This is a genomic window from Herbaspirillum autotrophicum (assembly GCF_001189915.1).
GTDB classification, from domain to species: Bacteria; Pseudomonadota; Gammaproteobacteria; order Burkholderiales; family Burkholderiaceae_D; genus Herbaspirillum; species Herbaspirillum autotrophicum.
In genome coordinates this window covers 1-56,884 of record NZ_LFLS01000017.1, presented here as the reverse complement: position 1 = coordinate 56,884, position 56,884 = coordinate 1, and the positions used below count along the sequence as shown (strand labels likewise).

Annotated in this window: 52 protein-coding genes (1 of these 52 cut by a window edge); 23 read left to right on the top strand and 29 right to left on the bottom strand. The window is 58.9% G+C overall.

All coding sequences use genetic code 11. The annotated features are described in order from the left end of the window. The 5 genes from AKL27_RS14485 to AKL27_RS14465 all read right to left on the bottom strand — a co-directional run. Positions 1–122, bottom strand: partial view of a hypothetical protein gene (locus AKL27_RS14485; RefSeq protein ID WP_050463554.1) — the beginning only. Its footprint begins 133 nt before the window's first position; 122 of the gene's 255 nt are visible here — the first part of the coding sequence; the start codon lies at positions 120–122; its stop codon lies off the left edge, out of view. Between the two features lie 225 nt (positions 123–347). Beyond that, positions 348–611 (bottom strand): hypothetical protein, encoded by a 264-nt coding sequence (locus AKL27_RS14480; protein ID WP_050463553.1) that lies wholly within the window; start codon positions 609–611, stop codon positions 348–350. A gap of 671 nt (positions 612–1,282) precedes the next feature. After that, on the bottom strand, positions 1,283–1,543 hold the full coding sequence (locus AKL27_RS14475) for a hypothetical protein (RefSeq protein ID WP_050463552.1): 261 nt from the start codon (positions 1,541–1,543) through the stop codon (positions 1,283–1,285). A gap of 393 nt (positions 1,544–1,936) precedes the next feature. Then, complete coding sequence (locus AKL27_RS14470; protein WP_050463610.1) at positions 1,937–2,422, bottom strand: glutathione peroxidase; 486 nt, start codon at positions 2,420–2,422, stop codon at positions 1,937–1,939. 59 nt (positions 2,423–2,481) lie between these two features. Continuing rightward, positions 2,482–3,537, bottom strand: coding sequence for a type IV pilus twitching motility protein PilT (locus tag AKL27_RS14465; RefSeq protein WP_050463551.1), 1,056 nt, complete (start codon positions 3,535–3,537; stop codon positions 2,482–2,484). Between the two features lie 86 nt (positions 3,538–3,623). Between AKL27_RS14465 and AKL27_RS14460 the strand changes: the two genes are divergently transcribed. The 4 genes from AKL27_RS14460 to AKL27_RS14445 all read left to right on the top strand — a co-directional run bounded on the left by AKL27_RS14460 (position 3,624) and on the right by AKL27_RS14445 (position 6,310). Then, a complete protein-coding gene (locus AKL27_RS14460) occupies positions 3,624–4,331 on the top strand; it encodes a YggS family pyridoxal phosphate-dependent enzyme (protein ID WP_050463550.1) in 708 nt (235 codons plus the stop codon). A gap of 16 nt (positions 4,332–4,347) precedes the next feature. Continuing rightward, positions 4,348–5,163: a pyrroline-5-carboxylate reductase gene (gene proC, locus AKL27_RS14455; protein ID WP_050463549.1), complete on the top strand. Its 816-nt coding sequence runs from the start codon at positions 4,348–4,350 to the stop codon at positions 5,161–5,163. Then, on the top strand, positions 5,150–5,881 hold the full coding sequence (locus AKL27_RS14450; protein ID WP_408609771.1) for a peptidoglycan DD-metalloendopeptidase family protein: 732 nt from the start codon (positions 5,150–5,152) through the stop codon (positions 5,879–5,881). Before proC ends, AKL27_RS14450 begins: the two co-directional genes overlap by 14 nt. Positions 5,882–6,070: 189 nt before the next feature. Beyond that, positions 6,071–6,310: a DUF4287 domain-containing protein gene (locus AKL27_RS14445; RefSeq protein WP_050463548.1), complete on the top strand. Its 240-nt coding sequence runs from the start codon at positions 6,071–6,073 to the stop codon at positions 6,308–6,310. A gap of 112 nt (positions 6,311–6,422) precedes the next feature. On the opposite strand, the gene ubiA is transcribed toward AKL27_RS14445, so the two are convergent. From ubiA to recG, 4 genes are all read right to left on the bottom strand, one after another. Continuing rightward, positions 6,423–7,277 carry a 4-hydroxybenzoate octaprenyltransferase gene (ubiA, locus tag AKL27_RS14440; protein ID WP_050463547.1) on the bottom strand — a complete coding sequence of 285 codons (855 nt, stop codon included), beginning with the start codon at positions 7,275–7,277 and terminating at the stop codon, positions 6,423–6,425. Positions 7,278–7,335: 58 nt separating this feature from the next. Continuing rightward, on the bottom strand, positions 7,336–8,283 hold the full coding sequence (locus tag AKL27_RS14435) for a hydrogen peroxide-inducible genes activator (protein WP_050463546.1): 948 nt from the start codon (positions 8,281–8,283) through the stop codon (positions 7,336–7,338). A 72-nt stretch (positions 8,284–8,355) separates the two neighbouring features. Beyond that, positions 8,356–10,191: a DUF4153 domain-containing protein gene (locus AKL27_RS14430; protein WP_050463545.1), complete on the bottom strand. Its 1,836-nt coding sequence runs from the start codon at positions 10,189–10,191 to the stop codon at positions 8,356–8,358. 56 nt (positions 10,192–10,247) lie between these two features. Next, complete coding sequence (gene recG, locus AKL27_RS14425) at positions 10,248–12,332, bottom strand: ATP-dependent DNA helicase RecG (RefSeq protein ID WP_050463544.1); 2,085 nt, start codon at positions 12,330–12,332, stop codon at positions 10,248–10,250. Between the two features lie 102 nt (positions 12,333–12,434). On the opposite strand from recG, the gene queA reads away from it, so the two are divergent. From queA to AKL27_RS14390, 7 genes are all read left to right on the top strand, one after another. Beyond that, the gene (gene queA / locus AKL27_RS14420; RefSeq protein ID WP_050463543.1) at positions 12,435–13,478 is read left to right on the top strand and encodes a tRNA preQ1(34) S-adenosylmethionine ribosyltransferase-isomerase QueA; all 1,044 of its coding nucleotides are present in this window, start codon (positions 12,435–12,437) and stop codon (positions 13,476–13,478) included. Next, complete coding sequence (gene tgt / locus AKL27_RS14415) at positions 13,471–14,598, top strand: tRNA guanosine(34) transglycosylase Tgt (protein WP_050463542.1); 1,128 nt, start codon at positions 13,471–13,473, stop codon at positions 14,596–14,598. Before queA ends, tgt begins: the two co-directional genes overlap by 8 nt. 311 nt (positions 14,599–14,909) lie before the next feature. Then, on the top strand, positions 14,910–15,245 hold the full coding sequence (gene yajC / locus AKL27_RS14410) for a preprotein translocase subunit YajC (protein ID WP_083439053.1): 336 nt from the start codon (positions 14,910–14,912) through the stop codon (positions 15,243–15,245). Positions 15,246–15,346: 101 nt separating this feature from the next. Continuing rightward, entirely contained in the window at positions 15,347–17,209 is a 1,863-nt protein-coding gene (gene secD / locus AKL27_RS14405; protein WP_050463541.1) for a protein translocase subunit SecD, read from the top strand. A gap of 94 nt (positions 17,210–17,303) precedes the next feature. Beyond that, positions 17,304–18,248 (top strand): protein translocase subunit SecF, encoded by a 945-nt coding sequence (gene secF / locus AKL27_RS14400; protein ID WP_050463540.1) that lies wholly within the window; start codon positions 17,304–17,306, stop codon positions 18,246–18,248. A gap of 105 nt (positions 18,249–18,353) precedes the next feature. Further along, entirely contained in the window at positions 18,354–19,178 is an 825-nt protein-coding gene (gene tcdA, locus AKL27_RS14395) for a tRNA cyclic N6-threonylcarbamoyladenosine(37) synthase TcdA (RefSeq protein WP_050463607.1), read from the top strand. 72 nt (positions 19,179–19,250) lie between these two features. Next, positions 19,251–20,216 (top strand): DHH family phosphoesterase, encoded by a 966-nt coding sequence (locus tag AKL27_RS14390; RefSeq protein ID WP_050463539.1) that lies wholly within the window; start codon positions 19,251–19,253, stop codon positions 20,214–20,216. 9 nt (positions 20,217–20,225) lie between these two features. On the opposite strand, the gene AKL27_RS14385 is transcribed toward AKL27_RS14390, so the two are convergent. The 5 genes from AKL27_RS14385 to AKL27_RS14365 all read right to left on the bottom strand — a co-directional run bounded on the left by AKL27_RS14385 (position 20,226) and on the right by AKL27_RS14365 (position 26,265). Further along, positions 20,226–21,014 carry an enoyl-CoA hydratase gene (locus tag AKL27_RS14385; protein ID WP_050463538.1) on the bottom strand — a complete coding sequence of 263 codons (789 nt, stop codon included), beginning with the start codon at positions 21,012–21,014 and terminating at the stop codon, positions 20,226–20,228. Between the two features lie 159 nt (positions 21,015–21,173). Then, the gene (locus AKL27_RS14380) at positions 21,174–21,815 is read right to left on the bottom strand and encodes a DUF1120 domain-containing protein (protein ID WP_050463537.1); all 642 of its coding nucleotides are present in this window, start codon (positions 21,813–21,815) and stop codon (positions 21,174–21,176) included. Between the two features lie 255 nt (positions 21,816–22,070). Continuing rightward, positions 22,071–23,036 (bottom strand): glucokinase, encoded by a 966-nt coding sequence (locus AKL27_RS14375; RefSeq protein ID WP_050463536.1) that lies wholly within the window; start codon positions 23,034–23,036, stop codon positions 22,071–22,073. 153 nt (positions 23,037–23,189) lie between these two features. After that, positions 23,190–24,347, bottom strand: coding sequence for an MFS transporter (locus AKL27_RS14370; RefSeq protein WP_050463535.1), 1,158 nt, complete (start codon positions 24,345–24,347; stop codon positions 23,190–23,192). Positions 24,348–24,456: 109 nt separating this feature from the next. Continuing rightward, the gene (locus AKL27_RS14365) at positions 24,457–26,265 is read right to left on the bottom strand and encodes a tetratricopeptide repeat protein (RefSeq protein WP_232310995.1); all 1,809 of its coding nucleotides are present in this window, start codon (positions 26,263–26,265) and stop codon (positions 24,457–24,459) included. 200 nt (positions 26,266–26,465) lie between these two features. Between AKL27_RS14365 and AKL27_RS14360 the strand changes: the two genes are divergently transcribed. Beyond that, entirely contained in the window at positions 26,466–27,149 is a 684-nt protein-coding gene (locus tag AKL27_RS14360) for a fumarylacetoacetate hydrolase family protein (RefSeq protein ID WP_050463533.1), read from the top strand. Between the two features lie 275 nt (positions 27,150–27,424). Continuing rightward, entirely contained in the window at positions 27,425–28,933 is a 1,509-nt protein-coding gene (locus AKL27_RS14350) for a DEAD/DEAH box helicase (RefSeq protein ID WP_050463531.1), read from the top strand. A 33-nt stretch (positions 28,934–28,966) separates the two neighbouring features. Here the strand turns inward: AKL27_RS14350 and gluQRS are convergent, their stop codons facing one another. Next, positions 28,967–29,860, bottom strand: a complete 894-nt coding sequence (gluQRS, locus tag AKL27_RS14345; RefSeq protein ID WP_050463606.1) for a tRNA glutamyl-Q(34) synthetase GluQRS — start codon at positions 29,858–29,860, stop codon at positions 28,967–28,969. Between the two features lie 13 nt (positions 29,861–29,873). After that, a complete protein-coding gene (locus AKL27_RS14340; protein ID WP_050463530.1) occupies positions 29,874–30,797 on the bottom strand; it encodes a LysR family transcriptional regulator in 924 nt (307 codons plus the stop codon). 121 nt (positions 30,798–30,918) lie between these two features. On the opposite strand from AKL27_RS14340, the gene AKL27_RS14335 reads away from it, so the two are divergent. Continuing rightward, on the top strand, positions 30,919–31,620 hold the full coding sequence (locus tag AKL27_RS14335) for a pirin family protein (RefSeq protein WP_050463529.1): 702 nt from the start codon (positions 30,919–30,921) through the stop codon (positions 31,618–31,620). Positions 31,621–31,706: 86 nt separating this feature from the next. Then, positions 31,707–32,282: a flavodoxin family protein gene (locus AKL27_RS14330; RefSeq protein WP_050463528.1), complete on the top strand. Its 576-nt coding sequence runs from the start codon at positions 31,707–31,709 to the stop codon at positions 32,280–32,282. 75 nt (positions 32,283–32,357) lie between these two features. Here the strand turns inward: AKL27_RS14330 and AKL27_RS14325 are convergent, their stop codons facing one another. Continuing rightward, positions 32,358–33,242 (bottom strand): sulfurtransferase, encoded by an 885-nt coding sequence (locus AKL27_RS14325; protein ID WP_050463527.1) that lies wholly within the window; start codon positions 33,240–33,242, stop codon positions 32,358–32,360. Positions 33,243–33,425: 183 nt separating this feature from the next. On the opposite strand from AKL27_RS14325, the gene dnaE reads away from it, so the two are divergent. Further along, positions 33,426–36,884 carry a DNA polymerase III subunit alpha gene (gene dnaE / locus AKL27_RS14320; RefSeq protein WP_050463526.1) on the top strand — a complete coding sequence of 1,153 codons (3,459 nt, stop codon included), beginning with the start codon at positions 33,426–33,428 and terminating at the stop codon, positions 36,882–36,884. 86 nt (positions 36,885–36,970) lie between these two features. Next, positions 36,971–38,182, top strand: coding sequence for an O-antigen ligase family protein (locus AKL27_RS14315; protein ID WP_050463525.1), 1,212 nt, complete (start codon positions 36,971–36,973; stop codon positions 38,180–38,182). A 92-nt stretch (positions 38,183–38,274) separates the two neighbouring features. Here the strand turns inward: AKL27_RS14315 and AKL27_RS14310 are convergent, their stop codons facing one another. Continuing rightward, the gene (locus AKL27_RS14310; RefSeq protein ID WP_050463524.1) at positions 38,275–39,240 is read right to left on the bottom strand and encodes an AraC family transcriptional regulator; all 966 of its coding nucleotides are present in this window, start codon (positions 39,238–39,240) and stop codon (positions 38,275–38,277) included. Positions 39,241–39,499: 259 nt separating this feature from the next. Here AKL27_RS14310 and AKL27_RS14305 point away from each other — a divergent pair, with 259 nt between their 5' ends. Then, a complete protein-coding gene (locus tag AKL27_RS14305; RefSeq protein WP_050463605.1) occupies positions 39,500–40,879 on the top strand; it encodes an NAD-dependent succinate-semialdehyde dehydrogenase in 1,380 nt (459 codons plus the stop codon). A gap of 130 nt (positions 40,880–41,009) precedes the next feature. Here the strand turns inward: AKL27_RS14305 and AKL27_RS14300 are convergent, their stop codons facing one another. From AKL27_RS14300 to AKL27_RS14270, 7 genes are all read right to left on the bottom strand, one after another. Continuing rightward, positions 41,010–41,987 (bottom strand): glycosyltransferase family 8 protein, encoded by a 978-nt coding sequence (locus AKL27_RS14300; protein WP_050463523.1) that lies wholly within the window; start codon positions 41,985–41,987, stop codon positions 41,010–41,012. Positions 41,988–42,041: 54 nt separating this feature from the next. Beyond that, positions 42,042–43,028 (bottom strand): glycosyltransferase family 8 protein, encoded by a 987-nt coding sequence (locus AKL27_RS14295; RefSeq protein ID WP_050463522.1) that lies wholly within the window; start codon positions 43,026–43,028, stop codon positions 42,042–42,044. After that, positions 43,025–44,173, bottom strand: a complete 1,149-nt coding sequence (locus AKL27_RS14290; RefSeq protein ID WP_198155970.1) for a glycosyltransferase family 9 protein — start codon at positions 44,171–44,173, stop codon at positions 43,025–43,027. The genes AKL27_RS14295 and AKL27_RS14290 overlap by 4 nt, the downstream gene beginning before the upstream one ends. Positions 44,174–44,249: 76 nt before the next feature. Continuing rightward, positions 44,250–45,986 (bottom strand): lipid A export permease/ATP-binding protein MsbA, encoded by a 1,737-nt coding sequence (msbA, locus tag AKL27_RS14285; protein ID WP_050463520.1) that lies wholly within the window; start codon positions 45,984–45,986, stop codon positions 44,250–44,252. Between the two features lie 274 nt (positions 45,987–46,260). Next, a complete protein-coding gene (locus tag AKL27_RS14280; RefSeq protein ID WP_050463519.1) occupies positions 46,261–46,932 on the bottom strand; it encodes an anti-sigma factor in 672 nt (223 codons plus the stop codon). Further along, a complete protein-coding gene (locus AKL27_RS14275; RefSeq protein WP_198155969.1) occupies positions 46,929–47,492 on the bottom strand; it encodes a sigma-70 family RNA polymerase sigma factor in 564 nt (187 codons plus the stop codon). The genes AKL27_RS14280 and AKL27_RS14275 overlap by 4 nt, the downstream gene beginning before the upstream one ends. Before the next feature lie 203 nt (positions 47,493–47,695). After that, a complete protein-coding gene (locus tag AKL27_RS14270) occupies positions 47,696–48,211 on the bottom strand; it encodes a fasciclin domain-containing protein (protein WP_157056934.1) in 516 nt (171 codons plus the stop codon). A 237-nt stretch (positions 48,212–48,448) separates the two neighbouring features. On the opposite strand from AKL27_RS14270, the gene AKL27_RS14265 reads away from it, so the two are divergent. Then, complete coding sequence (locus AKL27_RS14265) at positions 48,449–49,159, top strand: pentapeptide repeat-containing protein (protein WP_232310994.1); 711 nt, start codon at positions 48,449–48,451, stop codon at positions 49,157–49,159. Between the two features lie 10 nt (positions 49,160–49,169). Next, complete coding sequence (locus AKL27_RS14260) at positions 49,170–50,303, top strand: alpha-hydroxy acid oxidase (RefSeq protein ID WP_050463516.1); 1,134 nt, start codon at positions 49,170–49,172, stop codon at positions 50,301–50,303. A gap of 13 nt (positions 50,304–50,316) precedes the next feature. On the opposite strand, the gene AKL27_RS14255 is transcribed toward AKL27_RS14260, so the two are convergent. Genes AKL27_RS14255 through AKL27_RS14240 form a run of 4 tightly spaced genes read right to left on the bottom strand, consistent with a single transcriptional unit; the run spans position 50,317 to position 53,865 of the window. After that, positions 50,317–50,958 carry an ABC-type transport auxiliary lipoprotein family protein gene (locus AKL27_RS14255; protein ID WP_050463515.1) on the bottom strand — a complete coding sequence of 214 codons (642 nt, stop codon included), beginning with the start codon at positions 50,956–50,958 and terminating at the stop codon, positions 50,317–50,319. Next, positions 50,955–51,872, bottom strand: coding sequence for an MlaD family protein (locus tag AKL27_RS14250; protein ID WP_050463514.1), 918 nt, complete (start codon positions 51,870–51,872; stop codon positions 50,955–50,957). The genes AKL27_RS14255 and AKL27_RS14250 overlap by 4 nt, the downstream gene beginning before the upstream one ends. A gap of 2 nt (positions 51,873–51,874) precedes the next feature. Next, positions 51,875–52,687, bottom strand: a complete 813-nt coding sequence (locus tag AKL27_RS14245; RefSeq protein WP_050463513.1) for an ABC transporter ATP-binding protein — start codon at positions 52,685–52,687, stop codon at positions 51,875–51,877. Continuing rightward, entirely contained in the window at positions 52,681–53,865 is a 1,185-nt protein-coding gene (locus AKL27_RS14240) for an MlaE family ABC transporter permease (RefSeq protein WP_050463512.1), read from the bottom strand. Before AKL27_RS14240 ends, AKL27_RS14245 begins: the two co-directional genes overlap by 7 nt. A gap of 413 nt (positions 53,866–54,278) precedes the next feature. On the opposite strand from AKL27_RS14240, the gene AKL27_RS14235 reads away from it, so the two are divergent. The 3 genes from AKL27_RS14235 (at position 54,279) to AKL27_RS14225 (ending at position 56,558) form a co-directional block, all read left to right on the top strand. Next, on the top strand, positions 54,279–54,956 hold the full coding sequence (locus tag AKL27_RS14235; protein WP_050463511.1) for a TonB family protein: 678 nt from the start codon (positions 54,279–54,281) through the stop codon (positions 54,954–54,956). Between the two features lie 2 nt (positions 54,957–54,958). Next, positions 54,959–55,471, top strand: coding sequence for an RNA polymerase sigma factor (locus AKL27_RS14230; protein ID WP_050463510.1), 513 nt, complete (start codon positions 54,959–54,961; stop codon positions 55,469–55,471). Positions 55,472–55,556: 85 nt separating this feature from the next. Then, entirely contained in the window at positions 55,557–56,558 is a 1,002-nt protein-coding gene (locus tag AKL27_RS14225) for a FecR family protein (RefSeq protein ID WP_050463509.1), read from the top strand. Positions 56,559–56,884 lie beyond the last annotated feature (326 nt).

Genomic DNA, 56,884 nt, shown 5'->3' with positions numbered 1-56,884 from the left:
TCAGGGCCGTCATACAAGACGATACAATTCCAGGTGCGGGCATTGGCCGCCGGCGTCAGCAACAGGCTGGCCAGGCAGAGTGTGGTGACAAGCAATGGCAGGAAACGGAATCTGGTGTTCATGGATTTCTCCCGGAAATTATGTGCATGGAAGATATGCACGATGGGGTATCGATGCGAAATGACCGCGTGCAGCACAGATCATTGGTGTCCATGTGGTGCAGAAATGTCGGCACCATCGGCGGACCCGGTCAGTCCTGAATGGCTGATGCCGGGTTGCCGATCTTGCGGGGGCGGCACAGGATGATGCTGATCACTGCGAATCAGGCCGTGGAGGAGCGGTGCCTCTCAGCCGCTGCAGTGAACCGTGCTGAAGTTGGTCCGCGAACGCATGAGTGCTTCCGCGCGGTCCTTGCTTGCAGCGAAGATCTTATGACGCAGGATCCGGTTGTCGCTGGTCACTGCCGCGCAATCCCAGGGTTTTGGTCCGCTGATGGAGATGATGTCGAGATCAGGACATTCCCAGGATGCGGATGCCGGCATCGGAAACGATGCACAGCAAATAGCGGTGGCTACGGACAGGCGGAACACTGATTTCTTGATGAGAGTCATGGTTTTCCTCTGATTGAGATGCAACGTGATGACCTTCCTTGCGATTGCGTTTTCCATTGACGCTGGCTGGCATGGTGCTGACCTGGTGCAGGATGCTGGAAGGCGAAAATGACCGGCGTTGACAGCTTGCGCTGCCGCAATCGACGGCAATACCGGATGCACGGTTTTACATTCAGGAAATTCAGATGCAGTGGGCGGTGCGTATCGTGTTTCTGATTCGTGTGGTGCGCGCCGGCGCCAACGGTTTCGCCTCGGATTGGGGGCGGCGGTCGCGCAGCGATGGCAGGGATACCTGGAAAATCGGAGCATGCATGTTCTTTCGATGAAATTGCCGGCGTCCCCGGATATCCGGTTCGTAACGGCGATGCAAAAGGACTGCCTGATGGTGTTGATTGCGCAGAGATGCACGTAGTGAGGACGCAGTATTTATCGCATTTGCATTTTCGGTCCATAGAATAAATGTGAGTTATTTAGGGATATTGTTCGTGCGCTGCTTGGAATTTCGATGATGCCGGTTTGCAGCCGGGGCGCGGAAAGGTGGCGGCAGAGGAGGATGGGAACGTGCGGAATGACGACGCTGCCGACCTCATGTGTCGGTGGCGGCCAGATCGTCGAAGGGGAGTGGATGAGGCCGGAATGGAAAAGGCTTTCCGGCGCTGTACTGCCGCGTTCTATTCTGCGAATTTGCTGCAAGTGACGCGGAAGCCGCGATAGGCGCCTTGTTCCAATAGGCTGGCCAGGGCCTCGCCGCCGAGATCGGATCTGACCGTAAAATTGCTGGCCGGCCAGGATGGCACTGAAATCGCCTGCGCCTGGCAGGTATAGGTGGTGGTGAACAGCGCATGTGCAGAAGGCGGAAACAGCAGCGCCGCCGAACACAAGGCAGTGGCGGCACACAGACGGGAGCGCAGGGAGGGGCGTGATTGCATCATTGATTCTCCTTGAAGCGGACAGTGATCGGATGACGTCATCGCATGTCGTTGGGGGCGACTGGTATGTCTCGCTTGTCTGAATATCGTTGGCTGCCGGGAAATGCGCGTGACGAATGCGTAGTATCCGTCGTATGTATGCGGTGTGAAAATAGAATTGATGCGATCTTTTTTGGGAATCGGTTTTGGCGGCGCATGTCGGTTTTTCATGCAGTACGGACCGCGCAGAGATCGCCGGGACGATTCCGACGATTTTTGTTACTGCCTGCCGTGCATCTCCCGTTGCCGGCACTGGCGGGCGACGCTGGCCGCAGAGCGGTGAGCGCAATTCTCATTGCACGCGGAAAAATCGGTAGTCCTTTCCCGTATGCAGAAAGCAGAAAGACGTGGCCGGTCCTATTCGGCCAGCAGCGCTTCGATATCGCTGATCATTTCTTCCGGCTTGGTTTGCGGGGCGTAACGTTTGAATACGGTGCCATCCTTGCGGATCAGGAATTTGGTGAAATTCCATTTGATGGCTTTGCTGCCGAGCAGGCCCGGCGCTTCGGTTTTCAAAAACCTGAACAGGGGATCGGCCTGATCGCCGTTGACATTGATCTTGGCAAACAACGGGAAGCTGACGCCATAGTTTTTCTCACAAAACGCGCTGATTTCTGCGGCGCTGCCCGGTTCCTGGGAGCCGAACTGATTGCAGGGAAAACCGAGCACGGCGAGCCCCTTGTCAGCGAATTGCCGGTGGATGTTTTCCAAGCCGTGATATTGCGGGGTAAAGCCACATTTGCTGGCGGTGTTGGCGATCAGCACGACCTTGCCGCGATAGGCCTCCAGTGCGGCAGGCGTATGGTCCGGCAGGGCGACCTGAAAATCGTAAAGGGTGGTCATGAGCATGTCTCGCGGTGGTTGATAAGGCCAGCTTGTTGATGGGTGGATGCAAGGCATCATCATAGCGCAGCATCGGCCGGGAAGTGTTCCGGCATTTTGGCCGCAGCGCGCGCCGAACCGGCGTCGATCAGCCCGCGTTGCAACAGCTCGGCCAGATGTTGGTCAAGGGTTTGCATGCCGAGCTGGGCCGAGGTTTGCATGGTGGAATACATTTGCGCCACCTTGCCTTCACGAATCAGATTGCGGATCGCATGGGTGCCGAGCATGATTTCATGGGCCGCGATGCGACCGTCGCTATCCTTGCGTTTGAGCAGTACCTGCGAGGTCACGGCGGCGAGCGACTCCGACAACATGGTGCGCACCATGTCCTTTTCTTCACGCGGAAAGACATCGATGATGCGATCAATCGATTGCGCCGCGCATGAGGTATGCAGCGTCCCCAGCACCAGATGACCGGTTTCGGCTGCCGTCAGCGCCAGCCGGATGGTTTCCAGATCGCGCAATTCACCGACCAGAATCACATCCGGGTCTTCGCGCAATGCCGCCCGCAAGGCATGGCCGAACGATGGCGTATGCGCTGGTACTTCGCGCTGGTTGATGAGGCACTTCTTTGATTCATGGACAAATTCGAGCGGATCTTCAATCGTCAGGATATGCGCGCAATGCTGTTCATTGATGTGATTGATCATGGCCGCCAGCGTGGTCGACTTGCCGCAGCCGGTGGGGCCTGTCACCAGAATCAGGCCGCGCTGTCTGAGCGCGAGTTCGGCGAAAATCGGTGGGCAGAGCAATTGCTCCAGAGAGGGAATGCGCGAGGGAATGGTGCGGATGACCGCTGCGGTCCCGCGTTCATGCCGGAAAACATTGATCCGGAAACGCGCCAGTTCCGCCATGGCAAAGGAGAAATCAAACTCCTGCATGGCGGTGAAGCATTGACGTTGCGTGTTGGTGAGCAAGCCGTTGATCATGCTGCAGACATCATTCTCTTGCAGCGGCGGCATCTTGATACGGCGGATTGCGCCGTCTACCCGCAGCATCGGCGGCAGCCCGGCTGACAGGTGCAGATCGGAAGCCCGGTTTTTGACTGAAAATGCCAGCAGCTCGGAGATGTCCATTTATAATCCTCGCAGGTGGAAACATCTCATCGTTGCTTGAGTTGGCCTGGATGCGTCCGGTTTCACCCTCTCTTTGATCGTGGATTATGTCTTCAATAGCCGAAAAGTTGCAAGTTGTTAACAAAAATATCGCGAACGCATCGGTAGCTGCCGGTCGCGATCCGGCGCAAGTCCGGTTGCTGGCGGTTTCCAAAACTTTTGATGCGGACGCCGTTCTGGCGGCCGTGACTGCGGGTCAGCGTGCATTTGGGGAAAACTATCTGCAGGAAGCACTGGATAAAATTGCCGCGTTGCGTGTCATGGCGCCGGAGGCGATGTTAGAGTGGCATTTCATCGGCCCGATCCAGAGCAACAAGACGCGGCCGATTGCGGAAAATTTTGACTGGGTGCACACCATCGACCGTGAACGCATTGCGCAGCGCTTGTCGGAACAACGTCCGGCCGGAATGGCGCCGCTCAATGTCTGCATTCAGGTCAATATCAGTGCGGAAGCCAGCAAGAGCGGCGTGGTGCCGGCCGAGGCAGCGGCGCTGGCACATGTCGTGAGTGGGTTGCCGGGTTTGCGTTTGCGCGGACTGATGGCAATTCCTGCGCCGGCAGACGCGGCAACGGAACAACGCGCAGCGTTCAGACAGGTACGCTTGTTGCAGGAGCAGTTGCAGCAGCAAGGACTGGCGCTCGATACCTTGTCGATGGGGATGTCGGGCGACATGCCGCAGGCGATAGCAGAAGGTGCGACGATGGTACGCATCGGCAGCGCCATTTTTGGTCAGAGACCACCAATTCATTCATGAACCAGAGACAGACAATATGTTGAAAATAGCTTTTATCGGTGGCGGCAACATGGCCACGGCATTGATCGGCGGATTGGCCGGCACGCTCACTGATGGTGCCAATATTCATGTGGTCGATCTCAACACGCAGGCGCTCGAAAAACTGCAGCAGCAATTCTCGGTATCGATTGCGACTGAAATTGATGCAGCGCTGGCAGCCTGTGATGTGATCGTGCTGGCGGTCAAGCCGCAGCAAATGAAGGAAGTGGCAACCAGGTTGCAGCCTTATGTCAAAGCTCAACTGATCGTCTCGGTCGCCGCTGGCATCCGGATGGCGGATCTGTCGCGCTGGTTGCATGGACATCAGGAAATCGTACGGGTCATGCCGAATACACCGGCCCTGATCGGCAAGGGCATTGCCGGCCTGGTGGCGAACGCCGGCGTGACGCAGGCCCAGCGCGATGTGGCAGACGCGATTCTGCGAGCAGTCGGCGCCACCGTCTGGCTGACTGATGAAAGCCAGATTGATCCGGTGACGGCGGTGTCCGGCAGCGGTCCGGCCTATGTGTTTTATTTCATCGAAGCCATGCAGCAGGCAGCGGTCGAACTGGGCTTGAGCGCCGAACAGGGCATTGCGCTGGCCAAGGCTACTTTTGAAGGTGCCGCGGAACTGGCGAAGCGTTCGGATGAACCGGTGTCGGTATTGCGCGAGCGCGTTACCTCCAAAGGTGGCACCACGTATGCTGCGTTGGTCAGCATGGAACAAAGCGGCGTCAAGGATGCCATCATCAAGGCAGTCAAGGCAGCATCTGCCCGTGGCAAAGAACTGGGCGAAGAGTTTGGCAAGGATTGATTTTTATCAGGGTGTATTGCGCCGGCTGGCCGCCATTGCGTTGGTAAGCCTGGTCGCGGCATGCGCGACGACTGCCGATCCCGACGGTTTTTATACCGTGCGCAAGGGCGATACGCTGTTCAGCATCGGGCGCAATTTCGGCTACAGCCATCGTGACATCGCGCGCTGGAATAAATTGTCGGACGTCGATGAAATCACGGTCGGTCAGGTGTTGCGGATACGGCCGCCGGCATCAAGCGCACCAACGACAGCCAAAACCCGACCGGCTGCGAAACCGACACCGTCGGCGACTGCTGCGGCCAAAGCGCGCGAGCGGGAAGCTGCCAATGAGGCTGCGGCGCCCGCCGAAGCCGACCGTCTGGACTGGGTCTGGCCCACCGCCGGCAAGGCCGTTGCCAGTGCCGACCGCAACAAAAAAGGTGTCGACATCGCCGGCAGCAGCGGACAGTCGGTGCAAGCCGCAGCGGCGGGCAAGGTCACGTATGCCGGACGCGGTATCCGCGGTTACGGCAACATGGTGATCGTCAAGCACAGCAGCACCTTGTTGTCGGTGTACGCACATAACAAAACGATTGCGGTCAAGGAAGGCCAGATGGTGAGCAAGGGGCAGCAGATTGCCACCATGGGCGACACCGACAGCAATTCTGTGAAACTGTATTTCGAAGTCCGCCGCAACGGCAAACCGATCAATCCGGTGTCGGTCTTGCCGGCGCGTTGAGCGTAGCTCCCCGCCGATGATTGCCAACCGAAAGTAAAACGCATGACTGCGAAAATCACTGTCGAAAGTTTCATCAATGCTCCCGTCGCCAACGTCCGCTCAGGCACGCGGGATTGCAACGTACGAGCGGAGGCGCAACAAGCTGTTGCTGCAGCCAGACCATCACGATAACAATGGGAGCTACCTCAGATGACCAAAGGAACCGAGCCGGCCAAGGCGGCGACTGACAAAGTAAAAGGCCCTGCCTCCTACTTTCCATCCATCGAGAAAGCCTATGGTCATCCGATGGATCACTGGTTTGCGTTGGTCGGCCGGCAGCAAGGCCAAAAGCATATGGAAATCGTGAATTGGCTCAAGGCTGAACACGGACTGGGCCATGGCCACGCCAACGCAATCGTCGCGTACTGTCTGGCGAATAAAAAGGATTGACAGACATTCTTGTGCCGTGTGCTCAGTCAACAGACGGCAAGCGTCGTTGCAGAAAAAGCTGCTCTTTAGTGTTTACGCTGAATCCTTGGTATCGTGCTTGTCGTGCCGGTTTTCAGCGCAGCGCGTAATCCAGCGCGACACCGGCAAAGATCGCTGCGCCGAGCCAGTTATTGTTGCGGAAGGCGGCGAAGCAGCGCATGCGGTCACGCTCGCGGATCAGGGTGTAGTGATACAGCGCAAAGCCGACCGCCACCAGCATGCCGAGACTGAACCAGAGCCGCAAGCCGCAGTGCCAGCCGACGCCCCAGATGATCAGCAGGGCGACCGCATAGCAAATCATGACTGCCAATACATCTTGCCGGCCGAAGGTGATGGCGGACGTCTTCATGCCGAGTTTGATGTCGTCGTCGCGATCCACCATGGCGTATTCGGTATCGTAGGCCACTGCCCAAAATACATTCGCCACCAGCAACAGCCACGCGGCTGCCGGCACGCTGCCCTGTACCGCCGCAAAACCCATCGGAATGCCGAAGCCGAAGGCGATGCCGAGATAGGCTTGCGGAATCGCAAAGAACCGCTTGAAATACGGATAGCTGGCAGCGATCACCACGGCCGCGATTGACAGTTGCCTGGTCAGTGCATTGAATGGCAGGATCAGCGCAAACGAGATCAGCGCCAGTACGCCGGCCACCATCAATGCTTCCCAGCTCTTGATCTTGCCGGACGTCAGCGGCCGGTTGACGGTGCGTTTGACGTGTTTGTCGAAATCGCGGTCGGCGTAGTCATTGATGGCGCAACCGGCGGAACGCATCAAAAACGTACCGACGATGAAAATGGCGGTCAGCGACCAGTCCGGATGACCGTCGGATGCCAGCCAGATGGCGATCAGTGTCGGCCACAGCAGCAGCAGGGTGCCGATGGGTTTGTCGAGGCGCACCAGTTGCGCGTAAAGCTTGAGCCTGTTCATGGAATATCTGCGAACTGTTCGGGAAAGGCTGCATTATAAGTGCAGCCGCGGCGCGCAACTATCCGGCCAGCAGTTCGGCTTCGTGCAACATGGTCACGCCATGCAGGTCGGACGACATCACCGCCTTGCGCACTGCCTCGATGGCGGCGTTGCGGGTAAAACTCTTGCGCCAGGCAATCACCACGCGTCGTGACGGCGCCGGTTTGGTAAAGGGGACGTAACGCACCATGCCATCCTTGGTGTGCATGTCTTGCACCGAGGCTTGCGGCAACACCGTGATGCCGATGCCGGACGACACCATGTGACGAATGGTTTCGAGCGAGGAACCTTCGAAGGTGCGGGCAATGCCATCACCGGCGGTCGAGAAGCGCGACATTTCGGGGCAGACTTCCAGCACCTGATCGCGGAAGCAATGGCCGTTGCCAAGCAACAGCATGGTTTCCGTCTTCAATTCCTTGGCGCTGATTTCGCTGCGGTTGGCCCATTTGTGTTGTTTCGGCAAGGCAATCACGAATTCTTCGTCGTACAGCGGCTGCACTTCCAGGCCGTGCTCGGGGAACGGCAAGGCCATGATGGCAGCATCGAGTTCACCCTGACGCAACAATTCGATCAGACGGGTAGTAAAGTTTTCTTGCAGGATCAGCGGCATCTGCGGCACCGTTTCGATCATGGTCTTGACCAGCGACGGCAGCAGATAGGGACCGATGGTGTAGATGATGCCGAGCCGCAAGGGGCCGCACAGCGGATCCTTGTTCTGGTTGGCAATTTCGCGGATGGCAGCAGTTTGTTCCAGCACGCGCTCTGCCTGCGCCACGATCTGTGACCCCAGCGGCGTGACCGAAACTTCGGTGCCGCCGCGCTCGAAAATGACCACCCCGAGTTCGTCTTCCAGTTTCTTGATTGCCACCGACAACGTCGGCTGCGCCACAAAGCAGGCTTCGGCGGCATGGCCGAAATGCTTTTCGCGTGCTACGGCAACAATATATTTGAGTTCGGTGAGGGTCATGAGTCTGATTTCTTTAGCATCGTTTCAATCGACTATAGCGTATTGCGCGCCGCTTGACAGGCGCGCCCGCGTTTAGTCCTTTTTACATGTCAGTTTGATATCGCTGGCAGGGTTGAGGTGCAGACGCTGACCGTTGATTTCCATATCTTGCAGCGCAGGCGGCAGCAGACGGTAACGTCGGTCCCGCAACGCCGCCTTGATTTCCTTGCTGCATCGGCCGACCGGCAGGTAGCCGGCGCGTTGCCACTGACCATCACTGCCGATATCGAAAACGGTGGGGTCGCTGGCTGCGCTGAAGATCAGAATTTGCTCTTTATCATTACCGCTCAGTCTGACCAGATAGGCCTCACATTTTTGGCCCGGCCGGATCAGGCAATCCGGCAACGACCAGGCGTTCTCATGGTCCAGCCATTTGTTTGCCAGAAATGCCGGTGGCAGTGTGCGTTGCGCCGGGAATACTTCAATATTGCCGGCGACCACAGCGGCCGTCATGCCGGCGCGGCGCTCGCTGTCATTTTGTTCCCAGCGACCTTTCTTGTTGCGGGTGGCGGCGACACCGGCCCGCACTGTCGCCGCCCCAGCCGGCGGTGGTGCGTTATCCAACTGCTGCAAAGCGCCGAGGCCGTAGCGATGAGCGTTGAAACGCAAATAGTCAAAATCGAATTGCGTGACGTCGACCTTGCCGCTGTACAGGCGCTGCAACTGGCTGGCAACCGAGATCCGCGCCGGATCTGCCAGCGGCGAAAACAATGCCAGCAGTACTGCGATGATGATGAACGATGCCACGACATTGGCGGGCGCCAATTGTTTGAGCCAGTCCTGACGACTACATGCGGCGCGCGCATAACCGATGGCATACAACGCAGCGATCAGCATGCAGGCGGCAGCAATGATGCGGTTGTTGGTCCAGCCATAGTCCAGCACGCGCAGGCTCAGCGAATAAAAGGCGATCAGGACGATCGGCGACAGCAGCAGTGCCGCCACTCTGGCGCTGATGCGCAGCGGGGCGGCGATATGTTTGCCGACCTCGCCGTTTTGATAGGCACTGTTGATCAGGATGATCAGTACCGCTGCCGCCCCGAGCAAGACTGACGAGGCGTGGCGCGTGGCCCACAGCGGCGTGAAGCCGGTCCAGAACAGGCTGAGCAGAAAGCCGCCGACGATCAGTGTGGCCAGCGGCAACAGCCACGACATCAGCACCAGCAGCAAACTGCGGATGCCGGTGACGATCTGCGGACGGACATCGGTCAGATGGAAAGCGCAGGCAAAGGCCAGCGACGTGACCGGAATATAAAACCATTCCTCGCGCAGCAAATGCGTCAGCAAATCCAGTTTGATCAGCATGAACAATGAGGCACCCAGCCACAGGATTATCCACAGCATACTGACGAACAACGTGGCGAATTTCAGTTGTATTGCCAGTTTCCATGCCACTTCGAAATAGGTTGAGTAGCTGGCAATCAGTTTGCGATCCTGCACCGCCGCCAGGATCAGCGCCTGCGCAATAAAGAATCCGGCAGCCGCACACAGCAATAGCGGAATCGACGGCAGCGCAGTGGAGTCGCGGACCGGCAACGCAGTATCGAGATCCGTGTCGAGACGCCAGAAATCGTAGTAGCCGAGCGCTACCAGCAGCACTGCCGCCAACAGACCCCATTGCCAGATGCGGCGCAGCGACAGATGTCCGAACGCGGAAATCAGCAAGGGCGGCCACAACAAGAACAGTATCAGCGCCGGACGCATCACGGCGGGTACCTCGCCAGGCCAGAATTTCTTTTGTATTGCCAGATACAGCAGATACAAGGCTATGCCTTGCAACAAGCCGCACAGCAATCTGCCGCCGGCGATACGGCCGCTGACAATACTGCGCGGGAGTTGGTTTTTTTCTTCGGTATCTGCTGCAGACATGGTGCACCTGTCGGTTGGGTAGGGAATGTCCGGCGGCGGGAATCTCGCCGCCAGTTTTACACTTTGAGAAAATCTTCGCGGCCGCCGAGCCAGCGTGCCAGATGGGCGTCGACGATGGCGGGTTCGCTCTTGAGTAATGTTTGTGCCAGATTTCTGGCTTTTTCCACCAGCCACTGATCGGTGGCGAGGTCGGCAAAGCGCAGCATGGCTTCGCCGGATTGACGGGCGCCGAGAAATTCACCGGGACCGCGAATTTCCAGATCACGGCGGGCGATTTCAAAGCCGTCGCTGGTTTCACGCATGGTCATCAGGCGCTGTTTGGCGGTACCGCCAAGCGGGCTTTGATACAGCAACAAACAGGCACTGGCGGCGGCTCCACGGCCGACCCGGCCGCGCAACTGATGCAGTTGCGACAGGCCGAAACGCTCGGCATGTTCGATCACCATCAGCGACGCATTGGGCACGTCGACACCGACTTCGATCACGGTCGTGGCAACCAGCACATGAATCTCGCCGCGACTGAACGCATCCATGACTTCCTGTTTTTCGACTTGTTTGAGACGGCCGTGCACCAGCCCGATGCGCAAATCCGGCAAGGCCTCGACCAGCATCGCGTGAGTATCGGTGGCGGTCTGCAATTGCAGCGCTTCCGACTCTTCTATCAACGGACAGACCCAATAAACCTGGCGTCCTTCCTGGGCCGCCGAGTGCACCCGGTCGATGACTTCATCGCGCCGGATCTGGTCAATGGCGCGCGTGACTACCGGGGTACGGCCGGGCGGCAGTTCATCGATCACCGACACTTCGAGGTCGGCGTAATACGTCATCGCCAGCGTGCGCGGGATCGGCGTGGCCGACATCATCAATTGATGCGGTACGGTTTGTGCGTCATCTGCGGCAGTAACGTCGAGCGCCTTGTTGCGCAGTGCCAGCCGCTGGCCGACGCCGAAACGATGCTGCTCGTCGACGATCACCAGGCCCAGTTTGTCGAACTGCACGCTGTCCTGAATCAGGGCGTGGGTGCCGATGATCAGTCGTGCTTCGCCGGATTCGATGCGCGCCGTGGCGGCGGTTTTTTCTTTTTTCTTGAGACTGCCGGTGAGCCAGGCCACGCTGATGCCGAGCGGCTCCATCCAGCCAGCGATCTTGCGGAAATGCTGGTCGGCCAGAATTTCGGTAGGCGCCATCAGAACCGCCTGAAAGCCGCTGTCGATGGCTTGCGCAGCGGCCAGTGCAGCGACCACGGTCTTGCCGCTGCCGACATCGCCTTGCAGCAAGCGTTGCATGGGAAACGAGGCGCGCAGATCGGTACGGATTTCATCGAGGACGCGTTGCTGGGCGGCGGTCAGTGCAAACGGCAACTGCGCCAGAAATGCTGCCGACAAGCTGCCGACGTTGGGCAGGGCGCTGGCATTGCGGGCGCGGCGCGCTTCCTGGGCGCGCTTGAGTGACAATTGCTGCGCCAGCAGTTCATCGAATTTCATTCTGATCCAGGCCGGATGCGAGCGTTCTTCCAGCGCGTGTTCATCGACGTCGGGCGGCGGGTTGTGCAGCAGGCGCACGGCGCTGTCGAACGGCGTCAGTTTGAGTGTGTCCAGTGCCGCCGCCGGCAGCGTATCGTGCCAGTCGATGCGTTTGAGGGCACTGGCGATGGCGCGCCGCAGAATGCTTTGCGACAAACCTTCACCCGCCGGATAGACCGGGGTCAGTGCATCGGGCAGCGGTGCGCCTTCCAGTACTACCTTATAGGTGGGGTGGACCATTTCGGCGCCGAAAAAGCCGTGCCGCAATTCACCGCGGACCCGGACCCGGGTGCCGGCGGCAAGTTGTTTGGTCTGGTTGCCGTAGAAATTGAGGAAGCGCAGCACCAGCTGGCCGCTGTCATCGGCCACCGTGACCACCAGTTGCCGGCGCGGCCGGTATTGAATATCGCAGAGGGTGACGATGGCTTCCACCTGTACCATCTGCATGCCGCGCATGCCGGCCTCGGCGATGCTGAGAATCTGGGTTTCATCTTCGTAGCGGGCCGGCAGATGCAATGCCAGATCCATGTCCGAGCGCAATCCGAGCCGGGCCAGCTTATCTTCGATCTTCACTGGCGCTTTGGCCGCGGCAGGGGGCTTTTTCTTCGGTGCAGGCATGCAGGACGGTCAAAGGTCGTTCAAAACAGGGAGACGGCGTAAAATAGCGGGTTCCGCAATATTGTACTGTGTTTAATCACAGTGAAACTCATTTCTGCCAGCATGCACTCTCTTTCTGATTACGATTTCGAACTGCCGCCGACGCTGATCGCCCAGACACCCTTGTCCGAGCGCAGTGCTTCGCGCTTGCTGCAACTGGATGGCGCGACCGTCACTGACCGCAGCTTTGCCGATATCGTCGACTTGCTCAACAGCGGCGATTTGCTGGTGTTCAACGATACCCGCGTGCTCAAGGCGCGCTTTTTCGGCATCAAGGAAACCGGCGGCAAGGTTGAAGTCCTGGTTGAACGGGTGCTCGATACCCGCACCGTGCACGCTCAGGTGCGTGCTTCCAAATCGCCGCCGCCGGGCACGCGTATACGGCTGGCCGAGGCGTTTGACGTTATCGTCGGTGAGCGCAGCGGCGAATTCTACACGCTGGAATTTCCATCGGATGTATTCGAATTGCTGGAAACCCATGGTCGTCTGCCGTTGCCGCCGTATATTGAACATGCGGCCGACGCTTACGATGAAACCCGTTACCAGACGGTTTATGCCAAAGCGCCCGGTGCCGTGGCGGCGCCGACTGCCGGCTTGCATTTCGATCAGGTATTGCTGGACCGGCTCGCTGCCAAAGGTGTCGGCTGTGCTTTTGTGACCCTGCACGTCGGCGCCGGCACCTTCCAGCCGGTACGGGTAGAAAATCTGGCCGAGCATCAGATGCACAGCGAGTGGTATACAGTGACACCGGAAACGGCGGCGGCGGTGCAGGCGGCCAAGGCCGGTGGTGGTCGCGTGGTGGCGGTTGGCACCACCAGCCTGCGGGCGCTCGAATCGGCGTCGCAGTCCGGACAATTGCAGGCCGGCAGCGCCGATACCCGTTTGTTCATCACGCCGGGTTATCGTTTCAAGACGGTGGATCGCCTGATCACCAATTTTCATTTGCCCAAGTCGACGCTGTTGATGCTGGTCTCGGCCTTTGCCGGCTATGACAATATCCGTGCCGCTTATGCCCACGCGATACAACAGCAATATCGTTTCTTCAGTTATGGCGATGCCATGCTGCTTACTTGCCAGACCAATTCCCAGACTATCGAAAATGCTTGAATTCACCCTGCTCAACACCGACGGCAAAGCCCGTCGCGGCCGCGTCAAACTGAACCATGGCGTGGTTGAAACACCAATCTTCATGCCGGTCGGCACTTATGGCTCGGTCAAGGCGATGTCGCCGCTGGAACTCAAAGAGATCGATGCTCACATCATTTTGGGCAATACCTTCCACCTGTGGCTGCGTCCGGGTCTGGAAGTCATGGCCAAATTCGGCGGCTTGCACGGTTTCATGGGCTGGGACAAGCCGATCCTGACCGACTCCGGCGGCTTTCAGGTGTTTTCACTCGGTGATATGCGCAAGATCACGGAAGAAGGCGTGCACTTTGCCTCGCCGATCAATGGCGATAAATTGTTTTTGTCGCCGGAAGTGTCGATGCAGATTCAGCGCGTGCTCAATTCCGATATCGTGATGCAGTTCGATGAATGCACGCCTTACGAAATCGATGGCCGTCCGGCCACCACCGAGGAAGCCGGGAAGTCGATGCGGATGTCGCTGCGCTGGGCCAAACGCTCGATGGATGAATTCAAGGGGGGGGGGAACCCGAATGCCTTGTTCGGTATCGTGCAGGGCGGCATGTTCGAGAACCTGCGCGATGAATCGCTGGCCGGCCTCAATGAGCTTGACTTTGACGGCATCGCCATCGGCGGTCTCTCGGTCGGTGAGCCGAAAGAAGACATGATGCGCGTGCTGGAACATATTGGCCCGCGTTTGCCGGCCGACAAGCCGCATTACCTGATGGGTGTCGGTACGCCGGAAGATCTGGTGGCCGGGGTGGCGAATGGCGTTGACATGTTCGACTGCGTGATGCCTACGCGCAACGCCCGCAACGGCTGGCTGTTCACGCGCTTTGGCGACATCAAGATCAAGAATGCGCGCTACAAGGAAGATACCAAGCCGCTCGATGAAACCTGTGAATGCTATGCCTGCAAGAATTTTTCGCGCGCGTACCTGCATCACTTGCATCGCACCGGTGAAATTCTCGGCGCGCGCCTCAACACCATTCACAACCTGCATTACTACCTGGAATTGATGAAGGAAATGCGCGGCGCCATCGAACAGCAGGGCTTTCAGGGCTTCGTCGCCAAATTCAAGGCAGATCGCGCGCGCGGCGCCTGATCCGTCGGCCGGCGCGGCGCAGTTTGCGAGCTGCCGCCGCTGGCCAGACTGTAGTAAAAACGGCAATGCCGGCGTTGACTTGTTTTTTCGGCAAGACAGGTGTGGATATTTTCTGATCGCCCCGGTCTTGCCAATTTGCATCTCGTCCCCATGTTGGGCGTGCCGCGTCATTGATGCAAAGATGCAATTTTGCTGCAGCCAGTCTTGTTTTTGGCTCGTGTGCCGTGTTCTGCCGCTCCGAAACGGAGTCAAGGCCCGGCGCAATGCTAAAATGCGAGGCTATTTTTTAAACAACCCTTTTGGAGCGCCCCGTGTTCATTACCGATGCAATTGCACAAACTACCGCAGCCGCAGGCCCAGCAGGCCTGATGGGCAATCTGACCAGCTTCCTGCCGATCATTCTGATGTTCGTGGTGCTGTACTTCCTGATGATTCGTCCACAGATGAAACGTCAAAAAGAACAAAAAGCCATGATGGATGCGTTGGGCAAGGGCGATGAAGTTGTCACTGCAGGTGGTTTCCTCGGTCGCGTGACCAAGGTTGCAGACGGCTACGTCACACTGGAAATCGCTGCCGGCACGGAAATCGTGGTGCAAAAGGCTTCCGTGACGACCTTGCTGCCGAAGGGCACGATCAAGGCCCTGTAATTCCGGGCAGTCTGGTCAACAAGGGGGCGCATCGCCGATGCGCCCCCATGTCATATGTCCATCGGACGTCTGCGGATGTCCCTAAACAACGCTGAATCGATATGAATCGCTATCCTGTCTGGAAGTACGTAATAATCGTTGTCGCCTTGCTGTTCGGGGTGTTGTATACGCTGCCGAATTTCTTTGGCGAATCGCCTGCTGTGCAGATCAGCAGCGCCAAATCTACTGTCAAGGTAGAAAACTCGGTCACCGAGCGGGTCCAGCAGATATTGCAGCAAGGCAATCTGGCGCCGGAAAGCATCGCATTCGATAACAGCTCGGCACAAGCGTCCGTTCGTGCGCGCTTCAGCAGTACCGATATCCAGTTCAAGGCCAAGGCTTTGCTGGAAAAAGAATTGAATACCGATCCGACCGATCCGACCTATATCGTCGCCTTCAACCTGTTGCCGAATACTCCGCAATGGCTGCAAAGCCTGCATGCGTATCCGATGTTTCTGGGTCTGGACTTGCGCGGCGGGGTGCACTTCCTGATGCAGGTGGATGTCAAGGCGGTGCTCAACAAGCGTCTGCAAGGCATGCAATCGAGCGTGCGCAGCCTGTTGCGCGACAAGAATATCCGTCACGCCGGTATCAACCGCAGTGGCGACACGATTGAAATCCTGTTCCGTGACCAGGACACCCGCAACAAGGCCAAGGATCTGCTGGCTGGCCAGTTGTCGGAAATGGCGTTGCAGGAAACCGGTAGCGGTGAAGATCTCAAGCTGATCGGCACCTTGCGTCCGGAAGCACTGAAGCAGACCCAGGAAGATGGCGTCAAACAGAATATTTCGACCCTGTCCAAGCGCGTCAACGAACTCGGCGTGGCCGAGCCGCTGATTCAGCGTCAGGGCGCCGACCGCATCGTGGTGCAGTTGCCGGGCGTGCAGGATGTGTCGCGCGCCAAGGACATCATCGGCCGTACTGCGACACTGGAAGTGCGCATGGTGGATGAAACCGTGACCCGCGGCACCGAATCCACCGCCGCCGTCCCGTTCGGTTCCGAACTGTTCAAGATCGGCAAGAATGCGCCGGTGGTGCTGTACAAGGATCCGATCATTACCGGTGATTACATTTCGAATGCCTCGGCCAGCTTTGACCAGAATCACCAGCCGGCAGTCAGTATCGATCTGAACGGCGACGGCGGCCGCAAGATGCGGGATGCTACCCGCGACAAGATCGGCAAGGGCATGGCGATTGTCCTGTTCGAAAAGGGCAAGGGCGAAGTCCTGACCGTGGCGACCATTCGCGACGAACTCGGATCACGCTTCCAGATCACCGGCATGGGTTCGGCAGAAGATGCCAGCGATCTGGCTCTGCTGTTGCGCGCCGGTTCGCTCGCAGCACCGATGGAAATCATCGAAGAACGCACCATCGGCCCGCAACTTGGCGCCGACAATATCCGCAAGGGTTTTGACGCCACGCTGTACGGTTTTGCTGCCATGGCGATTTTCATGATCGTGTATTACCAGTTGTTCGGTCTGTTCAGCGCGCTGGCGTTGTCGGTCAACGTGCTGCTGCTGATCGCGGTACTGTCGACGCTGCAGGCGACGCTGACCTTGCCGGGTATCGCCGCGATTGCGCTGGCGCTCGGTATGGCGATTGACTCCAACGTGCTGATCAACGAGCGTATCCGTGAGGAACTGCGGGCCGGCAATTCGCCGCAGGCAGCCATTGCGATGGGCTTTGACCGCGCCTGGGCGACCATTCTGGACTCCAACGTGACCACGCTGATTGCCGGTCTGGCGCTGCTGATCTTCGGTTCCGGTGCGATTCGCGGTTTCGCGGTGGTGCACTGCCTGGGTATCCTGACGTCGATGTTCTCCGCCGTGTTCTTCTCGCGCGGTATCGTCAATCTCTGGTACGGCCGCAAGAAAAAGCTGACCAAGCTGGCCATCGGTCAGATCTGGAAGCCGGACAGCAAGTAACAGCGAGTTGCCAACAGGGCGTCACAGCGATGCCCGGGTGCGATCAAAATGCGTCGTCAGCAAGGTCTGACGGCGCAGAACAGAAAGGTATGTGATGGAATTTTTCCGTATCAAAAAAGATATTCCCTTCATGCGCCATGCGTTGATTTTCAACGTGGTGTCGGCGCTGACATTTGTCGCGGCAGTGTTTTTCCTGTTGTCCAAGGGCTTGCACTTCTCGATCGAATTCACTGGCGGTACCGTGATGGAGGTGGCGTATCCGCGCGCGGCCAACATTGAAAATATCCGCAAGTCGGTCGAAGGACTGGGCTTTACCGATACCCAGGTGCAGAGCTTCGGCACGGCACAGGACGTGATGATCCGCTTGCCGGCACAGCATGGCGTGAACTCGACACAGCAAAGCGAAAAAGTGATTGCCGCGCTCAAGGCGCAGGATCCGGACGTTACGTTGCAGCGGGTGGAATTCGTCGGTCCGCAGGTCGGGGACGAACTGGCGCACGATGGTCTGATGGCGCTCGGGATGGTGGTGATCGGGATCATGATTTACCTGGCCTTCCGTTTCGAATGGAAATTCGCGGTGGCGGCGATCATCGCCAACTTGCATGACGTGATCATCATTCTCGGCTTCTTCGCCTTCTTCCAGTGGGAGTTTTCACTGACGGTGCTGGCGGCGATTCTGGCGGTACTGGGTTACTCGGTGAATGAATCGGTGGTGGTGTTTGACCGGGTGCGGGAAGCGTTCCGTGATCGTCGCTACGGCAAGTTGTCGACGCCGGAAGTACTGAACCATGCGATCACCAGCACCATTTCGCGTACCATCATCACCCACGGCAGCACGGAAATGATGGTGTTGTCGATGCTGATTTTCGGCGGTCCGACCTTGCACTATTTTGCACTGGCGCTGACCATCGGTATCTTGTTCGGTATTTATTCTTCGGTGTTCGTTGCTGCCGCCATCGCCATGTGGCTGGGCGTCAAGCGCGAAGACTTGATCAAGCCCACCAAGCCCAAGGATGAAACCGACGGCGCGGTGGTCTGAGTCAACGCTGCAATAGCAGGACTGTAATGCAGATGCAGGCTGTTTCTTGAGAAACAGCCTGTTTTGTTTTGAATGGCGCAGCGTATTTTTTATCCGGTGACACCCATGTCCAGTACAGATTTGACCGATATCGATTTTGAGCGCCGCTTTGGCGGCATCGCCCGCCTGTATGGCGCACAAGGTCTGGCGCGCTTTCGTCAGGCGCATGTGTGCGTGGTCGGTGTCGGCGGGGTCGGTTCATGGATTGTCGAGGCATTGGCGCGCAGCGCCATCGGCGCCATCACCATGATCGATCTGGATAACCTGGCCGAATCGAATGTCAATCGCCAGATCCATGCGCTGACCGATACGCTGGGCAAGGCCAAAGTGACCGCGCTGCATGAGCGTATCGTGCAGATCAATCCGTTTTGCCGCGTGACTGAAGTCGAGGATTTCCTGACGCCCGACAATGTGGCCGAGATGATTCCGGTCGGCCAGTTCGATTACGTGATCGACGCCATCGATAACGTGCGCGCCAAGGTGGCATTGATTGCCTATTGCCGCGAACACAAAATCCCGATGATCACGAGCGGCGGTGCCGGCGGTCAGATCGATCCGACCAAAATTGAAATCCGCGATCTGTGCCGGACCGAACAAGAACCGTTACTGGCCAAGGTGCGCAAGCGTTTGCGCGCATTGCACCGGTTCCCGCGCGGTACCAAGAACAAGTTCGGCATTGATGCGGTGTTTTCTACCGAGCCGCTGCGCATGCCGGAAACCGGTGAGCAATGCGAGATAGAACCCGGCGCCGATATTGCCGATAACGACGAGGACGTCGCCGGCATTACCGGCCTCAATTGCGCCGGTTTCGGTTCGGCCATGGTGGTGACCGCCAGTTTCGGTCTGGTAGCGGCCGCCCATGTATTGCGCAAGATCGTCGAGCGGCAATAAGTTTCACCGTGCCTGACCCAGGTCTTCGCCTTATACTGGATGCCGAGTCTGGCGAATGACAGGAGACCGGCAATGCGTCATTACTTTGCTTTCAACGGCGACGCCGACGGTTTGTGCGCATTGCAGCAACTGCGGCTGGACACGCCGCAGCCGGATGCCGTACTGGTCACCGGGGTCAAGCGCGATATCTGTCTGCTGCAAAGAATTGCAGCGGTAGCGGGCGACCGGATTACGGTACTGGATGTGTCGCACGATCAGAATCGCGATGACGTGTTGCGACTGCTTGCCGCTGGCGCGTCGCTGCATTACGTTGATCATCACCATGCCGGCGTGTTGCCGCAACATCCCCGTTTCACCTGCTGCATCGATGAAGCGCCGGAAGTCTGTACCAGCCTGCTGGTTGACCGCCAGCTCGGCGGCCGTCACCGGGCCTGGGCCATGGTGGCGACCTTCGGCGACAATCTGCCGCATGTCGGCCGCGCGCTGGCGCAGCAAGCCGGGCTGGATGCCGCCAGTGTGGCCATTCTTGAGCGGCTCGGCATCTATCTCAATTACAACGCTTATGGTGCTGACATTGCCGATCTGCATTTCGATCCGGCCTTGTTGGCCGAGGCCATGCTGCCATTTGCCGATCCCTTGTCGTTCGCAGCACAGTCGCCGGTGTATGCCCGGCTGGCAGCAGCATATGACCAAGACATGGCGCTGGCGCGTCAACTGGCACCGTTGCGCAAGCTGAAGGGCGCGACGCTGATGCTGCTGCCGGACCAACCCTGGGCGCGGCGCATCATCGGCGTGCTGGCCAATGAATTGATGCAGGATCAGCCGGACTGCGCGATCGGCATTTTATCGCCGGACAGCAAAGGCGGCTTTGCCGTCAGCGTCAGGACGCCACGCGCTTGCCATGCCGGGGCGGCCGAATTTTGTCTCGGCTTTGACAGCGGTGGCGGCCGCCAGTTGGCCGGTGGCATCAACCATTTGCCGGGCGCTGATCTGGAGCAATTCCTGCAACGCTTTGAAGCCTGCTTCGCAATAACGTAGGTTGAAGTTTCAGGATTTCCAGACCGGCAGGCGCTTGCCAAGAAAAGCATCAATGCCTTCGACGGCATCTTCTTCCATCATGTTGCGCGCCATCACGTCGCCGGCATACGCATAGGCATCGGCCAGCGGCATTTGCCGTTGCCGGTAAAACATGGCCTTGCCATAACGTATCGCCGCCGGACTCTTGGACAGAATGGCGGCAGTCTTGCGCTCCACGGCGGCATCCAGCTCTGCATCGGCGACGGTTTCATTGATCAGGCCCCAGTCGGCAGCAGTGGCGGCATCGATGAAGCGCGCCGTGACCAGCATGTCGAAGGCGCGTTTGGTGGAAACATTGCGCGACAAGGCGACTGCCGGCGTCGAGCAAAACAGGCCGACATTGATGCCAGAGACGGCGAAACGGGCGCTCTCGGCAGCCACGGCGAGATCGCAACTGGCGACCAGTTGGCAACCAGCCGCTGTCGCAATACCCTGCACCCGCGCGATGACCGGCACCGGCAACGTCTGAATCGCTTGCATCACGCGACTGCATCGGGCGAACAAGGCCTGGTAATAATCCAGACGCGGCGTGCTGCGCATTTCACGCAAATCGTGGCCGGCGCAGAAAGCCTTGCCGGCCGCGGCCAGCACCACACAGCGTACGCCGGGATCGCTGGCGACCGCGTCAAGTTCCGTTTGCAGCGCATCCAGCAGCGCTTCCGACAAGGCATTGAATTGCAACGGACGATTCAGCAGCAGGGTGGTGACGCCGTCGTGGTCGGTTCTGGTCAGGATGGCGGCAGAAGTAGAGTGATGCATGCGGTTCCTCGGCTGGACATGACAATGCATCGGCAGACGCATCGGGACATGGGCTGAAGTGTAGCGCGAGTTGCCGTGATCCCGGCAGATGGCCGCAGAAAAGAAAACCTGTCCTCGTGCAACAGCTACGAGGACAGGTTTTTCAGGTCAGCAGGATGCTCAGATATAGACCAGGCTGATGGTTGCCATGCCGTCCAGTACTACTTCGTTTGCCATGTCGAGGTCGTCAGCCTTGGTAATCCGGGCTTCCACCTGCAAGGTAGTGTTGAATACCTTGGCCGACGCCGGCTCGGTGCCGGTGCCGCTGAAGCTCAGCTGGGTGTTTTGCCGCACTTCCGATTCCGGCGCCAATCCCCATGGACCGCTGGTGCCGTTACGCGAGATGAGTTTGGCGTTTGGCGTTTCATCGATGACGTTGTTTTTCAGAACGATACGATAGCCACCGATTTTGCGCTCGCCTTGCTTGCCGAGGCCGAAGTTCTGTCCGTTCGTGTTGCCGAACAGGTTGGGAATGCGGCTGTCCGCCTTGTTGTCAACGACTGTAAAAGCCACCTGTTTGTTTTGCGAGCAATTGATTTGCATTGGCAGTTCTTTCGCGCTCAATGCAGTCGGCTCGGTCCTTTTCAGTGTGCCCCCTTCAATCTTGTCGTAGCTCACCGTGGAACCTGCGGCGAATTCGACGCTGCAAGAAGGCGGATTGATGGAACCGGTGACTTTCAACACGGCGTTACCGGCGGCGTGTGCTGCATAGGATGTCAACATGGCGCTGGCCAGTGCAGACAAAAGGATGATCTTTTTCATGGCGATTTCCTTTAGATGATTGAATCAAGAATGAAACGATATTTACCCCTGAGGAATTATTTCCATAAGGCAACTTTATTCTGTTCTTGGGGTGTTGGCCTTTGAATAAGAAAATTCTCAAAAGCCGCCGTTTGCACACGACGCGTCGGCAAATGGCAAAAATGTTGTGCCCGGCTGACGCTGGCAAAACAAAAGGCAATAGGCAGAGGGAGCAGCAAGGGCCGGGCGCTTCCCGGCGGCCGGCGTCGATGCGGGTCAGGCCCTGCGCAGGGCGGCGTCGAGCAAGGCTGCTACACCGACCAGTGCCGGGTAGGACGCGGTGATCAGGTTGGTCGGAATGGCTTGCATGTAGGCCGTGAAACGGCCCTTGTTTTCGAAGCGGGAGCGAAATGGTGATTGGTCGAAGTAAGCGCCAAGTCGCGGCACCACGCCGCCGCCGATAAAGATGCCGCCCCGGGCGCCGAGCGTTACCGCCAGATTGGCAGCGAAGGTGCCGAGCATGGCGCAAAAGCAATCCAGCGTTTCGCGACACAAGGCGTCGTCCGCAGTCAGCGCATGTTGCACGATGTCGGGCGTACTCATGACAAGCGGTTGCTTGCCATGCATCACCTGCAGACCCTGAAAGATGGTTTCGATGCCGGGGCCGGAAATCAGGCGTTCGGCGGAGACATGGGAATGCTGCCGGCGGCAATACTCCAGCAAGGCGGCTTCGCGGTCATCGGACGCCGCGAAGGCAACGTGACCACCTTCACTGGCCAGCGCCTGCCAGCCGTGCGCCATGTGGACCAGGCCGCCTGCGCCAAGCCCGGTGCCGGGGCCGACCAGACCGATCACCGCCTGTGGCTGCGGCTGACCGCCACCGATCTGACGATAGTCGCTGGGGTTCAAATGCGGTACCGCCATGGACAATGCCGTGAAGTCATTGACGATCAGCAGCGTGTCGAGTCCCAGTTGGCGGCGGCTGGCTTCAATCGAAAAGGACCAGTCGTGGTTGGTCATCCGGATCTGATCGCCCTGTACCGGATTGGCGATGGCAATGGCGGCGTGACGTACCGGCGGATTGCCGCAAGCATCCAGATACGCGTGTACCGCTGCCGTAAATTCAGGGTAAGCAGCGACTGCCAGCGTGTGAATGGTGCTGATCTCGCCGCTGGTATCGCGCAAGGCGAAGCGGGCATTGGTGCCGCCGATATCGGCCAGCAGTTGCGGTGCGGAAGACATGGGACAGATTCTCCGTAACGTTGCAGCATCAGTGGGACAAGCCGGCCACGACATACTGCTCGCGGTGGCCGGCATTGCATACCGGCGTTCGATGGTTTTCATCTGCAATGGTTCGTTGCTGCCGGCAATCTTTGGCACCGCCGCCACTGAAAATCAGGCGGTGGCGCGCCCCCGGCGGTCCAGTTGCGCCGACAGCAATACCGTACCCAGCGCCAGCATCGCGACGGCGGCACCCAATAACGGCAAATCAGTCAGCGGCAGTCCGGCCGAAATGGCCAGGCCGCCAAGCCAGGCACCGGTGGCATTGCCCATGTTGAAGGCGCCCTGATTCAGCGTCGATGCCAGATTGGGCGCTTCACGCGCCTTGTCGAGCACGCGGATTTGCGCTGCCGGCACGACGGCAAAGGCCACGGCGCCCCAGACAAACATGGTGATCAGGGTCGGCACCGGCAGATGACTGCTCCAGGAAAACTGCACCAGGACCAGCGCGATACAGACAAACAGCGCTGCCAGTACCGGCATCAGACGCCAGTCGGCCAGCCTGCCGCCGGCCAGACCACCGACCGTGATGCCGGCGCCGAACAGCAGCAAGACCCAGCTTTCCTGTTGTGCGCTGAAACCGGTGACGTCCAGCAAAATGTAAGCGATGTAGGTGAGCACGCTAAACATGCTGATCGATGCCAGGGTGCTGATCAGCAACGACAGTTGCACCTGGGTTTGCGCAATGGCACGGAATTCCTGGAAGATGCTGCCGCCTTGCATCGGGATTTTTTTCGGCAGGCAAATCCAGAGCATCAACACCGCCAGCAAACCGATCACGGTAATGGCCGCGAACGTCGAGCGCCAGCCGGCGGCGTGACCGAGTGCCGTGCCGAAGGGCACGCCGAGAATGTTGGCGACGGTCAGTCCGGTAAACATCAGCGCGACGGCTTGCGCGCGTTTTTCACGCGGCACCAGCTCTGCCGCGACCACGGCACCGATGCCGAAGAACGCGGCATGGCAAAACGCGGTGACCACGCGCGCGACCATCAGCAGATTGTAGGTGGGGGCGATGGCGCACAGAATATTGCCGACGATGAACAGGCTCATCAAGCCGACCAGCGCTTGTTTGCGTGGCCAGCGGGCAGTGATGATGGCCAGCAGCGGGGCGCCGGCGGCGACGCCCAGCGCATAACCGGATACCAGCATGCCGGCCGCCGGCGCCGAGACGCCGAGATCGCGGGCAACGTCGGGCAGCAGGCCCATGATGACAAATTCGGTGGTGCCGATGCCAAAGGCAGCTACAGCCAGTGCAAACAGGGGCCATTGCATTTCAGAACATCCTTGCGAGTGAACAGCCCCAAAGTTTACACGCGGACGTCGCGGCTTGCAGGCGAGTACGGAAAACGCCGCGCCGGCGTCATCCGCGCTCGCTGCAGACTCAGGTGCGGGTCGCTTGCAGTTGGCCTAACTCTTGATTGACGCGGGCAATGACGCCATCCCAGTCGCCCGGTGCGGTCTGGCGAAAAATGCGCAGCGACGGATACCATGGCGAGTCTTCGCGTTCCAGCAGCCAGCGCCAGCAGGTATTGAGGCGATTGAGCAGCCAGGTCGGCTTGTTGAGGGCGGCGGCCAGATGGCACACGGAAGTGTCGACCGTGATGACCAGATCCAGTTGCGAGATCAGTGCGGCGGTATCGGAAAAATCGTAGAAGAAGCGCGAATGATCGATCACCCGCTGCGCCAGCGGATGACTTCTGAGCTGATGTTGAGCGGCATCGCCCAGTTGCAGCGAATAAAAATCGATGCCTTCCTGTTCCAGCAACGGTGCCAGCGTAGCAAAGCTGATCGAACGCAAGGCATCCAGACGCGTGGCTTCCGGATTGCTGGTACGGGGATTGCCGGCCCACACCAGACCCACGCGCAGTGTGGCGGGCGCCAGGCGTTCGCTCCACTGCGCGGCTTGCCGGGCATCCGCCTGAAAATACGGTTCGGTCGGAATGTCCTGTTCGACGCGCATGCCGCACGCCAGCGGCAGGCTGATCAGCGGGCAGTGATAATCGAAGTGCGGCAAGAGCTGACCGGCAGACACCACCATGCTGACCCCGGCCAGCGATGACAGCAGCGATTTCAGTTGCGGTTGCACTTCCAGAATGACACGTGCGCCGCGCGCTGCGACCAGCGGTACAAAGCGCGAGAACTGCAACGTGTCGCCGAAACCTTGTTCGGCATACAGCAGAATCGTCTTGCCTTCCAGCGACTCCTGACCCAGCCACAAGGGCTTGTGAAATTGGCGGCGGTGCTCCTTCAATTGCTCGGTTTGCCAACGCCATTCGTACTTTTCCCAGCCCGCTTCGAACTGGCCCAGACGCAAGCGGCACAGGCCTTCATTCCATTGCGGCGAAGCAGCCTCGGGGTCAAGTGCCTGGGCGCGGGCGTAGCTTTCCAGTGCTTCTTCATGCCGCTGCAAATCTTCCAGCACGATGCCGCGATTGAACAAGGCGCTGCCCTCGTCAGGCTGGATCGCCAGTGCCTGATCATAGCTTTGCAGTGCTGCTTCCGGTTGCTTGAGATTGTGCTGGACGTAGCCGCTGTTGACCCGTGCCTGTACGAACTCGGGTTCGATTGCCAGCGCCCGCTGATAAGTCGCCAGTGCTTCGTCGAGACGGTTCAGATCTTTGAGTGCATTGCCCATGTTGAACAAGGCTTCCAGGAATTCCGGTTGCAGTTCCAGCGTCTTGCGATAACCTTCCAGCGCTTCCGGAATGCGCTGGAGATCGTGCAAGGTATTGGCATGCTTGAACAGCGCTTCGGCGAAATCGGGCTTGGCCGCCAGCAGGCGCTGATAGCACTGCAATGCTTCCGGATAACGCTGCATGGCGCGCAGCACATTGCCGCGCCGGAACTGCGCATCGCTGAAATCGGGGCGCAGCAGCAATACCAGATCGTAGCTGCCGAGCGCTTCCGGATAACGCCGCAATTCTTCCAGTGCCGTGGCGCGATCAAACTGGGCATCGACATGCTCCGGATTGATGTTGAGCGCGCGGTCGATCAGGGTCACCGCTTCGGCATATTGTTCGCGGTGCAGGGCCAGCATGCCGAGCAGATACAGGGCCTGGAAATGGGTCGGTGCCACGCGCAAGACTTTGCGATAGAGTTCTTCTGCCTGATCCCATTTTCCGCTGCGATGCAGGGCCACCGCCTTTTGAATTTGAGCGGCGATTGCCGGGCTTTGTTGTTGCATCCTCATACACTTGGTCCTTGCGTTATCGATAATGGAACGGCGGCGGCGGGAGCTCCGGCGCAGAGCGTTCATGCTGATACTGATCGGATGAGATGATGCCATACAAAAACACGGTATTGACGGCGCTGTGAGCGGGTTCAGCAATGCGCGTTGTTTTCTTTTACACTTCCGGCAGATCCTCATTTCTTATTCACCGGAGCCCTTGCATGACTTTCGCGATACCAGCCCCCGCCATCACTACCATTCCTGTCGTCGGCGGCGATCCGTTTCCGGTGCGCCGCATTTACTGCGTAGGCCGCAACTATGCCGCCCACGCCCGCGAGATGGGGCATGATCCCGACCGCGAACCGCCGTTCTTTTTCATGAAGCCGACCGATGCCATCGTGCCGACCGGCAGCAAGGTGCCATATCCGAGCCAGACCAGCGATTATCAGCATGAAATCGAAATGGTGGTGGCGCTCGGCAAGGGCGGTCGCGATGTGCCGGTGGAGCGCGCGCTGGATCTGGTGTTCGGTTATGCGGTCGGTCTGGATATGACCCGGCGCGACATTCAGGGCGCCGCCAAGAAACTGAGCCGGCCGTGGGATATGGGCAAGGGCTTCGATCATTCCGCCCCCTGCGCGCCTCTGCTGCCAGTGGCGCAGGCCGGACATCCGACGCAAGGCGCGGTGTGGCTTAAAGTCAACGGCGAGCTCCGGCAACAGGGCGATTTGTCCGATCTGATCTGGAGTGTGGCTGAAACCATCGCCTTTTTGTCGGGACTGGTCGAGTTATTCCCGGGCGACCTGATTTATACCGGCACCCCCGAAGGCGTGGGCCCGGTAGTCAAAGGCGACCGCTTGCTAGGACATGTGGATGGCTTGCCGGATCTCGATATCACCATCGTCTGAGCCAATCACGGCAAATTGACTGTCAAAGTTATCAATTTGGCCATGCGGCATTGATCTGAAATGAAACAGTCATGAAGCCAAAGCTCTGACGGGCGTATAATAGCGGCTTGCCGGGGATGCTGTCCGGCAACCTCCTGACGTGGGCGACCGGTTTTCTGCATGAGTCGCGCCGCGTAATACGTCAACACTGAAAGCAACCTCTTCGCGAATGTGTCGTCAATCGCCATCTGTCCTGCAGATCATTTTGTCGATTCACGCCAGGTTCACCGTAAACCATGCCCGACAATCTGTCCGCTACTGAAACACCCGAAACACCTGCCGTCCGCTTTGAAGACTTCGGTCTTTCGCCCGATATCCTGCGCGCACTGACGGAGCAGGGCTACGTCCATCCAACCCCGATTCAGGCGCAAGCCATCCCTGTCATATTGCAGGGGCACGATGTCATGGGCGCAGCACAGACCGGAACCGGCAAAACTGCCGGTTTTTCATTGCCGATCATCCAGTTGCTGTTGCCGCAGGCCAGCAACAGTGCCTCGCCGGCACGCCATCCGGTACGGGCGCTGATTCTGACGCCGACCCGTGAGCTGGCCGACCAGGTTGCTGAAAACGTCAAATCCTACTGTCGCTTTACGCCGTTGCGCTCCACTGTGGTATTCGGTGGCGTCGACATGGCGCCGCAGACAGCCGCCTTGCGCGCCGGTGTCGAAATCGTGATTGCCACGCCGGGACGCCTGCTGGACCACGTGCAGCAAAAGACGCTGAATCTGTCGCAGACCGAAATTCTGGTCATGGATGAAGCCGACCGCATGCTGGACATGGGCTTCTTGCCGGACTTGCAGCGCATCATCAATCTGCTGCCGAAGAAGCGCCAGAATCTGCTGTTTTCGGCCACGTTCTCGGGCGAAATCAAAAAGCTGGCGGGCAGCTTCCAGAACAATCCGGTCACCATCGAGGTAGCGCGCAGCAATGCCACTGCCGAACGCGTGACCCAGACCATTTACAAGATCGACGAAGCCACCAAGAGTGAAGCGGTGGCTTACATCATTCGCGAGCGTCAGCTCAAGCAAGTGATCGTGTTTTCCAACACCAAGATCGGCGCTTCCAAACTGGCGCGTCTGCTGGAAAACGACGGCGTCAAGGCGTCCGCCATTCACGGCGACAAATCACAGGGCGAACGCATGGCGGCGCTGGAAGCCTTCAAGCAAGGCCAGATCGAAGTGCTGGTGGCGACCGATGTCGCGGCCCGTGGTCTGGATATCGCCGAATTGCCGTGCGTGATCAATGTCGATTTGCCGTACAACGCCGAAGATTATGTTCACCGCATCGGCCGTACCGGTCGTGCCGGCGCTTCGGGCGACGCCATTTCGCTGTATTCCGAAAAGGATGAGCGTTTGCTGGTCGATATCGAAAAACTGATCAAGATGAAGTTCGTACGCGCCGAGCTGACCGGCTTTACGCCACGCGCCCGCGCCGAGCGCAGTGATCGCGGCGAGCGTAGTGAACGTGGCGGCGAGCGCAGCGGCAATGGCAGCGCCGACCGCAGTGCGGATCGTTCTGCGCCGCGTCGCGATACCACGGCCTATGGTCGCGGTGGCAACACCGGATTTTCGTCGACGCCGACGCCGCGCCGGGAAAAAGTCGATCCATGGTTTCTCAAGCCATACGAACCAAGTGCGGCACCGGTTGTTGCCGAAACCACGAATGGCGTCAAACCGGCCGGCAAGCCATCCAAGCACAAGGTGGCAGCACTGTTGGGCGGCATGCCGAAACGTCCGGCGCCGTAATAAGGCGATAGCAGGAACCCCGGTGTTCCTGCTTCAGCGTTGTTGTTGCAGTCGTTGTAGCCAGGCCTGTTGTGCCTGCGGCCAGAAGTCGGCAACGCTCGTTGCCGGTAGCGTACCCAATCCAAGAAAACCGGCCGCCCGCTGCAATTCCGGCAGCGGTTGTTGCAAGTCCAGCGCTTGCGCGCCATGCTGCTTGGATAATTTTTCGCCGTCGGCGGTACACACCAGCGGTACATGCAGATATACCGGCACCGGATAGCCCAGCAGCCGTTGCAGGTAAATCTGACGCGCGGTCGACTCCAGCAAGTCGGCGCCGCGCACCACATGTGTCACCCCTTGCAAGGCGTCATCCACCACCACCGCCAACTGGTATGCCCAGTAACCATCAGCGCGTTTCAAGACGAAATCGCCGGCTTCGCGCGCCAGGTACTGGCTTTGCCGTCCCAGCCAGCGATCTTCAAACTGTATGAATTCGGACGCGGTACCGGCATCCGGCACGCGCACCCGCAACGCCCGGGCGATTTTTCCGGGTGCCAGCCCGGCGCGACAAGTGCCGGGATAAATCGCTGCACCATCGGCGGCGATGCCAACGCCGGAGTCGGCAATTTCACGCCGCGTGCAGCCGCAGGGGTAAACCAGTCCGTCAAGTCGGGCGCACGCGGCCTGATAGTCGGGCAGGGATTCGCTTTGCACCCGTATCGGGCCATCCCATTGCATGCCCAGCGCTGCCAGCGTATGCACGATATCGGCGGCGGCACCTGCGGCGCTGCGCGCTTCATCGATGTCTTCCATGCGTAACAGCCAGCGGCCGTCATGCGCTTTGGCATCCAGATAGCTGGCCATGGCCGCCACCAGTGAGCCGGCGTGCAAGGGGCCGGAAGGCGAGGGCGCGAAACGGCCGACGTAGTGCTCGACGGGATGGTTCATTTGATCGTGCATGTCAGCCGGCACCGCTGAGCAGCATTTGTTGAATTGCAGGTTGGGATAATTGCGCAAGAAACCATTTGAGCGATTTTCCCTGTTCTGCCTTGGGCCACGCAACTAAAAAATCGTCATGCGGTTTGCCGACCTGGGTTTGTTTTTCGATCAGGCGACCATCGGCGAGATAAGGGGCGGCCCAGTTGCGCGGCAGATGGCCGCAGCCGAGGCCGGCCAGTTGGGCCGCCAGTTTGGCGGCCACGGTGGGTACCGTCAGGGTTTCCTGGCCACTGAGCAAGCCGATCGTCATGCTCGGCAGGTTGCGGCTGCTGTCGCCGACCGCCACCGCCCGGTGTTGCCTGACCAGCTCCGGCGGCAGCGGCTCTGCTGCCTCTGCCAGCGGATGCCCGGGAGCAATCGCAAACACCCATTCGACCAGTCCCAGTGAGCGGGTCTGGAAGCGGCCGCTGGTGCGGACGATTTCCGGCCCGTCCAGCGTGGCCCCGATCACCAGGTCGGCATGGCCGGCAATGATTTCTTCCCAAGCCCCGGCCAGCACGCCCGGCGTGAAACGCAGCCGGGTGCCGGAGGCTTCGCGATCAAAGGCGGCGATCAGCGGCAACATGTTCTTGAAGGCAATGACGCTGTTGAGGACGATGCGCAATTCGGTTTCGCGGCCGGTGGCAGTGCGCTTGACGCGTTGCTCCAGATCGTCGGCGGCCAGCAGCAGATGACGCCCTTCGGTCAGCAGTTGCTGGCCGGCAGGGGTCAGTTTGGCGCGGTGGCCACGGCGGTCGAACAGCAACACGTCGAGGTCGTCTTCCAGCTTGCGCACGCTGTAGGTCAGGGCCGAGGGGACTCGGTCCAGCGCCAGCGCGGCTGCGGCAAAGCTGCCTTTGCGGTCAATGATGTCGAGAATCTGCAATGCTTCCAGCGTCAGGTTCATTGTTCAGAATATTTGAATGATTCGTCTGAATTCTGGACCTTATTCTGAAGAAGAACAAGGTCTATAGTGTGAAACATCAACAGGAAATTTGTATAAGTAGCCAAATAGCCAAGGAGCAAACATGCTGGAACTACGCAAGGCGAATGATCGCGGACATGCCAATCACGGCTGGCTCGACTCTTTTCACAGCTTTTCCTTCGCCGGTTATCACGATCCCGGGCACATGGGCTTCGGTCCGCTGCGCGTGATCAATGAAGACTGGATCGATGGCGGGCAGGGCTTCGGCACGCACGGTCACCAGAACATGGAAATCATTACCTACATGCTGGAAGGTGCGTTGGAGCACAAGGACAGCATGGGCAACGGCAGCGTGATCCGTCCCGGCGATGTGCAGCGCATGAGCGCCGGCACCGGCGTGCGGCATTCGGAGTTCAATCATTCGGCGGCTGAGCGCGCCCATCTGTTGCAAATCTGGATCATGCCGGATGTGGATGGAATTGCGCCGGGCTACGAAGAGAAGCGTTTCTCTGCCGCGGAAAAAACCGGGCGTTTGCGCCTGATTGCGTCGGCCGATGCCCGTGACGGCTCGGTCAAGATTCATCAGGATGCCAGCGTGTATGCCGGTTTGTTCGATGGCGATCAGCACGCCAGCGTGGAATTGGCGGCTGGCCGTCTGGCCTATATCCATGTCGCACGCGGCAGTCTGAAAGTGAACGGGCAGTCATTGCAGACCGGCGATGCGCTCAAGGTTGCCGGTGTAACCACATTGTCATTCACTGACGGCGACCAGGCCGAAGTGCTGTTGTTCGATTTGCCGAAGTAACTCTCTTGCGCTGCGATCCCGGTTGTCGGGATCGCAGCGTTCATCAGACCCACTGTTAAATTCAATTTCATCAGACAAGGAACATCATGAGCAAAGTTGCCATCGTTTATCACTCCGGTTACGGTCATACCAAAAAACTGGCGGAAGCCGTGCATGCCGGCGTCGCCTCGGCTGCCGACACCAGCGTCGATCTGATCGCCATCGATGCCGAAGGCAATATCACCGAGGCCCAATGGGCGCTGCTGGATGCCGCCGATGCCATCATCATGGGTTCGCCCACCTACATGGGCAGCGTGTCGTGGCAATTCAAGAAGTTTGCCGATGCCACTTCCAAGCCATGGTTTTCGCAAAAATGGAAAGACAAGATCGGTGCCGGATTCACTAATTCGGCCACCATGAACGGCGACAAACTGTCGACCCTGCATTATCTGTTCACGCTGGGCATGCAGCACAGCATGGTATGGGTCGGTACCGGCCTGATGCCGGCCAATTCCAAGGCGGCGCAACGCAATGACATCAATTTCGTCGGTTCATTTTCCGGTCTGATGGCGCAAAGCCCGTCGGACTCGTCGCCGGAAGAAGGACCGTTGCCGGGCGATCTGGACACCGCCAAGCTGTTCGGCAAGCGCGTGGCCGAGACGGCGGCACGCTTCAACAAGTAAGATCGTCCCGCTTGCGGGCAATAAAAAACCGCTGGTGACAGCGGTTTTTTTACGTCTGCAAAACTATTGCTGTTTTCAGGCGTGGCTTTGTGTCGCCGGCGCAGCGGACGATGCCGGTTCAGTCGCGCAATGCGGGCAGGACTTGCCGGCCACATAGGCGGGCGACAACTGCTCGCGTGGCGTGACTACGGCGCGGCAGGCGAAGCATTGTACGGTCGCGGTTTCCTGCAATTGCGGATTGAGCGCGGTGCGGTAATCGAAAACGAAGCAATCGCCGGTGTAATGGGCGCCGCCGACATCTTCGAAATACTTCAAAATGCCGCCGTCGAGTTGATAGACGCTGTCGAAACCGACGTTTTGCATGTGGATCGCGGCTTTTTCGCAGCGGATGCCGCCGGTACAGAAGGTCACCACGGTCTTGCCGTCGAGTTCGGCCTTGTGGTCGGCGATGACTTGCGGGAATTCGGTGAATTTGCTGATGCGGTAATCGATGGTGTTGTCGAACGTACCGACATCGACTTCAAAGGCATTGCGGGTATCGACCATCACCACCGGTTTGCCGTTGTCGTCATGACCCTGATCGAGCCAGCGCTTCAGGGTCAGCGGCTCGACGAACGGCGCGCGGCCTTCTTCCGGCTTGATCAGCGGATACTTCATCGTGATGATCTCGGCCTTGAGCTTGACCAGCATGCGGTTGAACGGCTGGTGCTCGGACTCGCTTTCCTTGACTTCGATATCAGCAAAGCGCGGATCGGCGCGCAGCCAGCCAAGAAACGCATCGATATCGGCGCGTTTGCCGGCCAGAAACAAATTGATGCCTTCCGGGCTCAGAATGACGGTGCCGCGCAAATTGTGTTTTTGACAAAATTCCAGGAATTGCGGACGTTTTTCGACCGTATCGCTGAAAGTGATGAATTTGTACGCGGCGATATTGATGTAAGAAGTGGCTGGCGACTGCATGACTGATTGTGCTCTAACTCATTGAATTGACAGCATTATAAACTTGTCGCGGGCAGCTTCGCGACAAATCGCGTGAAGCTTGATGCAGATCAACGTCGGTGGGACAGTGTGATCCGGGGTTTGCTTACCGCTGCTGACAATTGTTCGCCTCTCCGGATGTCATAGACCTGTAAAATATCGCCCATGACTACACCGCAATTCGTACACCTTCGCCTGCATTCCGAATATTCCATCGTCGACGGACTGGTCCGCATCGATGACGTCGTCAAGGAGGCCGCCAAAGACGGCCAGGCCGCCCTTGGCATTACCGACCTGTCCAATCTGTTTGGCATGGTCAAGTTTTACAAAGCCGCACGCGGCAAAGGCGTCAAGCCGATCATCGGTTGCGACGTCTGGATCAGCAATGACGACGACCGCGACAAACCGTCGCGCTTGCTGTTGCTGGTCAAAAACAATCATGGCTATTTGCAGTTATGCGATTTGCTGAGCCGCGCCTGGCTCACCAATCTGCATCGCGGCCGCGCCGAAATTCGTACCGAATGGCTGGAAGAATTGCAGCAGCAAGAGGGCGGTACCGGGTTGATCGCGTTGTCGGGCGCGCACTTCGGTGATGTCGGAATCGCCATTGAAAATGGCAATGTGGCTGCCGCCGAACGCTGCGCCCAACGCTGGGCCGCGATTTTCCCGGATTCGTTCTACATTGAAATCCAGCGCGCCGGCCAGCCCAACATGGATATTCAGGTGCGGCAATCGGTCGCGCTGGCGGCCAGGTTGCAACTGCCGGTGGTGGCGACGCATCCGATCCAGTTCCTGACGCAAGGCGAATTTGTCGCGCATGAAGCGCGGACTTGCATCGCCGAGGGTGAAATTCTGGCCAATGCACGTCGCGTGAGGCGTTTCAACGAACAACAGAATTTCAAGAGCCAGGCCGAAATGGCGGAGCTGTTTGCCGATTTGCCGGGCGCAGTGCAGAACTCGATTGAAATTGCCAAGCGCTGCAATCTGATGCTGACGCTGGGCAAGCCGCAATTGCCGAATTTCCCGACCCCGGATGGCATGACCATCGATGATTTTCTGGTGGCAGAAACCAAGGCCGGCCTTGAAGACCGTCTCAAGCAATTATTCCCCGACGAAGCCAAACGCGAGAAGGAACGGGCCCGGTACGAAGAACGGCTGAAGTTCGAAAACGATACCATCATCAAGATGAAGTTTCCGGGCTACTTCCTGATCGTGGCCGACTTTATCCGCTGGGCCAAGAACAATGGCGTCCCGGTCGGACCGGGCCGCGGTTCCGGTGCCGGTTCGCTGGTGGCGTACTCGCTGTCGATTACCGATCTGGATCCGCTGCAATACAACCTGCTGTTCGAGCGTTTCCTGAACCCGGAACGGGTATCGATGCCCGACTTCGATATCGACTTTTGCCAGGAAGGCCGCGACCGCGTGATTCAGTACGTCAAGGAGCGTTACGGCAAGGAAGCGGTATCGCAGATCGCCACCTTCGGTACCATGGCGGCCAAGGGCGCGGTGCGTGACGTCGGCCGCGTGCTGGATCTGGGCTACAACTTTTGCGATGGCATTTCCAAACTGATTCCGTTCAAGCCGGGCAAACTGGTGACGCTGGCCGACGCCATCGAAGAAGAGCCGTTGCTCAAGGAGCGGCTGGACAATGAAGAAGAAGTGAAGCAGCTGATGGGGCTGGCGCAACAGGTCGAAGGCATCGCCCGCAATATCGGCATGCATGCCGGGGGCGTGTTGATCGCCCCCGGCAAACTGACTGATTTCTGCCCGTTGTACACCCAGGGCGGCGACGCCGGCGTGGTATCGCAGTACGACAAAGATGACGTCGAAGCCGTCGGTCTGGTGAAGTTCGACTTTTTGGGTCTGACCACGCTGACCATTCTGGATCGCGCCGTGCGTTACATCAAGCAACTCGATCCGGCCATGGCCGATTTCGATCTGGCGCGATTGCCGCTCAATGACCGCGCCTCTTATGAGTTGCTGACCAAGGCCAAAACGGTCGCCGTATTCCAGCTGGAAAGCCGCGGCATGCAAGGCATGCTGAAAGACGCCCGGCCCGACCGTTTTGAAGACATTATTGCGCTGGTGGCCTTGTATCGTCCGGGTCCGATGGACCTGATTCCGGACTTCTGCAAACGCAAGCACGGTGAGCGTTTTGATTATCCTGACCCGCGCACTGAAGGCATTCTGTCCGAAACCTACGGCATCATGGTGTATCAGGAGCAGGTGATGCAGATGGCGCAGGTGGTGGGCGGCTACTCGCTCGGCGGCGCTGACTTGCTGCGGCGCGCGATGGGTAAGAAAAAAGCGGAAGAAATGGCTGAGCATCGCCAGATCTTCCGCGAAGGTGCCGCCAAGGATGGCTTGTCGCAAGAGAAGGCCGACGAAATCTTCGACTTGATGGAAAAGTTCGCAGGCTACGGCTTCAACAAGTCACATGCTGCTGCTTACGCGCTGCTGTCGTATCACACGGCCTTCCTCAAGGCGCATCACCCGGCCGCGTTCATGGCAGCCAACTTGTCGCTGGCCATGGACGATACCGACAAGATCAAGATTCTGGTGGAAGACGCGCTCGACATTTGCGGCCTGACCTTGCTGCCGCCGGACATCAATTTGTCCGACTACCGTTTCACACCGGTGGGCGAGCCGGGCAAGAAGGCGATGCAGATTCGTTACGGGCTGGGCGCCGTAAAAGGCTCGGGACAAAGCGCAATCGAAGCCATCGTCGCAGCGCGCGGTGACAAGCCGTTCAAGGATTTGTTCGACTTTGCCAAGCGCATCGACAAGCGGCAGATCAACCGCCGCACCATTGATTCGCTGATTCGCGCCGGTGCCTTCGATTGCTTCGGCGTTGACCGCGCCGTATTGCAGGCGACGGTCGGCCTGGCCTGGGAAAGTGCCGAACAGGCAGAAGCCTCGGCCAATCAGGTCAGTCTGTTTGGGGGCGATGACAGCGATCTGGAAGCGCCGCTGGAATATATCAACGTGCGGCCATGGACCGACAAGCAAAAACTCACCGAAGAAAAGATCGCGCTCGGTTTTTATCTGTCCGGTCATTTGTTCAATGCCTACGAGCGTGAAGTGCGCCAGTTTGTCCGCACCAGGATTGCCAATCTGGAACCCTCGCGCGAACCGCGTTCGCTGGCCGGCATCATCGTCGGCGTGCGGGTGCAGATGACACAGCGCGGCAAGTTGCTGATCGTGACGCTCGATGACGGCAGCGCCGTCGCCGATGTGACGGTGTACAGCGAACTGGTCGAGCCCAACAAGGCCTTCTTCAAGGAAGACGAGTTGCTGATCGTGCAGGGCAAGGTATCGGAAGACCGCTTCTCGGGCGGCCTGCGCATTTCTGCCGAAAAAGTCATGGATATCGGCGCTGCCCGGATCCAGTATGGTCAACGCGTGGTGGTGTCGATCTCGAAACAGGTCGAACCGGCCTATCTCAAGGAAACGCTGTCTGCATACCGCATGCCGCAGGGTTTGCCGTTCGTGATGCGCTACGATCAGCCGGGTGTCGGTTGCGAAGTCATGCTTGGGGACGCATGGCGCGTGGTGCCGGCTGATGCCTTGCAGTCGTCGCTGGCGGAGTCGTTTGGCAAGGATGCGGTCGCGATTGAGTACTAAGTGAATGCGAGTTTGGTAAAATGCGGCGCTTCAATGTTGATAAAAATCAATAACTATATGCAACTACTACGCCGAAAGGTCGTTTGATGATTGGCTATACCTCGTTTGCCGTATTTCTGTTTTTTGCCATTTCACTGATCATCCCCAGCGGATTCTCGGTAGGGGCTACCGCCTTGCTGTTGGGCGGGCTGGTATTGTTCCGACGTGATGTGCGCTTGCGTCTTGATAGCGAAGACCGGCTGTTGATTGCCGTGTTGTTGTTCTATTTCGTGGTCGCGGTAATCATGAATCTGATCCATGGTGAAATCATCAAGGAATATGATTTGCCATTGCGGTTCTTGCTGGCAATCCCGGCGTTGCTGGTGTTGCGCGTCTATCCGCCGACACCGCGTTACTTCTGGGCCGGCCTGGCGATTGGCGGCATCCTGGCAGGCTTGTTTACGGGATGGCAAAACCTGTTCGTCTTGCACGGCCGGGCCAACGGTTACACCAATGCGATCCAGTATGGAAATATCAGCTTCATCATTGGCATGCTTTGCCTGGCGGGCCTCGGCTGGGCCAAAGAACAGTCGCGCGCCAATGTGTGGGTGCTGTTCCTGATTGTCGGTGCCGTGATGGGTATGTTGGGCTCGATGTTCACCGGTAGCCGCGGCAGCTGGGTCGGTTTGCCGGTCTGTCTTTACCTGCTGTATCGCTGCTATGGCGGCACCATCAGCAAACGCTATCTGGTGGGGATCATCTCGGCCCTGGTGGTGATTTGTGCCGTCATTTACATGATTCCGCGCACCGATGTCAAAGCACGGGTGCAATTGGCATTTGCCGAAGCGCAAGACTATGCGAAGACGCGCAATGCTGACTCGTCGATTGGAACCCGCATGGAAATGTGGCGTGCCGGTGCTCTGGCGGCACAGGAACGGCCATTGCTGGGTTGGGGCAAAGCAGGTTTCGTGGTGCGTGAAACCGAATTGATCAACGAAGGCAAAGTCAGTCCATTGATGAAGGATAACAACCACGTTTATAACGAGTGGCTGGATGCCATCGTCAAGCGCGGCGTTCCTGGCCTGCTGGTATTGCTGGCGTTGTATCTGGTGCCTTTGTATTTATTTGCCGGCTATCTCAGGCGCGGTTCTGCGGCGCAGCGGCCTTATGCCTTGTGCGGTCTGATGCTGATTGTTTGCTATATCGGTTTCGGCTTTTCGCAGGTATTCATGGCGCATAACACAGGTGTCATGACACTCGGTTTCACGCTGGTCATCCTGTGGGGTTTGCTCAAGGCGGAAGAGCGTCCTTTCGCGTGACGTAACGGATTGCCGCAATTGAAAGGCGCTGCGCGGCAGCGCCTTTTTCATTTCTGTCTCACGCCGGCTGTGTACATCGTCAGCCTCTCACCTCAGTGAGACGATACATAAATCGACGCCGCATGCGCCGGCGGCACGGCAAACTCGGCCCGCATGCGCTTCACTTCTTCCCGCGGGCTTCGTCCGAACAGACGCTTGAACTCTCTGCTGAATTGCGACGGGCTGTCATAGCCGACTTCGGCGCTGGCTGTTGCAGCGGTGATGCTGTTGCGTACCATCAGTAGTCTTGCCTGATGCAAGCGCGTGGATTTCAAGTATTGCATCGGTGTGGTATTGGTTACTGCCTTGAAGTGCACGTGAAATGCGGGCACGCTCATGCCGGCTTCGCTGGCCAGTTGCTCCACGCTCAGTTCCTGCTGGTACAAGGCGTGGATGCGACGCAGCGCTCGCACCACTTTGCCGAATTGCCCATGCATGCCAAGCGCGGCTCTCATCGATGGTCCCTGATCACCGGTCAGGATGCGGAAGTAGATTTCGCGCACCAGCGCGGGACCGATGATCTCCGCTTCCATTGACCGGCTCATGGCTTCGAGCAGGCGTAATACGGAATCATTGAGTCTGCGATCCATGCGGCTCGACATCATGCCTTGCGGTTTGCCCGATGCCACACCACCCAACTGATCTATCTGCAGCATCAGATCGGCAGCGATCTTGAAGTCCAGGTGCATGTAAATCGCCAGCAGCGGTTCTTGTTCGCTGGCATCGGTTTCCATCGTGAACGGCACCGGCACTGACACCACCAGGCATTGTCGTTCGTCATAGAGGTAAGTCTGGTCGCCGAAAAAGCCGCGTTTTTTTCCCTGACACACGATCACGATGCCCGGATCGTAGAGAACCGGGACCGATTTGAGTGGACGATTCGAGCGCAAAAAACGAATGTCGGGCAACACCGTAAGGTTGTATCCCTCGACCGGCGCCAGTTGTCCGAGCAGGGCTGCCATGCGCTGTCGCTGGCATTCCTGCGCTTGCGGGTCGTACTGCTCCGGCTGATTCTCCATGGCGGCTCCCGGGCTGCATGCGTAAGGTTCGGATATTGCCACTAAATGACCAGAAATATCTGAGTCAATAGTATTGGGCAATAAACATATATCCAGCGCCATCGACCGTAATCCCGGCCAATCCTATCATTCAATCCATGCTCAAGTGCGCTTGCAGCAAGCCGGTGGTCGCAGTGTTGCCGCGACCGGACAGGCCGTAAGCGGGTGCGCAAATGCCCGTCACGGCGGCATATCTCAACTTTACAGGATGATAAATATCATGATCAACGTAGTTAATCCCGCAGATGGTTCAGTGGTTGGCGAAGTACCCGAGTGGAGTCCGGCTGAAGTGACGGCTGCCATTGACCGTACGTGCAAGGCATTTCCGTGGTGGTCGCGCAAGTTGGCCAAGGAGCGTGGCGATCTGCTGCGGCGCTGGTTTGAACTGGTCAAGGCTGACAAGCAGGCCTTCGCGGAACTCATGGTCAAGGAAAATGGCAAATGCCTGTCCGAGGCGCTGGGCGAGATCGAGTATGGTCTTGGCTTTATCGAATGGTTCGCCGAGGAAGCCAGGCGCGTGTACGGAGACACGATTCCTGCGCACGCCGGCAATGCGGAAATTCTGGTGTTCAAGGAGCCGGCCGGCCCGACCGCGGCAATCACGCCGTGGAATTTTCCGTTCATGATGATCACGCGCAAGATCGCCACTGCACTGGCGGCCGGTTGCACGATGATTATCAAACCGTCCGAGCTGACGCCGCTGACCGGCTACAAATTACTGGAGTACGCACGTCGGGCGGGCATTCCTGAGGGCGTGTTCGAAATGGTCACCGGCAATCCGCAGGAAATCGGTGCGCTTTTCACGAGCGATACGCGCATCCGCAAGATCTCGTTTACAGGGTCGACCGCTATCGGCAAGGTGCTGGCATCGGCATGCGGCAACGATCTCAAGAAGATGACGCTGGAACTGGGCGGCAATGCGCCGTTCATCGTCTTTGACGACGCCGGTTTCGATGATGCTGTTGCCGGTCTCGTCGCGGCCAAGTTGCGCAATTCGGGCCAGGTGTGCATTTCGCCCAATCGCATTTATGTGCAGGATGCCATCCACGACCGTTTTGTCGCCGCGGTGGCGGAAAAGGTCGCCATGATCCGGGTCGACCAAGGGTTGCAGCAAGAGTTTGTCGTGGGGCCACTGATCAATCAGGTGGGTCTCGACAAAGTGGCAGCGCTGGTAGAAGAGGCGAAACAGAGTGGCGCCGAGGTGGTGCTGGGCGGCAAGCCGCATGCAAAAGGTGGCCTGTTTTACGCGCCGACCGTTTTGGCTGGTCTCAATGACGACATGCGGATCGCGCACACGGAGATCTTCGGACCGGTATTCCCGATCTATCGCTTCCACACTGAGGACGAAGTCGTGCGACGTGCCAACAATACGGAATACGGCTTGGTCGCGTATGTCTTCACGCGCGACCTCGGACGCGCATTCCGGCTTTCCCGCAACATCGAATCGGGCATGGTGATTCTCAACTCCGGCTCGGTGGGTACGGCATCGGTTCCGTTTGGCGGCGTCAAACATTCCGGTTACGGGCGGGAGGGCAGCTACTACGGCATCGAGGAATATGTCGAGGTCAAGTATGTGTTGATGGGCGGGCTCGACAGATAACACCGCCGGCACGCGGACAGATGATGTTGGCGTGCCGCCATTTCCATGCAATGGGTGCCTTGCCGGAATGGCACCGGCTGTCTTCCCTGTCACGCCTCACGTTGATGGCGCCGCCAACGCCCGGCCAGTCTTATTTGCGGAATTTGCCGGCGAGACTGGTCCACAGGTAACGGCAGTACCAGCGCAGGCCTTCCAGATAACGCCCCTGTTTCATCAGCGAGCGGGAGCAGATGCGCATTTCCTTGTAGTTCAGCGGCGCCTGATCGAGCGCCATGTCGCGCCATGGCGACAGCGCATGGTAGTGCTTGAACATGTCGCGTGCGTTGTGACCGCTCCAGTCGTTCCATGGTTTGATGGCGCCGGCGAAGTGAATGAAGACGGCGTCGCCGATCGAAGCCATCTGCAGTTTGCCTTGTTTGAGATCGGCAATCATGCTGTAGATGTAATTCCATTTGACCGCGATATAGCGGGCGCGGCCGTCGAGCACGATGTTGAGCGCATCCTGATCATTGAAGGCCAGTTTCTTGCTGTCGGCCAGCAGGGTTTGAATCGCGGTTTCGCTGATGCGGTTCTGTTCCCACAGTGGGATATTGATATAGATGACCCCGGCATTGAAGTACTGTTTGTGCTTCAGATTCAGTACCGAGTAACGGCCGTCCGGCTGATTGTTGGTGGTCCAGCCGACATCGGGAATCACCAGCGCGATGGTGTCGCTGATATCCATTGCCGCCAGTTCATCGACGCTGCCCACGCACAGCATGTCGGCATCCAGATACAGCACGCGGTCGGTCTGGTCCTTCAGTGCCGACGGGATGATCAGGCGGGTAAAGGTCGACAGCGACAGATAGGACGACTGAATCATGTCCGAGAATTCGCGGAAAATGGCGGGGTCCACCACGTGCGGCACCATCCGGATATCCGGATTTTTTTCAAACTCCTGCATGCGACGGGTTTGTTCCGGCGTTATCGAGAAAGCGAAAACGTGAAACGTGAAGCGGCGTCCCGGATTATTCGCAATGACCGAGGCAATGGTGGCACCCATGCTGCGGAAATAGTGATTGTCGACGCAGAAGGCGATGTGAAAGCTGGAGTCTGAAGTGGTGGTCATTGCGGATGCAGCCGTCTTGAAAATGGAAAAAGAATTGCGTGTGTGCCGCGCTGGTTACTTGCGGGCGCGGCGCGCCTGCAGATATTTCACATACCACTTCAGGCTTTCCAGCGGTTTGCCCTGCCGAAACATGAAGCGCGAATGCATGCGCATTTCCTTGGTATTTTTCGGTGCCTGATCGAGCGGCATATCGGCCCAGGGCGACATCGCGTGATACTTGCGGAACAGCAGGCGGGCATCATGGCCGCTCCATTCGGTCCATGGTTTGACGGCGCCCGCGAAGTGGATGAAGACGGCTTTGCCGACCGGGCGCATGGCGGTCTTGTTGACGTTGAGGTCGTGGATCAGATCGTACAGATAATTCCAGCGCGGCGAGATATACCGGGCGCGGCCATTGAGTACGATGTTGAGTGCGTCCTGATCATTGAAACGCATTTCCTTGGTGCCGTTCATCAGCGTATCGAGCGTTTGCGCGGAGATATCATTGGCCAGCCAGTTCTCGATATTGATGAGCAGCACGCCGGCGTTGAAATACTCGGCGTGCGGTAAGTCCAGTGCCGCCACCCGCCGTTGCGTGGTCACCGGCGCATCGGGTACCACCACCGCGATATCCTGGCTGATATCCATGGCAATCATGTCATCGAGTTTGTTGACGCACAGGATGTCGGCATCCAGGTACAACACGCGGTCGGTCTGGTCGCGCAATACATTGGGAATCACCAGCCGCGTGAAAATCGACAGCGAGTAATGTGAATGACCGAGGAAATGCGAGAACTGTTCGAATGACGCCAGATCAAGCAAATGCAATTGGGTACTGACCGGATACATCTGTTCCAGCTGCTGCAGGCGGCGCTGATGATCTGCCGACGCTTCCAGCGTCAGGACGTGGAAGGTAAAGTGTTGCCCCGGATTATTGGCGATGATCGAGGTGATGGTCGCGCCCATCGCCCGGAAGTAATTATTGTCGACGCAGAACGCAATATGAAATGAGGACTGCGCATTGCTGCCGGCAGCGACAGGGGAGGTGACGGTCTGGTTCATTGGATGGCTTTCATGACTTGTTCTACCGTGACGGCCTTGACCCAGTCACGCCGATGCGGGGCCGTGATGACGGTGCTGTTGGCACTGTCGATCGGCACCCATTCCGGATTTTTCTGGCGCATCAGCGCGATCACCGGCACATGCACGGCATTGGCCAGATGCATGACGGCAGTTTCGACCGAGATGATCAGATCGCATTGACACAATACTGCCGGCAGTTGAAAGAAATTGTCTTCCGCACTGAACAGTTCCGTGCGCTGCAATGAATAGCTCTGGATGACCTGCCGTGCCTGTGCCAGCTCTTGCGGTACCGCATTGACGATGAAGCAGGCATCTTGCCATTGGGCCTGACGCTGCATGGCGGCGATCAGCGCTGCTACATGCTCCAGCGGCCAGCAGCGTTTTTTGGTTTTGGCAAACGGGTTGATGAAAATCAGCTTGCCGCTGCGTGGCGCAAAGCCCCAGGCTTGCAGTTTTTGCCGGGCGTATTGTTGCCATTGATCGGGAATCGCGACAAACGGAAAGCGCGCCGCCGGCGGCACATCGAGCCCGCTGAGCTGGCGGAACCAGTGCGCATAGACATCGCTGATGTGATGTTGTCCGCTGCCGGTATCGGCGTAAGGCGGGATCACGGCGTCGAGTTTGCGATACGCCAGCTGATGGTGCAATTGAAACAACTGCACCGACTTCTTCATGCCGACCACGAAACCGTGCGGGCTGATACTGCGCGCCAGCCCGGCATACAGATGCGGGCGCAGCGTCGCCAGCGACACCACAATCGGATATTGCTCCTGCTGCGCTGCGCGAATCGATTCCTGATACAGCTCGGGGCTGTAGGTCTGGCTGTAAACCTTGGCAAAAAACGGGCAGGCGGCGACCCAGTCATACAGCGCGTATTTTTTCAGATGCGGCCATTGGCTGCTGTCGCCGGTACGGCGTACTTCGTCGACCCACAAATGCACCTGGAGATGGGGGTTGGCGGCAGCGAAGGCCTGAAAGAAATTTTGCAGATAGGTGAAATCGCCCAGCGCCAGATGGGCGATGAACAAGATCTTGTCCGACTTCTGCAGCAATGACGCCGGGATGAGCGAACGCCCGACGGGCGTCTGCGTGATTGGCATGGGGGTCGCTGAGGTCTGGTTCATGGAGGTCTGTCGCCTTTTATGGTGCGCGTGAGCGTGCTTATTTGAAATTATCGGGCCGGTTGCTGCATCGATGGTGTCAGGCTGCTTCCTGCGAAAACTGCAGGCGATGCAGGTTGGCATAGACACTGTTATTGGCCAACAACTCCTGATGTGTGCCGACTTCGACGATTTCGCCATGCGACAGCACGACGATGCGGTCGGCGCGTTCGATGGTCGACAGCCGGTGCGCAATCACGAACGTGGTGCGGCCTTGCATCAGGCGTTCCAGCGCGGCCTGCACGGCGCGTTCGGATTCGGTATCGAGGGCTGATGTGGCTTCGTCCAGAATCAGGATCGGCGCATCTTTGTAGATGGCCCGGGCAATCGCCACGCGCTGACGCTGGCCGCCCGACAGGCGCGAACCGTTGTCGCCGATATGGGTGGCGAGGCCGTGCGGCAAACCTTGCACTACATCGGTCAGATACGCGGCGTTGACAGCGGCGTCAATCCGGGCCGGATCCGGGTTGTTGTCGCCGTAAGCAATATTGGCAGCGAGGGTATCGTCGAACAGCACCACGCTTTGGCTGACCATGGCGATTTGCTGGCGCAGGCTGGTCAGCGAGATTTCTTCAATCGGTTGACCGTCCAGCAGGATGGCACCGGAGGTGGCCGAATAAAAGCCGGGAATCAGACTCACCAGGGTTGACTTGCCGCCGCCGGACATGCCGACGAACGCAATGGTTTCGCCGGGTTGCACGCTCAGATTGATATCGCGCAAGGCCAATTGTTCATGGCCCGGATAAGAAAAGCCGACGTGAGAAAATTCGACGCGGCCACTGCTGCGTTGCTGCAACGGCTGACCGGTAGTGCGTTCGGTGGTTTTATCGATCAGGCCGAACACCGCATCGGCAGCAGCCATGCCGCGTTGCAACGGGCCGTTGACTTCCGCCAGCTGTTTGAGCGGGGTCAGCAGCATCAGCATGGCGGTAATGAACGAGACGAAACCGCCAACCGTGATCTGGCCGTTACCCGACTGAATCAACGCCATGACGATCACGATGGCGACGGCGCAGGCGGTCATCAATTGCGTGATCGGCACGGTGGCGGCAAAGGTGCCGGTCATGCGCATGGTGTAACGGCGCAGGTTTTCGGCGCGCTCATGGAAGCGTTGCTTTTCGTAATCCTGACCACCGAAAATCTTGATCACTTGCTGGGCGCGGGTGGTTTCTTCAATGACTTGGGTCAGCTCGGCATTGACCCCGAGCGAATCCTGGTTGAGTTTCTTGAGCCGTTTGCCGGTAGTACGGACCACAATCGCGATCAGCGGCAGCAAGACCAGCGTGACGATGGTCAGCACCCAGTTCAGATACAGCAGCCACGCCAGCAAGCCGAGCACGGTGAGTGCCGAACGGACGATGGAGGTAAATACCTTGGTGATCATGTCGATGATTTGCTGCACTTCGAACATCATCGAGTTGATCACCTTGCCGACCGTATTGGTGGCGTAAAAGTCGATCGGCAAATCCAGCATGCGGCTGAACATCTGGCGTCGCAGCTCATTGAGGACGCGGGTCGACACCCAGGTCATCATGTAGGTACTGGTGAAGGTCGAGGCGCCACGGATGACGAAGATGCCGATCACCGCCAATGGCACCAGCCACAGCGAAAAGCTTGGTTTGCCGACAAAACCCTTGTCCAGCAGTACCTGGAAGATGTACGGCACCACCGGTTCGGTGGCGGCGGTGATGATCATGGCAATGAAGGCCAGCGTCAGGCGCTTTTTGAATGGACGATGCAGTTCTGCGAGTCGCTTGACGGTGAGGGGGAAAATCATCCTGTTCCTTGCTTTCGGCAGCAGACCATAAATGCCGCTGCATTGAGATCAATAACGCGGCAAGGCCGGCAAAACCGGCAAAACTGCATTTATTCATGTACGTGTGGATTGCGGCAGGCCGCAATTCGTCAGGGCCACATTGTAATTCAAAGTGGGGCTGATTTCGGTGCCGACAGGATGTAAAACGCCCCGGCAAGTCGTTCTGTGCCGGGGCGTGAGCCTGGTGCTTCAGTCAAAAGCGGAAAATCGGCTGCGGTTGATCCGCAGCGTCAGATCAGGAGCGCACGGTCTTCAGGTAGCCCTTGTAGACAATCGGACCGGTAGCCACGCCGGTGGGCGAGCCGCCCAACGGTTCCAGCGTGACTGCCAGCAGCGTACTGTCGCCGATTTCACGCTGTTGCGCCGGAGTCAGCTGGATGCGCTTGTTGCCCTGCGTCGGCACCACGCCCAGCGAGATGGCCTTGCCGGCGGTCGGCACGATCCACAGTTCCAGACTCTGATTGCTGGCAATCGGTGCGGCTGCCAGCGGTTGCACTTCGAGTTCGCTGCCGCGGGCAGTAATTGTCAAAGCGGTAACAGTGGCGTCGTTTTGTAGTGCTGCCAGATAGGCCGGTGCCGCTGGCGGTTGCAGCGTGAAGACTACGCTGATGACCAGTGACAGCGTCGCCAGCCCGCCGACCAGCCAGTGCCACAGCGGACGCGGGGTTTTGGCGGTATGCGGCTGGATGCGCGCCAGAATCGCTTTCCAGACCCGTTCCGGCGGCTGTTTCAATGGCAGCGAGGAGCCCAGGCCAGACAGGACTTCCTGCCATTGTGCAACTTCTCCGCGTAACGCACGGTCATCTTGCATCAATTGTTCGAAACGGCGTCGTGCCGCCGGCGCCATGGTGCCCAGCGCGTATTCGGCTGCGAGAGCACGGCGTAATGTTGGTTGTGAGTAATTCATGATTCAAGACACGTCCGCAGACGCTCCATGCCACGTCGTATCCAGGATTTGACCGAACCCAGCGGGGCGCTCATCTGCTGCGCCAGTTCGGCATACGAAATACCCTGAAAATAAGCAATCACGATCGACTGCCGCTGTTTGCCTTCGAGCGTATCGAGACAGCGGTCAAGCGCGACCTTTTCTTGTGCCGTCTGCGCCAGATCGTGCGGACCGGCGCTGTCGTCGGCGCGCTCATCGGTGGATTCGGGACCGCTTTCGGGCAGGCTCTCTTCACGCCGCCGGCGCAATTGATCGATGGCCAGATTACGGGTGATGTTGATCATCCAGGTCAACGGTGCGGACAGCGCCGCATCGTAGCGTCCGGCGTTATGCCAGATGCGCACGAAACTCTCCTGCAATACCTCTTCGGCCCAGTCGTTGCGGCGCAGGCTTTTCAGCGCGACCGCCAGCAGTTGCGGAGCGACGGCGCGATAGAGCGCTTCGAACGAGCGCTGATTCCCGAGCGCGCATTCGGCCAGGAATTTCTGCAATTGCGAAGCGTCAGGTGCCGGAATAGTCATTCTCCTCGTGGATGTCCAAAACAGCGCTGTTTCAGCGTGTTTTCCCTGCAGGGAGAGTACTGTATCCAGTGAGAAAGCGCCATTCATCTTTTACTGTCATGAAAGTAGTGCCGTTGTTGTCTCTTGAGCGGAGTTGCCCGCCATTGAGGGCGGTTGCCTGCGTTGAACACACCGGCAAGGTGAAATCCTTGCCGGTGCATGCATCAGTTCGGCAACAGGACCCGGTCGATCACCTGAATCACGCCATTGGACTGATATACGTCATAGGTGCTGATATCGGCAACGCCGCCTTTTTCATCCTTGATGACGATGTTGTGCGGGCCATTCATCATGATCCACAACTTGCCGCCGCTGACCGTGGCCAGTTCAGCCTTGCCGCCGCCGGCCTTGATTTTGGCAACCATGGCTTTCATGTCGAGCTTGCCGGCCACCACGTGATAGGTCAGGATTTTGGTCAGCGTGGCCTTGTTTTCAGGCTTGAGCAGGGTATCCACGGTGCCGGCCGGCAATGCGGCGAAGGCCGAATTGACCGGGGCAAACACGGTAAACGGGCCTTTACCCTTGAGCGTGTCGACCAGTCCGGCGGCCTTGACGGCAGCAACCAGGGTAGTGTGATCGGCGGAGTTGACGGCGTTGTCGACGATATCCCTGGCGGGCAGCATGCTTTGGCCGCCGACCATCACCGCATGGTCGTTCGACATATTGTCCATTTTGTCCATTTGGGCGTGGGCCAGACCGGCGCCGCTGATACAGGCGACTGCCAGCATGGCGGACAGTAACGGCTTTTTGATCAGGATCGGGTTCATTTTGCACATCCTTTGCAGTGGGACGCGTCTGCAAAATGCAGCCCGCGTACCAACTTATACGAAGCGGTTTCAAAAACGGATGCAGATTATTTTTCTGATCGCAGATCGTCGCTGTGACAAAATGCATTCCATTCTGACAGGTGATGACATATGGAAAACAGCGGTATGCAATTGCAACTGGAGCCGGGCAGTATTGCCGGCGCCACGATTGACCGGCAACAAATGGAAGTCTTGATGGCGGCAGCCACAGCGCCGCTGGTATTTGACGATTGCGATTTTGACGGCGCCGATTTTTCGCGGCTGGTGCTGCGTGCCTGCACTTTCAATCGCTGCAGTTTTGCCGAGACTTCCTGGTATGCGACTGATCTTGCGCATACCAGCTGGCACAAATGTCGTGGCCGTGAGGCCGACTTTGAAGCGGCGGTGCTGACCGACGCGCAATTCAGGCATTGCGACCTGAACAATGTGAAATGGCGTCGCGCCAAATTGTCGTCAGCCTCGTACCACGGCTGCAAGCTGACCGGCGCCAGTTTTGAAGATGTCGGTTATCTGGCGCTGAGTTTTGAAGAGTGTTTGCTGATCGGCGCTGATCTGCGCAAGATGTCATTCCGCAAAAGCCGTCTGTTACAACTGGATTTTTCCGACGCCGATCTGTCTGCATGCGATTTCCGCGAGGCGGTATTTGTCGGCGGCAGTTTGCGCGACGCCAATCTCAAACAGGCGCGCTTCGAAGGCGCAGATTTGCGCGAAGCCGATATCGGCGGCCTGAAACTGACCGAAGCCAAATTGTTTCGCGGTGCCACCATTTCTCATCGGCAGGCAGCAGTGCTGGTGGCAGAGCTTGGTCTGAGCGTGGGGTGAAAACAATATCATGAGCACGATTCCCGAGCTGATACCGGTCGCACCGCATTTGCTGACGCTGGCGGACCATGAGCGTCAAGCGCATCTGGATCTGGATGCCAATGCGCTGGCCTATTTCAGTGGCGGCGCCGCTGATGAAATCACGCTGCGCGCCAATCAGGAATCATGGGGCCAGCTGCAACTTTATCCAAGGGTGTTGCGTTCGGTGGTTGGCGGGCATACGCGCGTATCGCTGCTGGGCCGCGAACTGGCACATCCGATCTTGCTGGCGCCGGTGGCATTTCAGCGCATGGCGCATGCCGATGGCGAACTCGCGACGGCGTTGGCGGCATCCATGCAAGGTGCCGGCATGGTCTTGAGCACGCAGGCCAGCATGTCGCTGGAAACCATTGCCGATGCTTATCTGGCGCAGCCGCAGCGCGGGCCATTGTGGTTCCAGCTTTATCTGCAACATGACCGCGCTTTTACACAAACACTGATCCGGCGTGCTGAAGATGCCGGTTATGAAGCACTGGTGTTGACCGTGGATGCACCCTGCAGTGGGGCGCGTGACCGCGAACGACGCGCCGGCTTCAGCTTGCCGGCCGGTGTCAGTGCGGTCAATCTGCAAGGCTTGTCGCCATTCCCGGCACGTCCGCTGGCGGCTGGTCAGAGCGCGCTGTTCGATAGCCTGATGACGTCGGCACCGACCTGGGATGATATCGCCTGGCTGCAATCGGTCACGCGCTTGCCGGTGCTGTTGAAGGGCATTTTGCATGAAGATGACGCGCGCTTGGCGCAACAGGCTGGCGTGGCCGGCATCATCGTGTCCAATCATGGCGGCCGCACGCTCGATACGGTGCCGGCAACTGCTGCCGCATTGCCGCGCATCCGCGCCGCGGTCGGCCCCGAATTCCTGGTGTTGGCGGACGGCGGCATCCGGCGTGGCACCGATGTGTTGAAAGCTATGGCGCTCGGTGCAAATGCGATCTTGATCGGACGTCCGGTGGTTTACGGTTTGCGCAATGCCGGCGCCATGGGGGTGGCGCACATCTTGCGGTTGTTGCGTGACGAACTTGAAATCGCCATGGCGCTGTCCGGTTGCGCCACGCTGGCCGAGGCGACGCCGGCGTTGATCTTTCCGACGCGTCCGGTTTCGCGCTGATTGCCGGCGACGCTTATTTCTTCGCGCCGGCCGCCGGCAGTGCCGTCACCCAACTGATCACATCGGCTGCCAGAACATCGCTGGCCTGACCGAAGGCGTCGACCACCTGCGGCGTTTGTACCCCCGATACCGGCTGACTGACATTGAAACTGCGTACCGCGATGATGCGACGGCTGGCGCTGTCAATCAGTCGTGCATTGAACTGGATGTTGACGGTTGGCGCGCCGTTGCGATATTCGCTCTGGAACGCAAGCAGGTCGCCGCCGAGTTCCTGATCGGTCAGCACATTGCTGTCATCGCTCGACAAATAGCGGATGCGGCCATCGGCAGTAAATGCCTGCAGCAAACGGTTGCGCAACAAGACCGGGGCCGGGTCGCTCCAGCGTGCGCCGGCATAGGACTGCACCAGATTGTTTTGCGGCAATACCAGAATCCGTTCACTGTCGACGGCGCGGCTGCCGTAGGGCGTCAGGATGCGCAATGAGCGCGCACCGGCGGCACCGTCGATGGCGTTGCCGGTACTGGTCCGGGCGGCAGCCGGGGTTGCCGGCAAGCGATAGATTGCTACCGGTTCCGAGGTTGGCAAGATCGAGCAGGCCGCCGTCAGGCTCAGAGCGCAGACGGCTGACAGCGTGCGCAAATAAGTATGGCTCATGGTTGGAACTCCTGAATTTTGTCTTTGCCGAGCAGATAAGCGCCGGGATTGTTTTCCAGTTTGCGGCTGATGGCGCGCACCGATGCCAGCGTGGTGCGCAACTCGGCAATCGCCGGACCGATTTCGGCAATACTTTGCGCGCCGCCGTTGAGCGCCCCCTGATTCTGGCTGATGATCTGTTCGATCTGCTTGCTGCTGGCGGCCAGCGAACTCATCGCTTGCTGCATGTTGTTCATGGCGTCAGTGCCTTGATGCGACAGCAACTGATTGGCTTGCTGCATGGCGCTGTTGGCCTGGCGGGTGGCGCTGCTGATTTGTTGCACCAGGTCGCCGAGGCTGTTGCGTTGCGCCGCCAGCGCGCCGGTCACCTGTTCCAGGTGTTGCAAGGTCTGGTGCAGATTGCGGGCATTTTCCGGCGCCAGAAATTCCTTGGCATTGAGCAGCACGTCATTGACGTTGGTCATCACGTCTTCGCCGTTGGCCAGCAACGCATTGAGCGGTGACGGCGTGGCGATGATCACCGGATCGCGGTCATCCTTGCTTTCCAGTTTCGGGCTTTGCGGCGAACCATTGGTCAACTGGATCAGCGAGGTGCCGGTAATGCCGGCCAGCGCCAGCTTGGCCCCGGTATCCTGCTTGATCGGAATGTTACCTTCGACCCGGATGCGGGCCAGCACCTTGCGCGGGTCTTGCGGATCGAGCGTCAGTCCGACGACGTCACCGACCTTGATACCGCTGTACTGTACCGGGCTGCCTTTGGACAAACCGCTGACGGCTTCATTGAAGACCACGGTGTAATAGTTGAGATTCTTGTCGCCGCTGGATTTGTTCAGCCACAGACAGAACAGCACGGCAGCAGCCGCTACCAGCACGGTGAACAGTCCGATCAGGACATGATGAGCGCGTGTTTCCATAATCAATGTTTCTCCTGCAGCGAGAGCGCTGCCTTGCTGGCTGCGCGTCCGCGCGGCCCTTGAAAATAATCCTGGACCCAGGGATCGGCAGTGGCGGCGACGGTATCGATATCGGCCACGATCAATACTTTTTTGGCTGACAGTACCGCCACCCGGTCGCAAATGGCGTACAGCGTATCGAGATCGTGGGTGACCAGAAATACGGTCAGGCCGAGCGCGTCGCGCAAGGTCATGATCAGGCGATCAAACGCGGCAGCGCCAATCGGATCGAGGCCGGCGGTTGGCTCATCCAGAAACAGGATGTCGGGATCGAGCGCCAGGGCGCGCGCCAGTGCCGCACGCTTGACCATGCCGCCCGACAGCGCCGCCGGATATTTGTTGCCGGCTTCGGGCGGCAGGCCGGCCAGCGCCAGTTTGACTGCCGCCAGATGTTCCGCTTCCGCCCGCGTCAATCCGCTGTATTCGATCAGCGGCAAGGCCACGTTTTCCAACACGGTCAGCGAAGAAAACAAGGCGCCGCGCTGGAACAGGACGCCGAAGCGCCGTTCATAACGCGAGCGCTGTTGCGCCGGCAATTGCGACAAATCCTGACCGAACACGCGCACGCTGCCGGCGGTCGGCGGTTGCAGCCCGACGATGCTGCGCAGCAGTACCGATTTGCCGGTGCCGGAACCACCCACCACGCCCAGGATTTCGCCTTGCCGCACTTGCAGATCAAGCTGATCGTGGACGGTCTGTTTGCCGAAGCGATTGGTCAGGCCGCGGACATCGATGATGGCATCCGAGGCCGCTTGTCCGGTAGCCGGGGTTACCATCCCATCTCCATATAAAACAGCGCCGCCAGCGCATCAATCAAAATCACCAGGAAAATCGATTGCACCACGCTGGAGGTAGTGTGCTCGCCGACCGACTGCGCGCTGCCGCTGACTTTGAAACCTTCGAGGCAGCCGATCAAGGCAATCACGAAAGCGAACAGCGGCGCCTTGGCGATGCCGAGGATGAAATGCCGGATGCCGACATCTTGCTGCAACAGCGTGAGGAACATGGTCGGGCTGATATCGAGGGTCAGCGCGCACACCATGGCGCCACCCAGCATGCCGGACATCATCGCGATGAAGGTCAGCGCCGGCATCGCCACCAGCAGTGCCAGCACGCGCGGCAGTACCAGCAGAGTCATGGGATCGAGACCGAGAGCGCGGATCGCGTCGATTTCTTCATTGGCTTTCATCGAGCCGATTTGTGCGGTGAAGGCACTGGCGGTGCGGCCTGCCATCAGAATCGCAGTCAGCAACACCGCAAATTCGCGCAAGAAGGAAAACGCCACCAGATCCACGGTATAGATACTGGCGCCGAAATTGGCCAGTACCGTGGCGCCGAGAAAAGCGATCACCGCGCCCACCATGAAGGTCAGCAGGGCAACGATGGGTACCGCGTCAAGGCCGGTCTGTTCGATCTGGGCCACGACCGCGGTCAGGCGCCAGCGCGAAGGGCGCAGCACGCTGCCGGCCAGTGTTTGCAGGGTGAGACCGGTGAAGCCCAGCAGCGCGATGATGTTGGCGCGCAGATTGAGCATGGCGGCGCCGATGCGTTCCAGCACGTCGCTGGCCCAGGAATGCTTGACCGGCGGTGCGGTCGGCGGCGATTGTGCCAGGGCCTGCGCCACCGTGGTCAGTAACGACTGTGATGCCGGCGGCAGGCCGTCTTCGGTTTGCGCCAGTTGCAGTGTGCGTTGGGCACCGATCAGATCGGTCAGCAGGGCGGCACCGGCAGTATCGAGCGCGCTCAGTCGGCTAAAGCTGATGCGGGCAGTAGCGGCCAGCGGCGCGCGCAACGCCGCGATTTGCCGCTGCAAGCTGCGATAGTTGGCCAGCGTCCAGTCGCCGCCGACGTTCAGCTGTGGCGGCGTCGAGGTCTGATCCAGTTCGAGCGTGGCGGCATTACCCGCCGTGCTGTCAGCGGCGGCCGGCGACAATCGGCGCTCCCTGATTGCCATTGGATACCGGTGTGCGCGGATGGCGATGGTTTAAGCAGATGTTGTGATTCAACTGAAAACAGGCTCCCAAAAAAGTACCGGCGATGCACGGAAAATACCCACGGACGGCATATTGACGTCATTCCCGGCGGGTTTGCGTTGTCGTCGATGTTACGCTATTCGCCGGTGGTTTGTCGCCTGCAACGCCGGTTGTCGGACAGCGCCGGCCAAAACACGTGTAACGATGGGGTCATATATGGATGCCAATATGCCACATTTAAGAATGGTGTCCTATCTTTGCCCAGCGTACTGCCTCCCATGTTGTATACCCGGCCGCATTGTCCCGGCCGGGGCATTGCGCATGGGCCGGGGATACGCAAGCGATAGCGGCGTCGCGCCCCACTGCTGACTACCTGCTTTTTCCGGTCGCCGCATTGTGTCTGTTGTCCGGTCTGGCATTGGCCGCCACTACGCCCGGTGCTGCCGATGTCGCCGCCACACCTTCCTCGCCTTCGGGACAGAACGATCAGTCGGATTTGCAGACCTACGATATCCCGGCGCAGTCGCTGGCGGTTGCGCTCGACCACTATGCATCGGTTTCCGGCCGGGCGGCGGTGTTTGCCAGCGCATTGGCAGCCGGTCGCCGGTCGGCGCCGGTACATGGCAATTACGATAGCAAGAGCGCTCTGCGGCTGTTGCTGACGGATACCGGACTGAGCGCCAGCGAAGTGGTGAGTGGCAATGTGGTGACCTTTGTATTGAAAGGCGCGGTATTGCCGGTGCCGCTTGCGGCCAGTCCGGCGCCGGCGGAGCGCGAGCGCCTGGCGGCCTTTGACGGCGCCGCGCAAGTCGCAGTCTGGCAAGCATTGTGCAATACCCCCGACGCCATGCCCGGCACCTATCGCGCGTTGCTGCGATTCAATGTTGATTCCGCCGGCCGGGTTTATCACGCCCGCCTGTTGAGTTCGACCGGTGACGGACAGCGTGATGCCGCGTTGCTGTCCAGCTTGCAACGGCTGCACATGACGCCGCCGCCGGCCGGGCTGGCGCAGCCGTTGACCATGCTGATGCTGCCGCACGCCGGCGGTCAGGCATGCGGTGAGGGGCGCTGACGATGTCTGAAGATGTGCGTCCGGTCCTGTTGAATTTCCTGACCCAACGTTATGGCGATCTGAAGCGTCGCCTCAGTCGTCGCCTCGGCAGTGACGACCTGGCCGGCGATGCGCTGCAAGATACCTGGCTGCGCTTGCAGCGTCTGGAGCAACAGGGACCGATACTGGATCCGCGCAGCTTCTTGCTGCGCATGGCGGTCAATATCGCAGTGGATCAGCAGCGCAGCCAGAGCCGGGTGTTGCCGCGCGGTGAAATCGAGGCCTTGCTCGATTTGCCTGATCTGACCCCGGGCCCCGAGCAGCGGCTGGAAGACCGGCAAGAGATGGCGGCGCTGATGAACGTGTTGCAGCGCTTGCCGGCGCGTCGCCGCGAAATCCTGATACTGGTGCGCTGGGAAGGCTTGCCGCAAAAAGAAGTGGCGGCCCGGCTGGGCGTTTCCCTGCGCACCGTAGAGCATGAATTGAAAATTGCCCACGACTACTGTGCCGCGCGAATTGCGCGGCACAAAAAATAGTCGGGGGATTTATACCGTGACAAACGTCTTCATCATGAACCACTGCCTGTTTGGGCACCCTATTTGAGTCGTCATCCGCAACACCATGAAGAAATCTGAGTCCGCCACCGATGATCTCGCCATTGCCTCCCGCGCGTTGCAGGACGAGGCGCGCATGTGGTTGCGGCGGTTGACCTCGGGCAGTGCAACGCAGTGGGATGCGCAAGCCTTCAAGCGCTGGCAGCACAGCAGTCCGGCCCATCAGCAGGCACTGGACGAAGCCAAGCGTCAATGGCAAATGCTGCCGCCGGTGATTGGCGATTTGCTGCGCAGCGATCCGCAGGCGGCAGCATTTCATGAACGCAGTTTGCGCAAGCCGGGCATGGGACGCCGCGCATTTCTGGGCACCGCAGCGGGCATGGCATCGACTGCGGTGGCGGCAGTCATCTATCCGCCGCTCGGTTTATGGCCGGCATGGAGCGAGTGGGATGCGGATTACCGCACTGCCACCGGCGAACAGCGAGAACTGCGGCTGGCAGATCGGGTCAGCGTCACGCTCAATACACAAACCAGCGCGCGCCGGCAATCGGCGGGCGGCGATACTACCGGTCTGGAACTGATCGCGGGTGAGGCGGCAATTGATGTGACCAGCCCCGGACGCGGCTTCAGCATCAGCGCCGGCAACGGCCGCAGCATGGCCGACAGCGGTCGCTTCGAAGTACGTCGTTGGGAACATAAAGTATGCGTGACGTGTATCGCGGGCTCGGTACGGGTTGAACATCCTGCCGGCAGTCGCGTATTGCAGGCACGTCAGCAAACGGTTTACGACGCTGCCGCCATCAGCGGCATCGCCGCCATCGATACCACGGTGGTCTCGGCGTGGCGGCGCGGGCAACTGATTTTTCAGCAAACGCCATTGGCGCAGGTGTTGGAAGAAATCAACCGTTATCGCGCCGGGCGCGTGGTGTTGCTGGCCGATGCGGTACGCAACAGTGCTGTCAGCGGCCGCTTTGCGATTGCCGAACTGGATGCCGCCTTGCTGCAAATCCAGCATTCTTTCGATTTACATGCGCGCACGCTGCCGGGCGGCGTTCTTATTCTGAGTTGAATCCGGCCCGGCAATCGTGACGGGCATGGTGCGGTGGCGGCAGCCGTCCGGCGGGCATGATTTTTTGCAAATACAAAAAATAGTTTGGGGATTTGGCGCGGCGTCGTCGTCCTAGCAATAACAGGATTGTTTACGGAGACCGCAGACGTCGCCGGAAGAATTCTGATGGACATGGCTGACTGCCAGTGAGCAGGAAGCCACAGGCAGCGACTCAAACTATTGGCGGGAATTTCAAAAAATGAAATCATACGGGCGTATTGCAGCAGGTCGGGCGGACGAAAAAAATTTCAGATTGGTGCCGATAGCACAGGCCATCGCATTGACCC

What these genes read in the sequence shown, in the direction of transcription:
- AKL27_RS14480 (WP_050463553.1), bottom strand. Translation starts at nt 611, where the DNA reads ATGACTCTCATCAAGAAATCAGTGTTCCGCCTGTCCGTAGCCACCGCT.
- AKL27_RS14475 (WP_050463552.1), bottom strand. Translation starts at nt 1,543, where the DNA reads ATGATGCAATCACGCCCCTCCCTGCGCTCCCGTCTGTGTGCCGCCACT.
- AKL27_RS14470 (WP_050463610.1), bottom strand. Translation starts at nt 2,422, where the DNA reads ATGACCACCCTTTACGATTTTCAGGTCGCCCTGCCGGACCATACGCCT.
- AKL27_RS14465 (WP_050463551.1), bottom strand. Translation starts at nt 3,537, where the DNA reads ATGGACATCTCCGAGCTGCTGGCATTTTCAGTCAAAAACCGGGCTTCC.
- AKL27_RS14460 (WP_050463550.1), top strand. Translation starts at nt 3,624, where the DNA reads ATGTCTTCAATAGCCGAAAAGTTGCAAGTTGTTAACAAAAATATCGCG.
- proC (WP_050463549.1), top strand. Translation starts at nt 4,348, where the DNA reads ATGTTGAAAATAGCTTTTATCGGTGGCGGCAACATGGCCACGGCATTG.
- AKL27_RS14445 (WP_050463548.1), top strand. Translation starts at nt 6,071, where the DNA reads ATGACCAAAGGAACCGAGCCGGCCAAGGCGGCGACTGACAAAGTAAAA.
- ubiA (WP_050463547.1), bottom strand. Translation starts at nt 7,277, where the DNA reads ATGAACAGGCTCAAGCTTTACGCGCAACTGGTGCGCCTCGACAAACCC.
- AKL27_RS14435 (WP_050463546.1), bottom strand. Translation starts at nt 8,283, where the DNA reads ATGACCCTCACCGAACTCAAATATATTGTTGCCGTAGCACGCGAAAAG.
- AKL27_RS14430 (WP_050463545.1), bottom strand. Translation starts at nt 10,191, where the DNA reads ATGTCTGCAGCAGATACCGAAGAAAAAAACCAACTCCCGCGCAGTATT.
- recG (WP_050463544.1), bottom strand. Translation starts at nt 12,332, where the DNA reads ATGCCTGCACCGAAGAAAAAGCCCCCTGCCGCGGCCAAAGCGCCAGTG.
- queA (WP_050463543.1), top strand. Translation starts at nt 12,435, where the DNA reads ATGCACTCTCTTTCTGATTACGATTTCGAACTGCCGCCGACGCTGATC.
- tgt (WP_050463542.1), top strand. Translation starts at nt 13,471, where the DNA reads ATGCTTGAATTCACCCTGCTCAACACCGACGGCAAAGCCCGTCGCGGC.
- secD (WP_050463541.1), top strand. Translation starts at nt 15,347, where the DNA reads ATGAATCGCTATCCTGTCTGGAAGTACGTAATAATCGTTGTCGCCTTG.
- secF (WP_050463540.1), top strand. Translation starts at nt 17,304, where the DNA reads ATGGAATTTTTCCGTATCAAAAAAGATATTCCCTTCATGCGCCATGCG.
- tcdA (WP_050463607.1), top strand. Translation starts at nt 18,354, where the DNA reads ATGTCCAGTACAGATTTGACCGATATCGATTTTGAGCGCCGCTTTGGC.
- AKL27_RS14390 (WP_050463539.1), top strand. Translation starts at nt 19,251, where the DNA reads ATGCGTCATTACTTTGCTTTCAACGGCGACGCCGACGGTTTGTGCGCA.
- AKL27_RS14385 (WP_050463538.1), bottom strand. Translation starts at nt 21,014, where the DNA reads ATGCATCACTCTACTTCTGCCGCCATCCTGACCAGAACCGACCACGAC.
- AKL27_RS14380 (WP_050463537.1), bottom strand. Translation starts at nt 21,815, where the DNA reads ATGAAAAAGATCATCCTTTTGTCTGCACTGGCCAGCGCCATGTTGACA.
- AKL27_RS14375 (WP_050463536.1), bottom strand. Translation starts at nt 23,036, where the DNA reads ATGTCTTCCGCACCGCAACTGCTGGCCGATATCGGCGGCACCAATGCC.
- AKL27_RS14370 (WP_050463535.1), bottom strand. Translation starts at nt 24,347, where the DNA reads ATGCAATGGCCCCTGTTTGCACTGGCTGTAGCTGCCTTTGGCATCGGC.
- AKL27_RS14365 (WP_232310995.1), bottom strand. Translation starts at nt 26,265, where the DNA reads ATGAGGATGCAACAACAAAGCCCGGCAATCGCCGCTCAAATTCAAAAG.
- AKL27_RS14360 (WP_050463533.1), top strand. Translation starts at nt 26,466, where the DNA reads ATGACTTTCGCGATACCAGCCCCCGCCATCACTACCATTCCTGTCGTC.
- AKL27_RS14350 (WP_050463531.1), top strand. Translation starts at nt 27,425, where the DNA reads ATGCCCGACAATCTGTCCGCTACTGAAACACCCGAAACACCTGCCGTC.
- gluQRS (WP_050463606.1), bottom strand. Translation starts at nt 29,860, where the DNA reads ATGAACCATCCCGTCGAGCACTACGTCGGCCGTTTCGCGCCCTCGCCT.
- AKL27_RS14340 (WP_050463530.1), bottom strand. Translation starts at nt 30,797, where the DNA reads ATGAACCTGACGCTGGAAGCATTGCAGATTCTCGACATCATTGACCGC.
- AKL27_RS14335 (WP_050463529.1), top strand. Translation starts at nt 30,919, where the DNA reads ATGCTGGAACTACGCAAGGCGAATGATCGCGGACATGCCAATCACGGC.
- AKL27_RS14330 (WP_050463528.1), top strand. Translation starts at nt 31,707, where the DNA reads ATGAGCAAAGTTGCCATCGTTTATCACTCCGGTTACGGTCATACCAAA.
- AKL27_RS14325 (WP_050463527.1), bottom strand. Translation starts at nt 33,242, where the DNA reads ATGCAGTCGCCAGCCACTTCTTACATCAATATCGCCGCGTACAAATTC.
- dnaE (WP_050463526.1), top strand. Translation starts at nt 33,426, where the DNA reads ATGACTACACCGCAATTCGTACACCTTCGCCTGCATTCCGAATATTCC.
- AKL27_RS14315 (WP_050463525.1), top strand. Translation starts at nt 36,971, where the DNA reads ATGATTGGCTATACCTCGTTTGCCGTATTTCTGTTTTTTGCCATTTCA.
- AKL27_RS14310 (WP_050463524.1), bottom strand. Translation starts at nt 39,240, where the DNA reads ATGGAGAATCAGCCGGAGCAGTACGACCCGCAAGCGCAGGAATGCCAG.
- AKL27_RS14305 (WP_050463605.1), top strand. Translation starts at nt 39,500, where the DNA reads ATGATCAACGTAGTTAATCCCGCAGATGGTTCAGTGGTTGGCGAAGTA.
- AKL27_RS14300 (WP_050463523.1), bottom strand. Translation starts at nt 41,987, where the DNA reads ATGACCACCACTTCAGACTCCAGCTTTCACATCGCCTTCTGCGTCGAC.
- AKL27_RS14295 (WP_050463522.1), bottom strand. Translation starts at nt 43,028, where the DNA reads ATGAACCAGACCGTCACCTCCCCTGTCGCTGCCGGCAGCAATGCGCAG.
- AKL27_RS14290 (WP_198155970.1), bottom strand. Translation starts at nt 44,173, where the DNA reads ATGAACCAGACCTCAGCGACCCCCATGCCAATCACGCAGACGCCCGTC.
- msbA (WP_050463520.1), bottom strand. Translation starts at nt 45,986, where the DNA reads ATGATTTTCCCCCTCACCGTCAAGCGACTCGCAGAACTGCATCGTCCA.
- AKL27_RS14280 (WP_050463519.1), bottom strand. Translation starts at nt 46,932, where the DNA reads ATGAATTACTCACAACCAACATTACGCCGTGCTCTCGCAGCCGAATAC.
- AKL27_RS14275 (WP_198155969.1), bottom strand. Translation starts at nt 47,492, where the DNA reads ATGACTATTCCGGCACCTGACGCTTCGCAATTGCAGAAATTCCTGGCC.
- AKL27_RS14270 (WP_157056934.1), bottom strand. Translation starts at nt 48,211, where the DNA reads ATGGACAAAATGGACAATATGTCGAACGACCATGCGGTGATGGTCGGC.
- AKL27_RS14265 (WP_232310994.1), top strand. Translation starts at nt 48,449, where the DNA reads ATGGAAAACAGCGGTATGCAATTGCAACTGGAGCCGGGCAGTATTGCC.
- AKL27_RS14260 (WP_050463516.1), top strand. Translation starts at nt 49,170, where the DNA reads ATGAGCACGATTCCCGAGCTGATACCGGTCGCACCGCATTTGCTGACG.
- AKL27_RS14255 (WP_050463515.1), bottom strand. Translation starts at nt 50,958, where the DNA reads ATGAGCCATACTTATTTGCGCACGCTGTCAGCCGTCTGCGCTCTGAGC.
- AKL27_RS14250 (WP_050463514.1), bottom strand. Translation starts at nt 51,872, where the DNA reads ATGGAAACACGCGCTCATCATGTCCTGATCGGACTGTTCACCGTGCTG.
- AKL27_RS14245 (WP_050463513.1), bottom strand. Translation starts at nt 52,687, where the DNA reads ATGGTAACCCCGGCTACCGGACAAGCGGCCTCGGATGCCATCATCGAT.
- AKL27_RS14240 (WP_050463512.1), bottom strand. Translation starts at nt 53,865, where the DNA reads ATGGCAATCAGGGAGCGCCGATTGTCGCCGGCCGCCGCTGACAGCACG.
- AKL27_RS14230 (WP_050463510.1), top strand. Translation starts at nt 54,959, where the DNA reads ATGTCTGAAGATGTGCGTCCGGTCCTGTTGAATTTCCTGACCCAACGT.
- AKL27_RS14225 (WP_050463509.1), top strand. Translation starts at nt 55,557, where the DNA reads ATGAAGAAATCTGAGTCCGCCACCGATGATCTCGCCATTGCCTCCCGC.